We start from the raw sequence: 56366 nt of genomic DNA, 5'->3' as shown, positions 1-56366 counted from the left end.
CCGCCTGGATCCGGGGCCAGCCGCCGGCCAGCCGCAGGGCCGCCCAGGCGCCGGCCTGCGCCGCGCCGGCCGTGTCCGGGGCCGCGTCGGCCGCCAGCCGCCAGGCCGCGGGCCGTTCCGCGCGGGACATCGGCGCCACGATCCAGTCGGCGCCCTCGATGGATGCCCGCGTCCAGGCCGGCGCCCCATGCAACGAGTCCGGCACCGACCCCGCGCCCCAGGCGCCGCCGACCTGGGTCGTCTCGTCCAGGCTGATCGTGACCTTGGTGCGCAGCACGAACATGCGCAAGCGCCGGATCAGCGTCTCCGCCAGATCCCGCGAGACCATCCAGGTGATGCGGTCGTCCCGCGCCCGCCACAGCACGCCGTTGGCCAGCAGGCGGCCCTGGGCCGTGCAGTAGGCGGCCGGCGCGGCCCGTTCGCCGTCCAGGCCGGTCACGGTATGCGTCAATTGTCCGTGCAGGAACGTCAGGGCGTCGGGTCCCTCGATGTTCAGGAGGGCGCATCCGGGCAGAGGCTGGAGCCCGTCGGCGGCAAGATTTTCCATGATGAATTCCAAAATATCCAAATCGGACGAACCGGCGCTCATGATAGCGCGGACGCGCGTCACCCCAGGGTCCGGGCCAGCAGCAGGACGCCGATGGCGATCAGGCCCAGATGGACCCAGCGCAGGAAGGCCGGGCCTTTGATGCGGCGATTCACGGCGCGGCCCAGGAAACTGGCCAGTACGGCGGGCGGCAGCGCCCAGATGTAGTAGTGCGTGACCGAGCTGGTCCAGAGGCCCGTCACGCTGTATCCGATCAGCGTCAGGATGCTGGCCGGCAGGAAGTACCCCTGCAGGGTGGCCCGGAAATGCTGGGGCGACCAGCGGCGCAGGGCGCCGTAGATCACCAGGGGAGGACCGCTCATGCCGTAGGCGCCGCCCAGGATGCCGGCCAGGAAGCCGAAGCCCCAGGCATGGCGGTCGTTCTTCAATTCGATCTGCGTGCGGCGCAGCAGGCAGTACGTGGAAAACAGGATGATGACGGCGGCCAGCAGCGCCGTGACTATGGCTTCGTCCACCGCCGTCAGCAGCCACAGCCCCAGGGGCATGCCGCCCACCGTCGCCAGGAACAGTCTGCCCGCGCTGGCGACATGGATCTGGCGCCAGTCCTGGGCGATGATGAGCGCCGCGATCGTGATGGAAATCAGCACGACCACCGGCGCGGCCTCTTCGATGGGGATGGCGAAGGCCAGCAGGGGGACGGCGATGAGCGCTTCGCCGAAACCGAAAGCTGAGCGGATGAAGGTGGCGACGAAGAGGATCGCCGTGACGGTGAGCAGTTGCGGGTCCATGGGCCTCGATTCCGTCCTGGCCGGCGCTAGTCGCTTGCCAGGATCAGGCCCAGTTCCCGGGCCGCCTGCCGCATGAACGGCGCTTTTTCCATCAGGTCCTGGAGCGATGCCTGCGCGGTCGGCGCGTGGCAGGCCAGCGCTGCGATCATCTTGCCTTCGCGATCCCGGATCGGGACCGCGACGGCCACCATCCCGACGATGAATTCCTCGTCGTCGATCCCCATCTCCTGCGCCTGGATCGGCAGCAGCGCCGACATCAGCGACTCGGGCCGGGTGATGGTCTTGGGCGTCATGCGCGCCAGTTCCAGCCTGCCCAGCAGGGCCCGTTGTTCCGCCGGACGCATGAAGGCCAGGAACAGCTTGCCGCTGGCCGTGCAATGCAGCGGCACGTGGGAACCGATATCCATGTGCAGCTGCAGGCGCAGATGGCCGGGGCTTTCGACCCGGGCCAGGTACTGCACGGTATCGCCGGACAGCGTGTTCATGTTGCATGTTTCGCCCGTGATCTCGACGAGCCGGGCCAGGACCGCGCGGCACGCCCGCAGCAGTTGAGGGGCTCTCAAGATGGACAGGCCCAGTTCGTGGGTCCGTGAGCCGGTGACATATCCCCTTTGGCCGGGCAGGCGGGTCACGTAGGATGCGCGTTCCATTTCATGGAGGGTCCGCATGAGACTGGATTTCGGCACTCCGGTGCGCTGGGCCAGTTGCGTCAGGGTCTGCGGATGGGCCGCGATCGCCAGTTTTTCCAGGATGTGGAGCACGCGCAAAGAACGATCGATGGGTTTTTCCATGCGGGGACCGTGATCAGCCGATGGCAACTGAAACCGAAATGACACATTTCGTGCCACTGGTGGAATTCATAGTATTAACCCCATGGTGACGTACGGGCGGGCCCGGTCACACTGGCCGGAAATAAAAAAGATCACCGCCCAGCATGCACAAGGGAGACGCCGTCGTATGAGCCAGGCTGTAGATTACATCATCGTGGGCGCCGGATCCGCCGGCTGTGTCCTGGCCAACAGGCTGAGCGAGAACGGCAAGCACAGCGTCTGTCTGCTCGAGGCCGGGCCGCCGGACACCAATCTCTGGATCCACATTCCGATCGGTTACGGCCGCACGATGTTCGACAAGGATGTGAACTGGGGCTTCTACACCGATCCCGAGCCCAATATGCTGGGGCGCAGGATCTACTGGCCGCGCGGCAAGACGCTGGGCGGCAGCAGTTCGATCAACGGCCTGATCTACATCCGCGGACAGAAGCAGGACTACGATCATTGGGCCGATCTGGGGAATCCGGGCTGGAGCTGGGACGAGTGCCTGCCGTATTTTCGGAAGCTCGAACACAATGACCTGGGACCGGGACCCACGCGGGGCACCGACGGTCCCTTGTACGCGTCCTCCATCCGCGCCAGGCACGAGCTGGTGGAAGCCTTCATCCGGTCCGCCGAGGCCAACGGCATCCCCCGGACGGACGACTTCAATACCGGCGTCCAGGAAGGCGTCGGCTACTACCAGCTCACCACCCACGGGGGCTGGCGCTGTTCCTCGGCCGTGGCGTATCTGAAGCCCGCGCGCGGCAGATCCAATCTCAGGATTCTCACCCGCGCGCGGGCGACGCGCGTGATTCTGCAGGGCTCATGCGCGTCGGCGGTGGAATACCAGATTGGCGGCCAGTCGCGGACCCTGAAGGCCAACCGGGAAGTCATCCTGTGCGCGGGCGCGCTCCTGTCGCCCCAATTGCTTCAGCTCTCCGGGATCGGCGCGGCGAGCCTGGTGCAGCGTCATGGCATTCCGGTCGTGCGGGACCTGCCCGGCGTCGGCGAGAACCTGCAGGACCACCTGCAATTGCGCCTGATCTATGAGGTCACCAAGCCGATCACCAACAACGACCAGTTGCGCAGTCTTTGGGGCCGGGCCCGGATGGGGCTGCAGTGGCTGCTGTTTCGCAGCGGGCCGCTGGCCATCGGCATCAACCAGGGGGCGCTGTTCTGCCGGGCCCTGCCCGAATCGGACCGCCCCGACGTCCAGTTCCACCTGGGTACGCTGTCGGCCGATCTGGCCGGCGCCAAGGTGCATGATTTTTCCGGCTGCACCTATTCCGTCTGTCAGCTGCGCCCCGAATCGCGCGGCCATGTGCGGATCCAGTCCCCCGATCCCCTCCAGCCCCCGTCGATGCAGCCCAACTATCTGGACGCCGAACTCGACCGGCGCACGGCCATCGCGGCGGTGCGCCTCGCTCGCCGCATCGCCGACACGGAGCCCATGAAAGACCTGATGGCCCGTGAATACAGGCCGGGCCTCGATGCCCGCAGCGATGACGAGATCCTGCATTTCTGCCGCGAGCATGGCGCCACCATCTTCCATCCCACGGGCACGGCAAAAATGGGGCCGCGCACCGATCCCCAGGCGGTCGTCGACCATCACATGCAAGTCCACGGAATCGACCGGCTGCGCGTGGTGGATGGATCCGTCATGCCGACGCTGGTCTCCGGCAACACGAACGTCCCCATCATCATGATGGCCGAACGCGCCGCGGAGTTCATTCTCGCCGACGCCGCCCGGCCGCCCGTTTCATCGGAAGTTCCGCACTGACCGCAAGGAGCCGAGACAACCATGGACAACGATCGAGAACCTTCACCCGGGCTGCGCAGGCTGCTGGCGGCGCTGGAATACCCGTCGCGGCTGATCGGCAAACTGGCGGCCTGGCTGATTCTGCCCCTGACCGGCGCGCTGGTCTACGAAGTGACGTCCCGCTACGTCTTCAACAAGCCCACCATCTGGGCCTATGACATGACGTACATGCTCTCCAGCACGATTTTCATGCTGGGGGCGGCCTACGCCTTGCAGAAGGGCAGCCACGTCCGGGCGGATTTCCTGCTGGCGTTGCTCAAGCCGCGCTGGCAGGCCTTGCTGGATGCGGTGCTGTATGTCGCGCTGTACTTCCCCGCGATGACATTGTTCTTCCTAGTCAGCCTGCGGTTCGCCGGTCAATCCTGGATGCAGCACGAGCTCTATCCCCAAAGCCCGTGGATGCCGCCGATCTATCCGCTCAAGGCCGTGATTCCGATCACGGTCTTTCTGTTGCTGCTGCAAGGCGCGGCCGAGCTGATCAAGGCCTGCTGGGTCATCCGCCACAACACGCCCTTCCGGAACAAGGAGCCCCAATCATGAGCGATCCGGTTCTCGGCCTCGTATCCCTGCTGGTCGCCGTGGTGGGCGTGCTCACCGGCTTTCCGATGGCTTTCGTGTTCATTTTCGTGGCCTTGCTGTTCGGTTTCATGGCCATCGGCCAGCAGGTGTTCAACCTGCTGACCTATCAGTTCTTTTCCCTGATGACCAGCGTCGAACTGGCCGCCATTCCCCTGTTCCTGTTCATGGGCTACGTCCTGGACCAGTCCGGCCTGATGGACCGCATGTTCCGCGCCTTGCAGATCATGCTGGGGAAATACAAGGGCTCGCTCTACATCATCGTCCTGGCGACGGCCACGCTGTTCGCGGCGGCGACCGGCATCGTCGGCGCCTCGGTGACGGTGCTGGGAGTCATGGCCGCTCCCATGCTGATCCGCAGCAATTACGACACCCGCCTGTCGGCGGGCGTGATCGCCGCGGGCGGCACGCTCGGGATCCTGATTCCCCCGAGCGTGATGCTGATCGTCATGGGTCCGCTGGTCGGAATCCCGGTGTCCACGCTGTTCGCCGCCGCCGTGGTGCCGGGCCTGATGCTCTCGGGCGTCTATCTGCTCTACACCGTCATCCGCTGCCAGATCAACCCCAAGCTGGGGCCGCCGATCCCGTATGACGGCCCGCCGCTCACGTTCCTGGACAAGATGCGCGAGCTGCTGGTCGGCGTCATTCCCATCACGGTGGTCATCCTCTCCACCCTGGGGCTCATCGTCGGCGGGGTGACCACCCCGACCGATGCGGCGGCTACAGGCGCATTCGCCTCGCTGGCGCTCACCTTCATCTATCGGCGCCTGAGCTGGAAGGCCTTGGGAATCGCCGTCATCAAGACGATGGAAGTCAGCGCCTTCATCATGTTCCTGATCGGGGCGGCCAACTTCTTCGGGGCGGTCTTCGCCCGCATGGGCAGCGGACAGCTGATCACCGAGATCCTCACGTCCTTGCCGGTCTCGCCGCTGATCATGCTGCTGCTGATGCTGTTCCTGATCTTCCTGCTGGGCGGCCCGCTGGAATGGATACCGATCGTCCTGGTGGTCGTTCCCATCCTGCTGCCGGTGGCCCATAGCCTGGACTTCGACATCCTCTGGTTCAGCATCCTGATCGCCGTCACGCTGCAGACCTCCTGGCTGACGCCGCCGCTGGCGCTGTCCTCGTACTTTCTCAAGGGGGTCGTGCCGCAGTGGAGCATGAAGGACATCTATCTGGGGATGATCCAGTTCGTCGGGCTGCAGGTGCTGGTCGTCCTGCTTCTCATCAAGTTCCCGATCCTGGTCCATTGGTTGCCGCAGGTCACGGGCCTTGCGGATTGACGAACCCATTCTTGCGGAGGGTGAGCCATGGCGTGACCTAGCTTGTCAAATCTGTTTGACTCAAGGAGACCATCATGATTCGTGTTTTTAAAGCCAAACTCGCTGGAATACTATGCATTTCGGCCGGCCTGCTGATGAGCGCGCCCGCCGCCACCCAGGCGGCCGACCAGCAAGTCTACAAATTCTCCATCCAGACGGCCGTCCCCAACGCCAGCTTGTATTTCAAGCTGCTGGAGCAGTTCTCCAAGCAGGTGGATCTGATGTCCGGCGGCCGGCTGAAGATCGAAGTGCTGGCGGCCGGCGCCGTGGTGGGGCCGTTCGAGATCCTGGATGCGGTCAGCAATGACGTGGTCAAGGCGGGCTATGTCTGGCCCAATTATTTCTCCGGCAAGAATTCGGCGTTCGTCCTTTTTTCGAACGCGCCCGCCAGCACGGGCCTGGATCAGGCCAGCATGGTCGCGTGGTACTACAAGGGGGGAGGGGAGCAGCTCTACAAGGAGCTCCTGGAAGACGTCATGCATTACAACGTCAAGGCCTTCCTGATGCAGCCCATGGGGCCCGATCCCCTGGGATGGTTCAAGAAACCGATCAAGGACGTCAATGAATTCAAGAGCTTCAAATATCGCTCCCCGCCGGGCATCCCCGGGGAAACCTATCAGGCCATGGGCATTTCGGCGGTGGGCGTGCCCGGCGGCGACATCGTGCCTTCGGCCCAGAGGGGCGTGATCGACGCCGCGGAATGGATCGGCCCCGCGGACGACCGCAATCTGGGGCTGCAGAAAATATGGAAATACTATTATCTGCAGGGCCTGCATCAGCAGACCGACATCGGGCAGATCTTCATCAACGGGGACTACTGGAAGTCGCTGCCGGACGATCTGAAGGAAATCATCCGGATCGCCGCGAAGGCGAACATCGCCGATACCCTGGATGCGAACATATACGACAATTCCGTCGCGCTGCACGAGTTCATGGACAAGGAAGGCGTCAAGGTCCTGGACACGCCTCCCGACTACTACACCCGCTTCATCGAGGAAGAAAAGAAGGTCACGGCGAAATACGCCGCAGCCAATCCTTTCTTCAAGAAAGTCCTGGATTCACAGACCGGCTTTGCGGAAATGGTCTTTCCGTACCGGTCGCGCATCCTCACCCTGTATGACAGCATGGTCAAGACGGCCAACGAGAAGCGGCAGTGACGCCGGGTGTCAGGCCAGCACGAAGGGCCGGCCTGACACCGGCGTGGTGGCGACCGCCATGTCCTGTTCCGCCATGATGCCGGCTTCCCAGGCCAGCCGTCCGGCCTCGATCGCCAGCTTGAAGGCCTGCGCCATGCGCACCGGATCCAGGGCGCGCGAGACGGCCGAATTCAGCAGCACGGCATCGAAGCCCAGCTCCATGGCCTGGACGGCGTCCATGGGCGAGCCGATGCCGGCATCGACGATCAGGGGAACGTCGGGCAGCCGGTCCCGCAGGGTGCGCAGCGCGGACAGGTGGATCAGCCCCTGGCCGGAGCCGATGGGCGCCGCCCAGGGCATCAGGACAGGGCAGCCGGCGTCCAGCAGGCGCTGGCAGACGATCAGGTCGTCCGTGCAATAGGGAAAGACCTGGAAGCCGTCGCGCGCCAGGGCGTCGGCGGCCGCGACCAGTTCGAAGACGTCCGGCTGCAGCGTGTGTTCGTCCCCGATCACTTCCAGCTTGATCCAGGACGTCTCGAAGATCTCCCGCGCCATCTGGGCAAGCGAGATGGCCTCGGCCGCCGTGTGGCAGCCGGCCGTGTTGGGCAGCAGGTGGCAGCCCAGGTCCCGGAGCATCGAAAAGAAGGGCTGACCGCCGTGGGCTCCGGCCGCGGCCTGGCGCTTGAGGCCGACCGTGACGACCTGGGCGCCGGCGGCGCGCATGGCGTCCAGCATGATCTGAGGGGAAGGGTAGGCGGCCGTGCCCAGGAAGAACCGGCTGTCGAGCGCGGTGTCGGCGATGGTCCAGCTCATGATTCAGCCTCCGACGATGGCCTGGAAGGTGGTGATGTGATCGCCCGCCGCCAGCAGGGTCTGTTCGCGCCGGGCGCGGGCGACGTGGCTGCCGTTCAGTGCGGTGGCGATGGGGGCGGGCGGCGCCGCGCCGTCGGCCTGCGTCAGCAGCGCCAGGGCCTGCTGCAGGGTCGTGCCTTCGGGCACGGAGCGGGGTTCGCCATTGAAGTAGATGGAAAGAGTGTTCATGCCGCGGAGGCTCCTGGAAGGGAAAGGGGGATGCCGGCTTGGCGGATGGCGCGCGCGGTCATGGCCGGCGCGATCATCCAGCCGTGGCGAAACAGCCCGTTGATGCGGGTCAGCCCCGTCGCCTGTTCGATCAGGGGCAGGTTGTCGCGCAGCGCCGGCCGCAGATTGGTGTCGGTCTGCACGAGGCGCGCCTCGGCCAGGCCGGGCAGGACGCTGTGCGCGGCGGCCAGCAGCTCGACCGTGCTGCGCAGCGAGACGGCGGAGCGGTCCTCGCTTTCGATTTCGCTGGCGCCGATGATGAAATGATGGTCGCGGCGCGGCACGATGTAAACGCGGTGGCGCGGATGCAGCAGGCGCACGGGCCGGGTCAGGCGGACTTCCGGCGCGCGCACCAGGAAGATTTCGCCGCGCACTCCGCGCACGTCCGCGCAGCCGGTCGCCGGTCCGCTGGCGGGCCGCTGGCCCAGGCCGCGCGCGTCGAACACGTGGTCGAATGCATGGCGCCGGCGATCGACGGAGAGGAATCCTTCGCCCACTTCGTCGACCGGCCGCCCCCAGTGCCAGTCCACGCCACGGGCGCCTTCGTGCAGGGCCGGCATGAGCTGCAAGGGGTTGATGGCCCCCTCGTGGGGCAGGAACCAGGCCAGCGCGGGGCCGTGGATGTCCGGCTCCAGCCGGCTCAGGGCGTCCGGGGCCAGCGGCTGCGGCCGGTGCCCTTCGGGCGCCTTGTGCTCGATCAGTTCCACCAGCCGTCGCGCGGCGCCCCCGTCGCCCCGGTGGGCCAGCAGCAGGCTGCCGTGGCAGTCGAAGTCGGGGGCGCCGGGCAGCGCCGCCACGATCTCCGCCCACTGGCCGAGCGAATCCAGCCCGTCCTGGAAGACCTGCAGATCGGCGCACTCCAGTTCGGCCGAGGGCGAGAGCATGCCCGCGGCCGTCCATCCCGCGGCCCCCCTGGCCAGCGGTCCGTCGGCCGGGTCGTAGACAGCCACCCGGTGGCCCGCGCGGCTCAGGCGCCAGGCCAGCAGCCGCCCGAGCACGCCGGCGCCCGCGATTCCGATATGCATGATAAACCTAGCCAAAAATATTAAAATCGGTACAATAAGTTCCTGTTATTGAAATATAAAGCGTGACGCCTCATGAGTCCAGTCGAACTTGTCCCCGTGTCGAACAAACTGGATGGCGATACTCCCGCCATCCGCCTGTTCGCGCTCCTGGAAGTGATTGCGGAAAAAGACCGGTATTTCTCGCTCCAGAGCCTGGTCGAAGAGCTGGGCCTGCCCAAGCCCACGCTGCATCGCATGCTGCAGCAGCTCGACAGCGCCGGGATGATCCAGCGCGACGGGGACGGGCGTCACTACAGCACCGCCGCGCGCCTGCGGCGGATCGCGGAAAACCTGCTGCTGAACAACACCGTGCATGGCGCCCGGCGCAATGTGCTGCGCACGCTGGTGGCGGAAGTCGGCGAAAGCTGCAACATCACCAGTTGCGCCGGCAGCGAGGTCCTGTACCTGGATCGGGTGGAAACGCCGGCCCCCCTGCGCTTCTACCTGCATCCGGGCTCGCGGGTGCCGGTGCACTGCTCGGCCAGCGGCAAGCTCTTTCTGGCGCAGATGACGCCTTCCCAGCGCAAGCGCCTGCTGGTGCCGGGGACGCTTGAAAAATACACGGACATGACGATCACGGACCCGCAGGCCCTCGAAGCGGAGCTGCAGCGGGCCGCCGCCGACGGCTATGCCATGGACAACGAGGAATTCCTGCCCGGCCTGACTTGCGTCGCCGTGCGGGTGCCGGTGCCTTCGGGCAAATCCAACCTGGCCGTCGCCATCCAGGCGCCGACCCTGCGGTTCCAGGGCAAGCGCATCAGCGGCAGCCTGCCCGCCCTGCGCCGCGCGGCCGAGGCGCTGGCGGACATCGAATCGGGCAGCTACCCGGAGCGGGGCGCGCAGCCCGATCTGCGTCAAGAGAAAGCGTCGTGAAACGCCTGGTGGACACGGATCGGGACACGAAGCGCATCTCCGTGCGCGCCAGTTTCGGCCTGGACAGCGACCTGGAGGTCATGGCCTTCACCGAGCCCAGCGATTACGTGCCCGACGTGGATCCGAACTACCGTTTCGATCCGGACACCACGCTGGCCATCCTGGCGGGGTTCTCCTGCAACCGCCGGGTGCTGATCCAGGGCATGCATGGCACGGGCAAATCCACCCACATCGAGCAGGTGGCCGCGCGCCTGAACTGGCCCTGCATCCGGATCAATCTGGACGGCCACATCAGCCGCCTGGACCTGGTCGGACGCGACGCCATCGTGCTGCGGGATGGCCAGCAGATCACGGAATTCAGGGAAGGCATCCTGCCCTGGGCCCTGCAGCGGCCCATGGCGCTGGTGCTGGACGAGTACGACGCCGGACGGCCCGAGGTCATGTTCGTCCTGCAGCGCGTTCTGGAACGCGACGGGCATTTCACGCTGCTGGACCAGAACCGGGTCATCGCGCCGCATTCGGGCTTCCGCCTGTTCGCCACCGCCAACAGCGTGGGGCTTGGGGATACCAGCGGCCTGTATTACGGCGTCCAGCGCCTGAACCACGCGCAGCTGGATCGCTGGAATATCGTGGCGGCCCTGAACTACCTGAGCCCCGAGGCCGAAGCCGGGATCGTGGCCGCGCAGGTGCCGGCGCTGAATCATCCCGAAGGGCGCCGCCTGATCGCCGCCATGGTCGAGGTCGCGGCCCTGACGCGCGCCGGGTTCCAGAGCGGCGACCTGTCCACGCTGATGTCGCCGCGAACCCTGATTTCCTGGGCGGAAAACGTGCCGATCTTCCAATCGACCGCCCGGGCCTTCCGCTACGCCTTCCTGAACAAGTGCGACGCCTCGGAGCAGGCCATCGTCGCGGAATACTATCAACGCTGCTTCGACGAGGAACTGGCCGCCGCCCCCGGCGCGCCTTCCCCGCATGGCGGCGCCTGATTCCCGCGACTGGGTCCGTCGCCACGCGCTCGAAGCCCGCGCCGCCGCGACGGTGCGGGCGCTGGCCCGCCAGCCGCAGGTGCACTTCGAGGCGGGCCGGCCCTGGAACGGCGACCAGACCCTGCCGGACGGGGCGCCTCACCTGCAGACGCAGCCGGGCCTGGACGATTCGCCGGCCTATCGGGCGCTGGCCGATGCGCTGGCCCTGCGCCTGCTGCGCTCCGACGCGCAGCTGCACCGGGACCTGAGTCCCGCGCAGGACCCGGTCGCCGCGCTGATCTTCGAATGGCTGGAACAGTGGCGCGTGGAGGCGCTGGCGCCCGAGCGCTGGCCGGGCATGCGCGGCAATCTGCGGCGGCGCTTCGAGCAATGGCTGTTCCTGTTCCAGGGGGCCGGCCTGCTCGAAACCCGCACGGGCCAGCACCTGCTCTGCTTCGCCCTGATGGCCCGGAGCCGCCTGTTCGACGAACCGATCCCGGAACGCCTGGAAGACCTGACCGAATCCGCCCGGTACCGGATGGGACCCATGCTGGCCGGCCCGCTGGTCCGCCTGCGCCAGCTGCGCGCGGACCAGGCCGCCTACGCCCTGGTCGCGGCCGACCTGGCGACGGCGCTGGCGCGTTGGTTCCAGGACCTGATCGGACAAGAGAAGAAAAGGCCTCCCAGGCGGCACCTGGATTTCTCCGTGGCGCTGCTGCCGGCGGACGCGGACGAGACCGACATGGGGGGCTGGACGGGAGGCGATCTGGCCGAGACGTCGTCGGCGGACATGCACTATGCCGTCTGGACCCGGCGTCACGACACCGTCCGGGAAGCCGTCGATCTGGTGCGCCCGGCGCTGCTGCGGGAATATCGCCAGCGCCTGGATCAGGAAATCGCCCGTCTGCCATGGTCCCTGTCCCGTCTGGCGCAGGCCTTGCAGCGGGCCTTGTTCGTGCCTCGTTCCGAGGGCCATCTGTTCGGCCAGGAAGAGGGCCTGATCGATGGCCGCCGGCTGGCGCAGCTGATCAGTTCTCCCGACGAGCACCGCATCTTCTTTCGCGAGCAGGACGTCCCCGTGGCGCAGGCCCGGATGTCCCTGCTCATCGATTGTTCGGGTTCCATGCGGCATCACGGCCCGCAGCTGGCCTTGCTGATGGATGCGCTCGGGCGCGTCTTCGAGCGCGCCGGCGTGCCGTTCGAGCTGCTGGGCTTCACCACCGGCGCCTGGAACGGGGGCAGGCCGGCGCGCGAATGGCAGGCCGGCGGGCGGCGGCCCGCGCATCCGGGCCGCCTGAACGAAGCGCAGCATCTGGTCTTCTGGTCGCGGAACATACCGCGCCAGCAGGGACGGCTGGGTGTGACGGCCGTCATGAAGCCCGACCTGTTTCGCGAAGGCATCGACGGCGAGGCCGTCCAGTGGGCCTGCGAGCGCCTGCTGGCCCAGCCGGACAGCCAGCGCAGGATTCTCTGGGTGGTGTCCGACGGCGGGCCGATGGACAGCGCCAGCATCCTGGCCAATCCGCCCGGATTCCTGGACGCCCATCTGCGCCGGGTGGTGCGCCATTACACGCGCGAGCGCGGCATCGAAATCCTGGCCATCGGCGTGAACCAGGACCTGAGCGGCTACTACCCGCACTCCATCGGCCTGGACCTGGAGAGCGGCGTGAGCATGCAGGCGCTGCTGTCCCTGATCCGGACCCTGGCCGGGCGCGGGCAGGGCCGGCCAGGCGCGTCCCGGCGATCTGGTGCCAGAGAAACGTAGCCACTGGCCCTAGACCAGCCCCGGGCGTTCTCCTACTGTATGGACATCGACGGCGCAGCCCCGTTTGGCGGACTCGCGCGACATAACCAGAGGAGACCCCCCCATGACACAGGATCAATTGCTTGCCACGCTCGAGGCTTTCGGCGAGGCCTGGAACCGTCACGACATCGAAGGCCTGATGGCCTGCATGCACGAAGAATGCGTCTTCGAAGGCGTGGCCGGTTCCCAGGTGTGCGGCACGCGACATGAAGGCCCGGCGGCGGTGCGCAAGGCTTTCGAGTCGGCCTGGCAGACCATTCCGGACGCGGCTTGGCGCAATGCCAGCTGCTGGGTGTCGGGCGACCGCGGCGTCATGGAATCCACGTTCACCGGGACGGCGGCCGACGGCTCCAGGATCGAAGCCAATATGGTGGACCTGCTGACCTTCAAGGACGGCAAGATCCTGGTCAAGAACGCGTTTCGCAAGCAACGCCCCAATCTGCCTGCACAAGCCTGAACCGCTCGCGCTGGGCCTTCATTGTCCGGAGACATCATGGCTACTTTGACTTCAGCTACACCAAGCGGCGTGCAAGAGCGCTCGTCGTCGGCGGCATCGCCGCGCGCATCCAACCCCTACGACCCGCGCTACGATCCGCTGGTTTCGCCTTCGGGCCGCAATCAGCAGTACGCGCCCACGTACTGGGTGGGCACGGCCGGCGATCCGCCGCCCGACGACGGCCCGGTCACCCAGGACATCGATGCGGATGTCGTGATCATCGGCTCGGGTTTCACCGGCCTGGTGACGGCCTTGAACCTGGCCGAGGAACATGGCGTGATCCCCATCATCCTGGAAGCCAACCAGGAATCCTGGGGGTGCACCAGCCGCAATGGCGGCCAGGGGCAGAATGCGTCGGGGCGCCTGTACCGCACCCAGTGGATCGAGCGCTGGGGCCTGGAAACGGCCAAGCGCCTGGATCGCGAAATCCACGAGGGCTTCGAGTACTGGAAGAGCCTGGTGGCGCGGTTTCCCTGCGACGCCCAGCCTGGCGGCCACCTGTATACGGCGCACCGTCCGAAAAAGATGGCCTTCCTGGAAAACCTGTGCCGCGTGATGCACGACCAGTTTGGCTACGACACCCGGATGCTGAGCCGCGAAGAGCTCTGGGAACGCTACGCCATGGACCGCGAGGCGGCCGGCGCGCTGCACGAACCCGACGGGGTCGGCATCCACCCGCTGAAGCTGGCCTTCGGCTATCTGCGGCGCCTGCGTGAACTGGGCGTCAAGATCTACACCGGCAGCCCGGTCCACGGCTGGGAAACCGTCGGCGGCGTCCATCACCTGCGCACGCCGGGCGGCATCGTGCGCGCGCGCCGCGTCGCCGTGGCGACGGGCGGCTACACGCCGCAGGGCCTGCATCCGCTGCTCAGCAACAAGATCATGCCGATCCTGTCGAACTCGATGGTGACGCGCCCGCTGACGCAGCAGGAACGGGACGCGGCCGGCCTGAAAAGCACCACCTTCATCACGGACACCCGCACGCTGCGCTTCTACTACCGTCTGCTGCCGGATGGTTCGATGCAGATCGGCAGCCGCAGCGCGCTCAAGGGCGCCGACGCGGAGAACCCCAAGCACCTGGACCTGCTCAAGCAAGGCCTGGCGCGCAAGTTCCCGGCCCTGAAGGACGTGCCGATCGCGTATTCCTGGTGGGGCTGGGTGGACGTGAGCCACGACATGATGCCGCGCATCACGCAGCCGGATCCCAGCCAGCAGATCTACTATGCCATCGGCTACGGCGGCAACGGGGTGTCCTTTTCCGCGCAGGCGGGCCGGCGCCTGGCCGAGCGCGTCGTCGGCAAGAGCGGTCCTCACTGGGATCTGCCGATCTACAACTCGCCCTTGCAGGGCCACCTCTTCGCGCCCTTCCGGCGGCTGGGGCAGGCGATGTTCTACAAGTACTACTACCTGCGGGATGAAGTGCTCTGATCCGGTCCCGGAAGGCGCGTGAGCGCCGCGACGAAAAAGGACTGCTCCGGCAGTCCTTTTTCATGGGCGGCCCGGCCCGGCCGGCCGCATCTGGCCCCTACGATAGCTGCCCGGTGGCCCTAGGCTCTTCAGCAGGAATTCAATAGACTGAATTGCAAATTTCGATTATTGAAACAATAACAATTAAAAAATGATATTTACAGGAGACAACAGTGTCGGAACGAGTCACACTTGAAAAAACCTTCAAGCCCCACTGGGTCTGGGCCATCGCCTTCGGTTCGGCCATCGGCTGGGGCAGTTTCGTGCTGCCGGTGGAGTGGATGGACATGGCGGGTCCGCTGGGCGTCATCATCGGGCTCTGGATCGGCGCCCTGATCCTCAGCCTCGTCGGCCTGAGCGCCGGCTTCCTGGTGAAGGCGTACCCGATCACCGGGGGCGCGTTCACTTACGCCTACCTTGCGTTCGGCCGCAAGCACGCCTTCCTGTGCGGCTGGTTCCTGATCCTGGGCTATGCCGCCATCGTGGCGCTCAATGCCTCGGCCTTCGCGCTGATGATCAAGTTCCTGGTGCCGGACACCGTCAAGGTAGGCCTGCTCTACAACATGGCCGGCTGGGACGTGTACTTCGTGGAAGTGCTGATCGCCAGCGCGGTCCTGGTGCTGTTTGCCTGGCTGAACGTGCGGGGCGCGGACGCCACGGCGCAGACGCAATTCTATTTCTGCGTCCTGCTGATCGTCGCCGCGACCGGGGTGACGGCCGCCATGTCGGCAGCGCCCTCGACGTCCTTCAGCAATCTGCTGCCGCTCTACAAGCCGGGCATCCCGTCGTGGTCCGCGATCGCCGCCATCGTGGCCATTTCGCCCTGGGCCTATGTCGGGTTCGACACGGTGCCCCAGGCCGCCGAGGAATTCAATTTCTCGCCCGCGAAGGCGACCTTCCTGATCCTGGCCGCGCTGGCCGTGGCGGCCGGCCATTATTCCATCATGATCGTCGCGACGGGTCTGGCGATGCCGTGGATGGACCTGGTGGGCCAGCACTACCTGTGGGGCACGGGACAGGCCGTCCAGAACGTGCTGGGCACCGCGGGGCTGACCGCCCTGGTGGTGGCGCTGTGCATGGGGATCTTCACCGGCCTGATCGGTTTCTACATCTCCTGCAGCCGGCTGATGTTCGCCATGAGCCGCGCCAAGGCGCTGCCCGCCGTGTTCTGCCGTCTCCATGAAAAGCACGGCACGCCGTACGCCAGCATCGTGTTCATCTGCGCCATCTGCCTGCTGGCGCCCTGGTTCGGCCGTTCGGTGCTGCTGTGGGTCGTGGACATGTCGGCCGTGGGGATTTCGATCGCCTTCATCTATTACTGCGCCGTCGCCTACAAGCTGTTCAAGTGGACGAAAGCGCAGCGGGCGCCGGCTTTCTGCAAGGAAGTCGCTCCCTTCAAGAAGCTGATCGCCCTGGGTGGAGCGCTCTGCAGCGCCGGCCTGCTGTGCCTGCTGCTGGTGCCGGGTTCGCCCGCCTTCCTGGAAACGCCCGCCTGGATCGCGCTGGGATGCTGGGTGCTTCTCGGTCTGGGGTTCTACCTGATGCTGGCGCGGGAATTCTGCAACACCCCGAAGGCCGAGATGGACCGGCTGATCCTCGGCGAGAGCGCCGTCTGAGGGGCTGAGAAAAGTAACATCCGCTTCAGGCTTCTCCTCGTCGTTCCAGTTAAACTGGCGTCCATGAAGAAGCTACTGCGACTGACCATCTGGCTGCTGATCGTGTGCCTGGCGCTGCTTGGCGCCGGCATCGGCGGCGCGGCCTGGTGGGGCTGGAAGCGGCCGGTTCCCATGCAGACGCCGGTCGTGGATTACATCATCGACATGGGCAGCACGCCGCGCCAGATCGCCCAGGCCATGGAAGCGGCCGGCATCCAGATCAACCCTCATGCCTTCGTCTGGCTGGCGCGGCTCAGCGGCCGCGACAAACTGCTCAAGGCCGGCGCCTACGAGGCCCGCGCCGGGGATACGCCCTGGATGCTGCTGGAGCGCATGGCCAACGGCGACATGACCCAGGCGCGGCTGACCTTCCCCGAAGGCTGGACCTTCGCCCAGATGCGCGCCGCCCTGGACGCCGACCCGCAGGTGCGCCACGACGCGCTGGGCCTGGACGACGCGGCCATCGCCCGCAAGCTCGGGCTGGACGACACGTCCCTGGAAGGCCTGTTCTACCCGGATACCTATGTGTTCACTCCCGGCTCTTCCGACCTGGACATCCTGCGCCGCGCCGCCCAGGCGGGCCGCCAGACGCTGGATCGCCTGTGGGCCGAGCGCGACCGGGACCTGCCGCTGGAAACGCCGTACCAGGCGCTGATCCTGGCGTCCATCGTGGAAAAGGAAACCGGCCACGGCGGCGACCGGGCCCGCATCGCCGGCGTCTTCATCAACCGCCTGCGCATCGGCATGCCGCTGCAGACCGATCCCAGCGTGATCTACGGTATGGGCGACCGCTACCAGGGCCGCCTGCGCAAGAAAGACCTGGAACAGGACACGCCCTGGAACACCTACACCCGGGCGGGCCTGCCGCCCACCCCGATCGCCAACCCCGGCAAGGCGGCCCTGATGGCCGCCACGCACCCGGAACGGCACGACTACCTGTATTTCGTCTCCCGGGGGGACGGCACCAGCGAATTTTCCAAGAACCTGTCGTCGCACAATCAGGCGGTCGGCAAATACATTCTGAAGCGGAACTGATCTCATGGCGCGGCGCGGCTGCTTCATCACCCTGGAAGGCCTGGACGGGGCCGGCAAAAGCACGCATGCGGGCTGGATGGCCGACTGGCTGCGCGGCGCGGGCGTCGACCTGCTGGAGACCCGCGAACCCGGCGGCACGCCGCTGGGCGAACAGTTGCGGGAACTGGTGCTGCATCAGGCCATGGACCTGCGCACCGAGACTCTGCTGATGTTCGCCGCCCGCAACGAGCATTGGCGCACGCGCATCCTGCCGGCGCTGGAACGCGGCCAGTGGGTGCTGTGCGACCGCTACACGGACGCCTCCTTCGCCTACCAGGGCGGCGGCCGCGAACTCGGGGCGCCGGCCATCCGCGTGCTGGAAGACTGGGTGCAGCAGGGGCAGGGGCCGGATTGCACGTTCCTGTTCGATGTGCCGCTGGAAACGGCGCGCGCGCGCCTGCTGCAGGGCAGGGCGGCGGCCGACCGATTCGAACAGGAAGGCGCGGCGTTCTTCGAGCGCACCCGCCGGGCCTATCATGCCAGGGCCGAAGCAGAACCGGCGCGGTTTCGCCTCATCGACGCCCGCCGCAGCATCCCGGACATCCGGGCCCGCCTGGAGGCGGATTTGCAAGGCCTGCTGCAGGCGCATGGCGCCGCCGCCGCGCGAGGCGGCGCATGACGGCCTTCGAGTTCCTGCCCTGGCAGCAGGCGCTGGCCGGCGAGTGGCTGGCGTCCCGCGACCGTTTCGCGCACGCATGGCTGATTCACGGCCTGCCGGGTATCGGCCAGCAGGCCTTCGCGGCGGCCGGCGCGGCCAGCCTCTTGTGCGAATCCCCGCAATCCGGCCTGGCTTGCGGGCAATGCCAGGCCTGCCGCTGGGTTCAGGCCGGCAACCATCCGGACCTGCGCCGCATCCGCCCCGACGCCGTGGCCGCCCTGGAAGGCGCCGCCGCCGAGGACGGCGACGAATCGGGCGGCAAGAAACAGCCGTCGCGGGACATCCGCATCGAACAGATCCGCAGCCTGCTGCCCTGGTTCAACACCGCCACGCACCGGGGCGGCTGGAGAGTGGCGCTGCTGTATCCCGCCGAGTCGCTGAACACCATCGCCGCCAATGCCTTGCTGAAAATCCTGGAAGAGCCGCCGGCGCATACGGTTTTCCTGCTGGTGGCGCATGCGCCCGACCGGCTGCTGCCCACGCTGGTGTCCCGCTGCCGGCGTCTGCCCCTGCCGGTTCCCGACGCGCAGCAGGCTCTGGCCTGGCTGCAGCGGCACCAGGTGGATCACGCCGCCACGCGCCTGGCGGCGGCGGGCGGCGCGCCTTTGCCGGCCCTGGAACAGGCCCAGGCGCAGCAGCCGGCCACGCCGGCCTGGCTCAGCCTGTTCCTGGATCTGGCGGGCGGCGCGGGAACGTCCGCCCCCCTGGCCGACGCCCTGGCGGCGCTGGAGCCCGCCGTCTGGCTGGACGGCTTCCAGCGTCTCTGGCTGGATCTGAGCCTGGCCACGCACGAGCTGCCCGCGCGGTATTATCCTGAACAGGACGCGGGCATCCGGCGGATCGCGCGCGCTCTGGATGCCGGGGCGCTGGCCCGGACCGGCCAGTGGCTGCAGGAACAGCGCCGCCTGGCCCAGCATCCCCTGAATCCCAAACTGCTGGGCGACCATGCCGCCCAACGCCTGCTGCAGGCCGTGCGACCCGTGGCGGGCCGTCCATCCTGAAGCCGCTGACCTTCCATGTACATCGATTCCCACTGCCACCTGAATTTCCCCGATCTGACCGCCCAGCTGCCCGACGTGCTGGCCCGCATGCAATCGAACCGGGTCGACCATGCGCTGGTGGTCAGCGTCAATCTGCGCGACTGGCCGGGCCTGATGGCTTTGGTGGAGGCTCATCCCCATCTGCACGCCTCGGTCGGCGTGCACCCGGACAACGATGCCGAAGACGCGGATTGCGCGGAACCCACGCTGAACGACCTGCTCAGCAGGGCCGCTCATCCCAAGGTCGTGGCCATCGGCGAAACCGGCCTGGACTACTACCGGCTCTCCGAGCCCCTGGACTGGCAGCGGGACCGCTTTCGCACCCACATCCGGGCCGCCCGGCAGACGGGGCTGCCGCTGATCATCCACACCCGTTCGGCGGCGGACGACACCATCCGGCTGATGCGCGAGGAACAGGCCGATCGCGGCGTGATGCATTGCTTCACGGAATCATGGGACGTCGCCCGGGCCGCCATGGACCTGGGTTTCTACATTTCCTTTTCGGGCATCGTGACCTTCAAGAACGCGGCGTCCCTGCAGGACGTGGCGCGGAAAGTGCCGCTGGACCGCATGTTGATCGAAACCGATTCCCCCTACCTGGCGCCCGTGCCGTATCGCGGCAAGCTGAACGACCCTTCCAAGGTCATCCACGTGGCGGAAAAGATCGCCGAACTGCGCGGCTTGCCCGCCTCGGCGATCGAGCAGGCCACGGCGGACAACTATTTCACGCTGTTCAATAAAATCAAACGGTAGGTCCGGCAGGGCCGCGTCCGGGGCGCCGCTTCGGGCAATGCAGGCCTTTGCCCGACGAGCCGATATTCCGACGGAGGTTTCCGCCATGCGGTCCGATTGCAAGATTGCGCTTTCCGGGGTTCCCGGCGCCTTCGGGCGGATCATCCCGCCTTCCAGCGGGCGGGCAACAGGGCCCTGGCTGGCGGCGTTCCTGCTGGCCGGCCTGTTGTGGGCCTTCGCCGCCCAGGCTCAACGCGCGCCGACGGCGGACTGGTGGTCCGCCATCCGCCGCGACGACGTGTCGGCGGTCCAGGACATGCTGCTGCGCGGCGTGGACCCCAATGCGATGAATTCCCTGGGCAATCCGGCGCTGACCCAGGCCGCCCGCGACCAGTCCTGGCGGGTCTTCGACGTGCTGCGGATCGCGCCGGGCGTGAAGGTCGATCTGCCCAATGCCCATGACGAGACCGCCCTGATGTACCTGTGCATCCTGGGGCAGAACGAGCGGGCCGCGGGGCTGATCCAGGCCGGCGCCCAGGTCAACCGCCTGGGCTGGACGCCGCTGCACTACGCGGCATCCAAGGGCCAGGTCGAGACGGCCCGGCTCCTGATCGACTGGGGCGCCATCGTCAATGCGCCGGGGCCGGACGGCACCACGCCCCTGATGATGGCCGCCTTGTCGGGCAAGCCGGCCATCGTGAAGCTGCTGCTGTCGCAGGGCGCGGATCCGACCATGTTCAATACGGCGCGCGAAACGGCGGCGGACTGGGCGCTCAAGCGCAACCACAAGGCGCTGGCCGAGCAGTTGACGGCGGTCGCCGAACAGGTGGCGCAGCGCCGCGAGCAGGGCCGGGCCGCCGGCCCCAGGGGCGCCCAGGCTTCGCCGGTCGCGCCCGACGCCCCGAATCGGGATGCTCCCGCGCAGAGCGCCGCGCCGACGGCGCAAGCGCCCGCCAAACCTGGCCAGCCGGAAGGCGAAGACGACAAGTCCTCTTTTTCGCGCTATTTCGACCTGGGGCGTTTCGAGGACGCTCCGGCCGGACGCTAGCGTCCCGTCCGACGGACCGCCGCGCCGGTCCGACGCAACGCTAGTTCAGGAACACCCGCGCGTGGCGAGGCCGGGCGATGAACCGCCGGTGGCCCTGCGCGCGGATCCGGTCGAATTCCTGGCTGGGCATGACGACCTCGATGATCTCCTGCGTGTCTTCGCGCCGCAGCTCCAGCTGGGCCAGCGGCCCGAAGGCATGGGCCCGCTGCAGGTCGACCAGCAGTCCTTTCGGCGCGGGCGATTGGCCGGCGGGCTGCCAGGGTTCGATCTGGATGTCGTGCGGCCGCACGTAGGCGGTGCCGGGCGCGTCGGCGGCGCCGTCCAGCCCCGGCATGTCCAGCGCCGCGCCGCCGGTGTGCAGCCGGCCGTCGCGCACGCGGCCCTGGAACAGATTCACGTGGCCCAGGAAGCCGTAGACGAAGGCGGTTTCCGGCTGGTCGTAGACGGTCTGCGGGGCGCCCGCCTGTTCGACCCGGCCCTTGTTCATGATGACGACCTCGTCGGCGACTTCCAGGGCTTCTTCCTGGTCGTGCGTGACGAACAGGCTGGTCATGTGCAGTTCGTCGTGCAGCCGGCGCAGCCAGCGCCGCAATTCCTTGCGGACCTTGGCGTCCAGCGCGCCGAAAGGCTCGTCGAGCAGCAGCACGCGCGGCTCGACCGCCAGGGCGCGGGCCAGAGCGATGCGCTGGCGCTGTCCGCCGGACAGGGCGGCCGGCCGGCGGTCGGCCAGCCAGGCCAGTTGCACCAGTTCCAGCAGCCCCATGACCTTGTCGCGGATCCGGCGCTCGCTCGGGCGCTCCCGGCGCGGCTTGACCCGCAGGCCGAAGGCCACGTTCTCGAACACCGTCATGTGCTTGAACAAGGCATAGTGCTGGAAGACGAAGCCGACCTGGCGCTGGCGCACGTGTGTGCGGGATGCGTCCTGGCCTTCCAGCAGCACCTGGCCGCGGTCGGGATGCTCGAGCCCGGCGATGATGCGCAGCAGCGTGGTCTTGCCGCAGCCCGATGGCCCCAGCAGGGCGGTCAGCCGCCCGTCCGGAAAGGCCAGGGAGACATCGTCCAGCGCCGTGAACGCGCCGAACTGCTTGTGGATGTGACGGACTTCGATGCTCATGAGGAATGCTCCGATGCGGCGCGGGCGGTCTGGGCGCGCAGCCGCCATTGGGCCAGGGACTGCAGGGCCAGCGTCAGCAGGGCCAGCAGCGCCAGCAGGGACGCCACGGAAAAGGCGGCGGCGAAGTTGTATTCGTTGTACAGAATCTCGACATGCAGCGGCAGGGTGTTGGTGAGGCCCCGGATGTGGCCCGAGACGACGGACACGGCGCCGAATTCGCCCATGGCGCGGGCATTGCACAGGATCACGCCGTAGAAGAGCCCCCAGCGGATATTGGGCAGCGTGACGTGCCAGAACGTCTGCCAGCCCGATGCGCTCAGGACGATGGCGGCCTCTTCCTCGTCGCTGCCCTGGGTCTGCATCAGAGGGATCAGTTCCCGGGCCACGAAGGGCACGGTGACGAAGACGGTGGCCAGCACGATGCCCGGCACGGCGAACAGGATCCGGATGTCGTGCGCCTGGAGCCAGGGGCCGAACCAGCCCTGGGCGCCGAACAGCAGCACGTAGATCAGCCCGGCGATGACGGGAGACACCGAGAAGGGCAGGTCGATCAGGGTGATGAGCAGTTGTTTGCCGCGGAATTCGAAGCGGGTGACGGCCCAGGCTGCGCAGACCCCGAATACCAGATTCAGGGGGACGGCGATGCCGGCCGCCGTCAGCGTCAGTCGGATGGCCGCCAGGGCGTCCGGATCGGTCACGGCGGCCGCGCAAGCCGCCCAGCCTTTGGCCAGGGCTTCATGAAAGACGGCCAGCAGCGGAATGAACAGGAACAGGGTCAGGAAGACGCAGGCGACGATCAGCAGAAGGCTGCGCGCGAGCCTGCCTTCGGCGGCCGGCCGCGCATCCGCGTCGAAATCCAGGGGGGTGATGGCGAGGGTGGTCATAGGAGTCCTGTCAGTGTCCGGTGGAGCGCCGCCGCACCCAGGCCTGCAGCAGATTGATGGCCAGCAGCAGGGTGAAGGAAATGCCCAGCATCACCACGGCGATCGCGGTGGCGCCCGCGTAGTCGTACTGTTCCAGCTTGGTGATGATCAGCAATGGGGCGATTTCGGACACCATGGGCATGTTGCCGGCGATGAAGATGACCGAGCCGTATTCGCCCGCCGCCCGGGCGAAGGCCAGGGCGAAGCCGGTCAGCAGGGCCGGCAGGATGGTCGGGAACACCACGCGCGCGAAGACCTGCCAGCGCGAGGCGCCCAGGCTGCTGGCTGCCTCCTCGTATTCGGCGGCCATGTCTTCCAGAACTGGCTGAACGGTGCGCACGACAAAGGGCAGGCCGATGAAGATCAGCGCGACCACGACGCCCAGCGGCTTGAAGGCCACCTGGATGCCCAGCGGCGCCAGCAGTTTGCCCAGCCAGCCGTTGGGCGCGTACAGCGCGGTCAGCGCGATGCCGGCCACGGCCGTCGGCAGGGCGAACGGCAGGTCCACCAGCGCGTCGATCAGGCGCTTGCCGGGAAAGCGGTAGCGCACCAGCACCCAGGCGACGATGCCGCCGAAGATCACGTTGATCGCCGCCGCCGCCAGGGCGCCGCCGAAGCTGAGCCGGTACGAGGCCAGGACCCGGGGCGCGGTGACGGCCTGCCAGAAGGCCGGAGCCCCCAGCGTCGAGGCGCTGAGCAGGATGGCCGACAGCGGCAACAGCACGATCAGGCCCAGGTAGCTCAGGGTCAGGCCCAGCGTCAGATTGCGGCCGGGCAGGACCGGCCGGGCGCCGGGGGCGCGCGCTGCGAACGTGCCCGGCATGGCGTCAGCGCGCATCGGGCTGGTAGATCTGGTCGAACACGCCGCCGTCCGCGAAGTGCGTCTTCTGAGCCTGGGCCCAGTTCGGCGCCACATCCGTCAGGGTGAACAGCGATACCTGGGGGAACTGCTTCGCGTGGCGGTCGGCGACCGCCTTCAGCGTGGGCCGGTAATAGTTCCTGGCCGCGATTTCCTGGCCGGCCTCGGAATACAGGTAGTCCAGGTAGGCGCGGGCGACCTCGCGCGTGCCGCGGGCGTCGACGACCTTGTCCACGACCGCCACGGGCGGCTCGGCCAGGATGCTGACCGAGGGCACCACGATGTCCACCTTGTCTGGACCCAGTTCCTGGATGGCGAGGAAGGCCTCGTTTTCCCAGGCCAGCAGCACGTCGCCGATGCCGCGCTCGACGAAGGTGGTGGTCGCGCCCCGGGCGCCCGAATCCAGCACCGGCACCTGCCTGTACAGCTTGCCCACGAATTCGCGCGCGGCGGCCTCGCTGCCGCCCGGTTGGCGCAGGGCGTAGCCCCAGGCCGCCAGGTAGTTCCAGCGCGCGCCGCCGGAGGTCTTGGGGTTGGGCGTGATGACCTGCACGCCCGGCCTGATCAGGTCGTTCCAGTCGTGGATGCCCTTGGGGTTGCCCTTGCGCACCAGGAAGACGATGGTGGACGTGTAGGGCGCGCTGTTCAGGGGGCTTTGCCGCTGCCAGTCGGGGCGGATGGCGCCGCGCGCGGCGATGGCGTCGATGTCCGGCGCCAGGGCCAGGGTCACCACGTCGGCCTGCAGGCCGTCGATCACCGAGCGCGCCTGCTTGCCCGACCCGCCATGAGACTGGCGGATCGTCACATGGTCGCCCGTCTTGTCCTGCCAGTAGCGGGCGAAGGCCTGGTTGTAGGCCTGGTACAGCTCCCGCGTGGGGTCGTAGGAGACATTCAGCAGGGTGACGTCCGCGGCCTGGGCCGCGCCGGACAGGCCGGCGGCCAGCGCCAGGGAAAGCAGGAATCGGAATCGCATCGAAGAGGTCTCGTCTGGTCATGAATCGGGATACCAGAGTAAAGACTTCGCCTTCGGGAGGGAACGAACCGTTTCCTCGAACGATATGAACGCCGCACATAATGCGGCCTCGCTATATGCGTATGCGGCGTCGGCCGGCCTCAGGATTTCGGCGGCAGGTATTGCGGACGCAGGATCCCCTGCAGCCGGGGGTAGGGGATCAGAAGTTCCGGCTGCCCCCAGGCGTAGGGCGCGATTTCGTAGGGCTGGTATTTGACGACGACGCCCTGGTCCGTCAGCCCGACGTTGTCGCTGGAGACGAAGGGCCACATGCGGGAGAAATTGGCCGTGCTCTGGACCTCGTCGCGATGTTCCTGCAGCCAGCTGTCGTGGGCTTCCCTCAGAGCCTTGTCGAAGGCCGGGCGCGCGCCGGGCGCCAACAGGTTGTCGATGGTCAGCGCCTTTTCGGTCTGGTTGTCCCAGTTCAGGAATTGCGACCCGGACATGCCGTGCGCCATGCCCGTGCGGTATTGGCCGACGTCCAGTTCGACGACGGTCAGGCGGTTGTTGCGATAGCGGGTGCGGGCCGTCAGGTCCGTTTCGTCACGCGGCCCGGCGGTCTTCCAGAAGTAATCCTGGTAGCTGCGGATCGTGTCGTAGGGCGCGGGGTTCCGGGTGTCGAGCCAGGTCATGGTGGCCAGGGCGTGGTCCACCAGGTCCGTCAGGCGCGGGTGCCCCGGAAAGGCCAGCGAATCCACGACCAGCTTCGGGCATTCCCCCGAGCAGCCCGGGCGCTGTCCGGTCGACTTCACGGGCTGGGCGAACAGGCCTTCCTGTTGCGTCTGCTGGTCCAGTTCCGCGGGGATCAGCGACAGGTTGTCCTTGGGGCCGCTGGCGCAGGCAGCCAGCGCCAGCGTGCCGGCCAGGATCGTCCAGCGGGATCGGATGAGCAAATAAGACTTCGTCGGCATGGTGTCATCCATCGGCAAGTGTCGGAATCGGCGCGCTGCGGGAGCCGCCTGAATTCGGTGATAATGTGGCCTGCCTTGGCGCAAGGCCGTATGCACAGAATCTACCATACGCACCAGAACAAGGGGCCGGGATGTTCGCTTTCATGTATGACCTGCAGGATTGGTCGCTTTTCCTCGTCTGCATCTGCATCGTCGGCCTGACGGCCTTCGCGGCCGCCTTGTTCATGGCGGCGGTTCGCCTCGCCTGGCCCAATCGCCAGAAGACCAGCATGGTCAACACCATGCTGTCGGGCATTCTGCTGCCCACCGGCCTGGTGATCGCCTTCGTCGCGTCCGACGTCTGGCAGCAGGAAACCAGGGGCCGCACGGCGGTCGAACAGGAAGCCATCGCGGTGGCCGACGTCCTGCGGACCGCCCAGCATCTGCCGGCCGAACTCCGGGATCAGGTCGTCGGTCTGACGAACGATTACATCCGCGACGTGGTCGAGTCGGAATGGCCGCTGATGGCGCGCGGGGGCTCCAGCGCCAAGGCCGAGAGCCTGCTGGATGCGCTGGAACAGACGTCCGTCCAGGTCGACGTGCAGGCCCGGGAGGCCGGCGCGGACCGGGTCGGCATGGCGCAGGCCGCCAAGGATCTGCGCCGTTACGCCCAGCAGGTGGAATCCGCCCGCAACCAGCGGCTGCTGGTCGCCACCAGCCGGGTCATGCCGACCAAGTGGGCGGCCGTGATGGTGCTGCTGTTCGTGGCGGCCTGCGTCATCTACGAACTGCATGCCACGCAGCGCCGGCCGCTGGTCCTGTCCATGGCTTTGTTTTCCTTGGGATTCGGCGCGACCTTGTACCTGATCGCGTCCTACGACCGTCCATTCACCGGGGCCACCATCATCGAACCGGAGTCCATGACACTGATGCAGATGCGGGGATGAGCCCGGACACAGGGCAGTCCCTGCGGACTGCGCTGTGCCTGACGAATCCGAACCGCTTGCAAGCGGCGAGGCATCAAGCAGCCTGGTGCTGCGCCTGCACGGCCGTGACGGCGATCACCTGGTAGATGTCGTCGGCCGAGCAGCCGCGCGACAGATCGTTGGCCGGGTGGTTCAGGCCCTGCAGCAAAGGCCCCAGGGCGGTGACGTGGCCCAGGCGCTCGCTGAGCTTATAGCCGATGTTGCCCGCGGCCAGATTGGGGAAGATCAGCACGTTCGCCTGGCCGGCGACGGCCGAGCCGGGCCACTTGCGGGCGGCGATGTCGGGCACGATGGCCGTGTCGAGCTGCATTTCTCCTTCGACCGCCAGTTCGGGGGCGCGTTCGCGCACGAGTTCGGTCGCCCGCCGCACCTTGTCGACTTCGGCGTGCTGGGCGCTGCCGCGGGTGGAAAACGACAGCATGGCCACGCGCGGTTCGATGCCCAGCAGGGCGCGGGCGCTGCCAGCGGAGGCCAGCGCGATTTCGGCCAGTTCCTCGGATGTGGGTTCGATGACCAGGCCGCAATCGGAAAAGATCATGGCCCGAGCCCCGGTGGGGAATGGCTCGTCGCGCATCATGATGAAGAAGCTGGAGACCGTCTGCACGCCGGGGCGCTTGCCCAGCACCTGCATGGCGGTGCGCACCACGTCCGCCGTGGTGTGCACCGCGCCGGCGACGGAACCGTCGGCATGGCCCGCCCGCACCATCAGGTCGGCGAAGACCAGCGGCTGGCCTGCGGCTTCCTGCGCCTGTTCCCGCGTCATGCCGCGATGGCGGCGCAAATCGTACAGCGTGTCGGCGAAGGAATCCAGCCATCCGCAAGCCTGCGGCTCGATGCATTGCACCTTGCCGCCCGCCTGGGCCGGATCGGCCCCCAGCAGCAGGACCTGCGCGATGCCGTCGTCGGCCGCCCGGCGGGCGGCCTCCAGCACCCGGGGGTCGTCTCCTTCACACAGCACGATCCGCATGGGCCGGAGGCGCGCGGCATCCAGCAGGGCATTGAGCGTTTGCATGAGTCGGCTCCCGGGGCTGCGATCAGGTGTAGTCCCGATACTTTTCCAGCAGGCGGACCGGCTTGGACAAGGCGTCGCGGCGGAACGGATCGCCCAGTTCGCGGGTGCACATGATCTCCAGGACCGTGGTCTTGCCGTCGTTCATCTGCGCGTCGATAGCCTTCTTCAGGGCCGGGCCGACATCTTCCAGACGGTCCACGACGACACCCTCGGCGCCCATGGCGCGGGCGATTTCCGCGAAGCTGGGGTTGTCCAGCTCGCCGGCCACGAAACGGCGGTTGTAGAAGTCCACCTGGTTCTTCTTTTCCGCGCCCCACTGGCGATTGTGGAAGACCACCGCCGTCACGGGGATGTTGTGGCGCACGCAGGTCAGGATCTCCGACATGCTCATGCCCCAGGCGCCGTCGCCCGCGTAGGAAATCGCCGGGCGGTGCGGCGCGGCGACCTTGGCGCCGATGATCGTCGGGAAGGCGTAGCCGCAGTTGCCCCAGCTCATGGCGGCAAAGAAGCTGCGCGGCTTTTCAAAGCGCAGGTAGCTGTTGGCGACCGAATTGATGTTGCCGATGTCGGTGGACACCATGACGTCTTCCGGCATGGCTTTTTCCAGCTCGCGCAGCACCTGACGCGGATGCAGGTAGGTGCCGCCGGAGAACGGCGTCTCGCCCTTGGCCTCTTCGATCATGTCCAGGCTGTAGGGGTCCTTTTCGTTGGCCCAGGAATCCAGTTCCTTTTCCCAGGCATCCTTTTCAGACTGGATGCGGGCGGCCCGTTCGGCCTTGGTGGCATCGCAGGCCAGCGTCATCGCGTTCAGGCGCCGGGTCAGGTCTTCGGCGGCGGCCTTGGCGTCGCCGCAGATGCCGACGGTGATCTTCTTGACCAGGCCCAGCATCTTGCTGTCCGCGTCGATCTGGATGATCTTGGCTTCCTTGGGCCAGTAGTCCATGCCATGCTGGGGCAGGGTGCCGAAGGGCCCGAGCCGCGTGCCCAGCGCCAGCACCACGTCGGCGTCCTGGATCAGCTTCATGGCCGCTTTCGAGCCCTGGTAGCCCAGGGGGCCGCACCACAGCGGGTGGCTGGCGGGGAAGGAGTCGTTGTGCAGGTAGCTGTTGACCACCGGCGCGCCCAGGCGTTCGGCCAGGGCCTTGCATTCCTCGACGCCGTCGGCCATGACCACGCCGCCGCCGGAAATGATCACGGGGAAGCGGGCTTCGGACAGCAGCTTGGCCGCTTCGGACAGCGAGCGCTCGCCGCCGGGGCCGCGATCCAGTTCCTGGGGCTTGGGGATCTCGGCCTTGATCTGGCCGTAGAAGTAGTCGCGCGGGATGTTCAGCTGCGTGGGGCCCATTTCGGACTTGGCGCGGTCGAAGCAGCGCGCCGTGTATTCGGCCATGCGGGCCGGATGGGTCACGTGGCCCTGGTATTTGGTGAACTCCTGGAACATCGGCAGCTGCTTGGCTTCCTGGAAGCCGCCCAGGCCGATGCCGGTGGTGCCGGCTTCCGGCGTCACGATGACGACGGGCGTATGGGCCCAGTAGGCCGCGGCGATCGAGGTCACGCAGTTGCTGATGCCCGGGCCGTTCTGGCCGATCACCACCCCGTGGCGGCCGCTGACGCGGGCGTAGCCGTCGGCCATGTGGCCGGCGCCTTGTTCGTGGACCACCGGAATCAGCTTGATGCCGGCGGGGGCGAAGATGTCCATGGCATCCATGAAGGCGGAGCCCATGATGCCGAAAATCTCGGTGACGCCATTGGCCACCATGGTTTCGACGAAAGCTTCGGACGGGGTCATGGCCTGCAGGCCTTGAACGGCTTGGCGCGTATCGGTCGTCATTGTGTTGTCTCCTGGTATGCGATTGCGAGGAATGGCGATGAAGCGGTTTATTTCAAAAATCGAGATGAATGGTCTCGTTATCGAGTAATTCAAATTCTACTGATGGATTTTTAAAAGTCAACCTAAATTTCTGAAATCGGAACGTGAAGTTTCATGTATGAGCAGCGAAAGGATGGGGCCGCGCCGTCTGGCGCAATGGAAATTCCTCTTCTGGTCCTAGACCCTGGAGTTCCCTCTCTCCTACCGTATGTCTGTCGGGCAGGGGAACGCCTGCGGCGCGACCCCGATGCGCATGGACAGGAGACCGGACATGACTCAGCAAGACTTGCAAAGCATCATCGAAGCCTTCGGCGAGGCATGGAATCGCCACGACATCGAGGCCCTGATGTCGTTCATGCATGAGGAATGCGTTTTCGAGGGCGTGGCGGGCCCTCTGGCCTGCGGCGCGCGCCATGAAGGCACGGCCGCCGTGCGCAGGGCCTTCGAAGCCGCCTGGCAGATCATCCCCGACGCGGCCTGGCGCAACGCCCGCTGCTGGGTCAGCGGCGACAACGGAGTCATGGAGTCGACCTTCACGGGCACCACCACCGATGGCTCGCGCATCGAGGCCGATATGGTGGACCTGCTGGTCTTCAAGGACGGCAAGATCGTCCGCAAGAACGCCTTTCGCAAGCAGCGCCCCCATCTGCCGGCGCAAGCCTGAATTCCAGGCGGGCAACCGCCGTGGCGGATGCCGCGCCGCCGCATGCGGCGGCTTCGGCGGCTTTTATTTCATCGTTCTCAGGACGTCGGACAGGGCGCGGATGCCCTGGGGGATGGCGTCCTTGTCGATGCAGGAAAAGCCCAGCCGGATGTGGCTGCGGTCGCTGGAATGGACGTGGTGATGGAAGACGTGGCCGGGTTCGATGACGATGCCCGCCTGCAGCGCCGCGCGGGCCAGGCGTTCCGTGTCGATGTCGTCGGGACCCTGCACCCACCAGGACGATCCCCCGTGGATGGGCTTGCCGTGGAACTGCGGCAGGAATTCGCCCACGGCCGCTTGCAGCGCCTGGGCGCGCTCGGCGTAGACCAGCGACAGGCGCCGCAGCACAGCGTGGTAATGCCCCAGGGAGATGAACAGGGCGAAGGCCCGCTGCAGGTACGCGGGCGGGTGGCGCAGCATCAGCCGGCGCAGGGCGCGCAATTCCACCACCAGTTCGCGGGGCGCCACGATGTAGCCCAGGCTCAGGCCGGGCGCGAAGCTCTTGGAGAGGCTGCCGATGTACAGCACCCGGCCGTGCTTGTCGAGGCTCTTGAGCGCCGGGGAATGATGGCCGTCGTAGCTGTTCTCGGTCTCGTAGTCGTCCTCGATCAGGATGCTGTCGGTGCGCCGGGCCAGTTCCAGCAGCGCGACGCGGCGTTCCATGGACAGCGTCGCGTTGGTGGGGCATTGATGGCTGGGCGTGACGAACAGGTAGTCGCAATGCTGCAGCAGGGGCGACAGGCACAGGCCTTCGTCATCGACGGGCAGGGGCACCAGGCGTTCCGTGCGCTGGGCGAAGATGTTGCGCGCATCGGGGTAGCCGGGGTCTTCGATGCCGACCACGGTGTGGGCGTGGATCAGCAGATTGGCCACCAGATACAGCGCGTGCTGGGCGCCCACGGTGACGACGATCTCGTCGGCCTCGGCCCAGATCCCCCGGCGCGGCAGCACCTGGTTGCGGATCGCGTCCACCAGGGTCTGGTCGTCGTTGGTGATCAGGTCCGGCGCCCAGACGCGGATGTCCAGCACGGAGAGCGCCCGCATGCAGCACTCGCGCCATTCCGCCGTGGGAAACTGCTTGGCGTCGAATTGCGCGTAAATGAACGGGTAGCGCGCGCTTTGCCAATTGGCCGGCTTGATGATGTTGCGCTGGCGGGATGGGTGAAAGACCAGGCGCCGGTCCCAGTCCGTCTGGTTCTGGGCGGGGGGCGCGGCGGGCGGCGGCGGCTGGCTGGTCGGCAGGTCCTGGGCGATGAAGTGGCCGCTGCGTTCGCGGGATTCCAGGTAGCCCTCGACCACCAGCTGCTGGTAGGCGAACACGACGGTGTTGCGCGCCACGCCCAGGGCGCGGCCCAGTTCCCGGCTGGAGGGCACCGGAGCGCCGGGCGGCAGGTGCCCGCCGAGGATGGCGGACACCAGCATCTGGCGGATCCGGCCCTGCAGGCTGAGGTTGTAGTCGTTGACGCGCTCGAACAGCGCTGACCATTGAACCGAACTGGCGGGGCCGATCTCTGACATGCGTGCGAACCTTTCCTTTAGACTTTCCCTTTCCAGGGAATCATAGCGCGCTCCAGATAGCGCAGCAGCAGGTCGAAGAGCAGGGCGAAAAAGCCGATGACGATGATGCCCATGATGACCGTGTCGCTGGCCAGATACTGGGCGGCGTTGAGCACCATGAAGCCCAGGCCGCGCGCGGAGGCCACCATTTCGGCCGCCACCAGGGTCGTCCAGCCCACGCCGATGCCGATGCGCATGCCCGTGAAGATCTCGGGCATGGCCGCCTTCAGGATGACGTGGTAGATGATCTGCCGGCTGCTGCCGCCCATGGCGTAGGCTGCGTGGATCTGTTCGATCGACACGGACTTGACGCCGGCGCGCGCGGCGATCGCCATCGGCGCGAAGATCGCCAGGAAGATCAGGAAGATCTTGGGGAATTCGCCGATGCCGAACCAGATGATGACCAGCGGCAGATAGGCCAGCGGCGGCAGGGGGCGGTAGAACTCGATGATCGGGTCGAAGAGCCCGCGCATCACCCGGTTCACGCCCATCAGGATCCCGATGGGAACCGCAGTGATCAGCGCCAGGAAGAAGGCGCCCATGACGCGGCCCAGGCTGGCCATCGTGTGCTGGGCCAGCGTGGAGTTGGCCACGCCGATGGTCGCGGCCTCGATGAACTTGTCGTAGACGGCGATGGGCGAGGGCAGGAAGATCGGCTTGATCCAGCCCATGCCGGTGACCAGGAACCAGAGCGCGATCAGGAAGAGCGCCGTCATGGTGCTGATGTGGCCGCTGTAGCCGGCGCCGGGCGCGCCGTAGACCTTGCCGGGTTGCGCCGAACGCCGCTTTTTCGTGTTGGATGAGAGCATGATGGGGCTCCGTGGGATGGACTTCCGGGTGGCTTCAGACATGTTGGAACTCTGCCGGCTCACCCGCCTCGCGTTCGTCGCCGTAAATGATGTCCAGCACGGTTTCGCGCATCTTGATGAAATCGGGGCTGGACTTGATGGCCCGCGCGTTCCGGGTTTCCAGGAAGCGCTTGTTGAAATCCAGGTCGTAGGTGTTGGTGATCCGCCCCGGGCGCGGGGACATGACGACCAGCTTGGAACCCAGGAACAGGGCTTCTTCCACGCTGTGCGTGATGAAGAAGAACATCTTGTGCGTGTGGTCCCAGACGTCCAGCAGCAGTTCCTGGATGGTTTCGCGGGAGAGCGCGTCCAGGGCCGCCATGGGTTCGTCCATCAGCAGCATGGCGGGGTTGCAGGTCAACGCCCGGGCGATGCCCACGCGCTGCTGCATGCCGCCCGACAGCTGATAGATCATGTGCTTGTGGAAATCCGCCAGCCCAACCAGTTCCAGGTTGCGGGCCGCGACTTCATGGCGCTTGGCCTTGGGCACGCCCTGCAGCTTGAGCCCGAATTCCGTGTTGTCGATGACGTTGAGCCATGGCAGGAGCGCGTGCTTCTGGAAGACCACGCCGCGATCCGAGCCGGGGCCCAGCACCGGCTGGCCGCCCAGCAGGATCTCGCCCTCGGTGGGCGTCAGGAAACCCGCCAGCACGCTCAGCAGGGTGGTCTTGCCGCAGCCGGACGCGCCCAGGGCGACGACGAAGTCGCCGGGAGCGATTTCCAGGTTGACGTTCTTCAAGGCAGTGACGGCGCCGCCGAACCGCTGGGACGGGTAGGTGACGCTGGCATTGCGGATACTGAGGTTGCCCATCGGCGCTGTCATGATGATGTCTCCTTGTACTGCCCGGAGGACTCCGCCGGGCATGGCGGGCCTTCCGGATGGGGGCGGCTGCCCGCCCCCATGGGGGGTCGGGCCGCCTCTGCGGGCGGCCCGCCGCTTACTGGCCGGCCTTGGCGGCGGCCTCGGCGTAGCTGGCGTTCACGAACGGCGCGTAGTCGCCCAGCGGAGCGTTGATCTGGCGCTGCGCCTTCAGGAACGCGGCGCTGGCGGTCAGGGCCTTCACGGCGCCCGAGTCCTTGCCGCCGCCCAGCCACGTGGACGAGGCCTGTTCCTTGGCGTCCGGGAACAGCAGGAGGTTCAGAGCGCTGGCGATGTCGGCGGGAGCGCCGCCGATCATCTTGACGATGCCCTTGATTTCAGGCGAGTCCGCCGTCAGAGAACCTTTGCGGCCGTCGAAACCCTGGTAGGCCTTGGCCAGGACCTGCGTGAAGGCGGCCATGAACTTCGGGTTCTTGGCGGCCCAATCCTTGTCGGCCACCAGCCCGTCGAAGGTGGGCACGCTCTGCTTGCCGATTTCCTCGGAATCGGTGATCTTGTGGCCGGTCTTCTCGATTTCGGTCAGTGCGGGCGGCCAGACATAGGCCGCGTCGATGTCGCCGCGCTGCCAGGCGGCCACGATCTGCGGCGGCTGCATGTTCAGGATCTGCACGTCGCCCGCCTTGATCCGCCAGATGTCGTTCATCGCCACCAGCAGGTGGAAGTGGGACGTCGAGACGAAGGGCACGCCGACCTTCTTGCCCACCAGGTCCTTGGGTTTTTCGATGCCGGAACCGTTGCGGGCGATCAGCGCTTCGGATTTGCCGATGTTGTCCAGGATCCAGAAGAGCTCCATGTTGACGCCGCGCGTGACGGCGGCCGTGATGCCGGTCGAACCCAGGACGCCGATGGGCACGTCGCGGGACGCGAAGGCGCTGGAAATGTCGCCGGCCGAACTGAACTGGCGCCAGTCGACCTCGTAACCGGCTTCCTTCAGGGCTTTGTCGAAACTACCGTCGGCGATGGCGCTGACGAAGGGCCCGACGATCTGTTGATAGCCGACGACCACTTTGGTGGCTGCCAGCGCGCTGCCGCTCAGACCCAGCGCACCCGCCAGGATACCGAGCGCCGCCAGTTTGCGGATGGGGCGAAACAATGGGTTCACAGTAGTCTCCTTGATTTTGATGGGCAGGGCGCCGGGCAGGTGGCCCGATCCGGCATGCCATGCGTTCATTCATGGTGCCCATAGTTGCCCGGGGAGACTAGGTCCAGATGCAGTGAAGCTTTAGGACCAGCGCACGGCCCGCCAAGCGGCGGAACGGCTTGAGAACCGCATGTCCATTGCTTGAGCCGTCAAACGATCGCGATGGGCCAGATGCGCTTAAGGGTAAATGCTGATGCCGCGCCTGGCAATCTGGCCTGGAGCCAGACGGCGCATCACGGCTTCCGGTACAGCCGGGTGCCGACGAGGCTTTGCGCGACCGGCATGATCTCGATGATGTTGATATTGACCCGCGCAGGCTGGCTGGCGGCCCAGAGGACCGCCTCGGCGACGTCCTCGGGCTGCAGGGCTTCGACATTTTCATACACGGCCGCGGCGCGGGTCTGGTCCCCGTGCAGGCGCACCTGGGAAAATTCCGTGCCCCCGACCAGTCCGGGTTCGATGTTCGTGACCCGCACCCGGGTGCCGTACAGGTCGGCCCTCAGGCCCAGGCTGAACTGCTTGACGAACGCCTTGGTGGCGCCATAGACGTTACCGCCCGGATAGGCGTAGTTGCCGGCGACGGAACCGATGTTCACGACGTGGCCGCGGTCGCGGGCCACCATGCCGGGCAGGAAGCGATGGACCATGCGGCTCAGGCCCATGACGTTGGTCTGGATCATGGATTCCCAGTCCTGCACGTCGGCCTGATGAGCCGGGTTGACCCCCAGCGCGAGCCCGGCGTTGTTGACCAGCAGGTCCAGTCCGGCCGGGAATTCCTGTTCCACCTGCGCAGCCGCGCGCTCGATGCTGGCGGGCGAGGTGACGTCCAGTTCCAGAGGGTGGAAGCCCGTTCCCAGTTCCCGCTGGATCTCCCGCAGGCGGTCCTGCCGGCGGGCCGCCCCGATGACCGTCCAGCCGTCCCGGCACAGGGCCGTGGCGATGGCCCGTCCGAATCCGGCGGAAGCGCCGGTCACCAGAGCCAGACGATGAGAGGATGCGGACATGGGGTCTCCCTGCGTGAGAATGAATTGATCGCGCCCGGACCGGGCGGCTCGGGCTGAAAGCCAGAAGAGACGATACCATCAACGCCGCGAGAAAAGGGCGCCGGTCGCGGCGCCCCCGGGTTGCGGGTCCTCAGGGCTGGACCGACGGCGCTCCGGCCGGGAACGTCCGGGACTTGTGCGTGACCGGCAGGCCGCGGCCCTTGATCAGGATGTTCCAGTAGAACCAGGGCAGGAAGGAGCGCTTCAGCCACCAATAGAAGCGTCGGGGCACGCGGGGATCCAGGGGCAGGCTGGGGGCGATGGTGCCGCCGTAGGTGAATTCGGCCAGCAGGACCTTGCCTCGCGACGTGGTCAGGGGGCAGGCGGCGTAGCCGTCGTAGGATTCCACGTTGCCGGCGCCGCGCAGCGCGCCGAGCAGATTGCTGACCAGCACCGGCGCCTGGCTCTTGATGGCGGCCGCCGTCTTGCTGTTGGGGGTCGAGGTGCAGTCCCCCAGGCCGAAGACGTTCGGGTAGCGGGGGTGGCGCAGGGTGTGCTTGTCGACTTCCAGCCAGCCGCTGGCGTCGGCCAAGGGGCTTTGGCGGATGAAGTCGGGGGCGCCCTGCGGCGGTACCACGTGCAGGATGTCGTAGGCCACTTCCTCGCGCACGGCCTGGCCATCCACCACCGATTCGAAGACGGCGATGCGGTCTTCGCCGCGCACCTGCACCAGCGTCTGGCTGTAATGCGGCTCTGCGCCGTAGGATGCCATGACCTTGTCCAGGGCCTGGGCGTAGAAGGGGATGCCGAACACCGAGGCGCCGCCCGAGCGGAATTGCAGGCTGGCCGGCTTGACCCCCTGGCGGCGGAAGTGGTCGGCGGCCAGATACAGCGCCTTTTGCGGAGCGCCGGGGCATTTCACCGCGCCGGCGGGCTGCGTGAAGATGGCCGTGCCGCCCTGGAACTGGCGCACCAGTTCCCAGGTGTAGGGGGCCAGATCGTAGCGGTAATTGCTGGTGACGCCGTTCTTGCCCAGAGATTCCGCCAGTCCGTCGATGGCGTCCCAGTTGATCTGGATGCCCGCGGCCACCACCAGATAGTCGTAGGCGACGCGGCCGCCGTCGTCCAGTTCGACCAGACGCTCGTCGGGCAGCAGGCGGGCCACGCGCTGGGCGATGTGGCGCACGCCGTCGGGCAGGCAGTCGTGCAGATTGCGGCGCGTGTCCTCGGCCCGATAGGCGCCGCCGCCCACCAGGGTCCAGGCCGGTTGGTAATCGTGATGGCTGGAGGGTTCGATGACGGCGATGTCCAGGTCGGACTGATTGCGGCGCAGCCGGGCGGCGACGGCGGCTCCGCCGGTGCCGGCGCCGATGATCACGACGGTGTGTTGACGGATGGACGACGGAGTGTTGCTCATGAAGGCCTCGAGTGGGTCGGTGGCGCCGCCGGGCGGCCCGGCAGGCAATGACGCCATTCTAGGCAGGGGAGGCGGCCGAACGGAACGACGGATGGGCTATGTCGATATGACCGGTTTCGACAAAAACCCGTCTGGAAACAAGGAAATCCGGGCCGAGTGCTTCGGATGGCCGCCGCCGCGGCGAGGGCGGGGCGGGACGGGCGCCAAGTATGGGATACTGGCACGTTCCAGAAGCATCCGTGTTCCAGAAGCCCCCCTGTCACTCATGAAACCGCTGAATCCCACCGATACGGTCGAAACCCTGTCCGTCTTCATTCAAGGCAAGGTTCAGGGCGTCGGGTTCCGAGCCGCCGCCGTGCGTCAGGCGCACAGCCTGAAACTGGGCGGCTGGGTCCGCAATCTGCCGGATGGCCGCGTCGAGGCGCTGCTGCAAGGGCCCCACGGGGCCGTCGATCAGATGCTGTCCTGGCTGCTGCAGGGGCCGCCCGCCGCCCGCGTGACGGCGGTGCAGCATGAAGAAGTCCGCACCGAACGCCGCTATGACCGCTTCGAGCAGACCTAGAGGGCGGGCGAGCGGAACCAAAGCCGGTCTGCCGCGTCCAAGCAGACGCCATTCATTACACGGAAGCATGCGCATGAAATCATTTGCACTGGCCGGGCTGCTGGCCGCCGGCTCGCTGGGCCTGAGCCTGAACGCCATGGCGGCGGGCGAAGCCATCACGGTCTATCAGGATCCCAATTGCGGCTGCTGTCATGGCTGGGCCGAGCACATGCGCGCCGAAGGCTTCGAGGTGCGCGAGGTCCCATCGGCCGACATGGCGGCGGTCAAGTCCCGCCTGGGCGTGCCCATGAACCTGGCGTCCTGCCATACGGCCCGGATCGATTCCAGCGGCCAGATCGTGGAAGGCCATGTCCCGGCCTCCGTCGTGCGCAAGCTGCTGGCCGACGCCTCCGTGTCCGGGGTCGCGGCCCCCGGCATGCCCCTGAACGCGCCGGGCATGGGGGCCCTGGATGGCAACCTGGTCACGGTCGACTTCCAGGGGAAAGCCTTTTCCAAGGACTGATGCCGGCGTTCCGCCTTCGGGCGCCGGGATCAGGCCGGTGGAATATTAACGGCTTGGCGCTGCGGGCGGCGTGCCTGCCGGCGCGGCTTGCCCGGGCGTCTTGACGGGCCGCGCCTCGGGTTTTTCGATCACCAGTTCCACCCGGCGGTTGCGGGCGCGGCCGTCCGGATCCTGATTGCTGGCGAGCGGCCGGGTGTCGGCGTAGCCGACCGCCTTCAGGTGCGCCTTGCCGATGCCGTTGGCCTGGAAATAGCGCACCACGCTGCCCGCGCGGGCGCTGGACAGTTCCCAGTTGGACGGATAGCGGCCGTTGTTGCGCACGGGCACGGAGTCCGTGTGCCCTTCGACCATGATGTCGTAGCCGCCCTTGGCCAGGACCGTCGCCATGCGCCTGAGCACGGCCAATCCGTGCGTGCTCAGGTCGGCCTGGCCCGTGCCGAAGAGGATTTCGCTGTTGATCCGCAGGCTGACGGAGCGCTTGTTGACGATGACCTCGACTTCGCTGCCCAGCTCGTCCAGGGGCAGGGCGGCCGCCAGCGACTGGCCTTCCGATTGCGCATTGGCGGCCTTGTTGGCGGGGGGCGGGGGTTCCTGCGCCGGGGCCGCCGGTGCGGGCGGCGCGGCGGGAGCGGCTTCCTGCGCCGCAGGCGCGGCTGCCGGGGCGGGAGCAGGGGGCGCCGGTTCAGGCGACGCCGGGGCCGAAGCTGCCGTCGCAGCCGCTGCTTCCGGCGCTGCCGGAGAGGGCGGCGCCGCGCCGGCGTTCCCTTGTGGCGCCGCGGCAGGGGCTGCCGGCGCGGGCTTCGCTTCGTCAGGGGCCTTCCTGGGGGCCAGGTCCGCCGGAGTCGGATAGGCGGAAGCCAGGGCCGCCATCGTGTCGGACGGATAGGCGGATTGTTCGAAGTCGCCGGCAGGCGCCGCAGGGTATGGAGATGCGAGGTCCGGAGCCGGAATGTCGTCCGAGGCCGGCGCGGCGGCGGGAACCGCAGGCGGAGCGCCCGCGCCGGACGCCGCCTGCGCGACAAGCGGCGGATGAGGCTGGAGCTTTGCGGCGGCCTCCTGGCCGCGTCGCATCATGCCGCCCGAAAACGCCAACATGACGATCATGGCGACCAGCAGCAGGGTCATCATGTCCAGATAGGTCAGGAACCAGCCTTCTTCCTGCTGGGCCGGCGCCCGGGTTTCCAGCCCCCAGCGCGACGGCGCGTCCGGGTCCGCCTTCAGGCGGCGCTGGGCCTGGCGGGCCCGCTGGAGTTCCGCTTCGAGCTCGTGCATGTGCTGCACGAATTCGCGCGCGGGCTGCAATTCGAGCGGACCGGATCTCATGAGGCGGCCTGTTCCGCGCGAGGCGCGGCCTCGCTGTCCTTGATCTCGTCACGCACGTCGGCCACGAAGGCCTTGAGCGTCTCGCGCATCAGGGCGGGACTGCGTTTCTGGCTCATCATGGAAATGCCCTGCATGATGGTGTTCATCAGCACCAGCCGCTGTTCCGTGCGGCGCTCGAGCTTGACGGCGATGGGCTTGAACAACAGATTGGCCAGCAGCACCCCGTAGAACGTGGTCATCAGGGCCAGCGCCATCTGCCGCCCGATGGCCGTGATGTCGCCGTCGCCCAGCAGGAACAGCAGATTGACCAGGCCCACCAGCGTGCCGACCATGCCGAAGGCCGGAGCGAAGCCCGCCATGACGCGGAAAAGCTGCGCTTCGGCGTGTTCCTTGGCTTTCATACGGGCGATGCGCCACTGCAGCAGATCCATGATGTCCGGCTCGGGGACATTGTCGATGACCAGCTGGACGCCGCTGCGCAGGAAGGGGTTGGAGACCTTTTCCAGCGCCTGTTCGACGGCCCGGATGTCGCTCTGCATCCAGATCTTGGAAACCCGGACCAGATCTTCGAGGTCGCGTTCGACGTGCAGCTGTTCGTGATGCACGACGCTGCGGATCAGGCCGAAGATGCGCATGACCTCGCGCAGCGGATAGGCGATGAAGGTTGCCGCCGCCGTGCCCAGCAGCACGATGCCCAGTCCCGGCAAGTCGATGAACAGTTGCGGGTCTTCGGCGGAAAACACCAGCACGACGGCCAGCAGCAGAATGCTGGCGACGATGCCGATCAGGGTCGAGGGATTCATGCGCATGGCGATGGACGGTGTTCGCGGAAAGACGGGGAGACTTAGCATCTTACCTTGATCCGTTCGGCGGTCGCGGTCGATCAAGGGGGGATTCCGGGAGCTGTTCCCGGGCTGGGAAATGGCTGGAGTTTCGCTGCTTCGATCCGGCCTTTAATTCGCATAATGTGTATTATGTAAAATAATGGAAAGAGACGCCGGGCGGCATCTCTGATTCACCCCCCAGGCCCGGCATCCGGCGCGGCGGGTTGCTTGCCTTGCGGTTCAATGGCCGTCGCTGATGATAACTTTCAACGCATTTTCCTCCGCTGCGTTGCCGAAGACTTCGTAGGCTTTCATGATTTGCGCGAAACTGAAGCGATGCGTGATCAGGTTTTCGGGCACCAGTTTCTTGGCCATGACGGTCCTGAGCAGCATCGGCGTGGTGTTCGTATTGACCAGGCCCGTGGTCAATGTGATGTTTTTGATCCAGAGATTCTGAAGTTCCAGGTCGACGCTTTTTCCATGGACCCCGATGTTTGCAATATGCCCGCCGGGCTTGACGATGCGCTGGCAGATACCGAAAGTCTGCGGAATGCCGACTGCTTCGATGGCCACGTCGACACCGTCCTTGGTGTGGGCCAGGATCTGCTCGATGGCGTTGTCGTCGGCCGCGTTCACGAGGTCCGTCGCCCCGAGTTTTCGGGCATGCTCCAAACGGGACGGATCCGTATCCACCATGATGATCTTGCCGGGGGAATAGAACCGGGCCGTCAGGAGCGTGGCCATGCCGATGGGCCCCGCTCCGACGATGGCAACCACATCCCCCGGCTTCACGGCGCCATAGAGAACGCCTATTTCAAATCCGGTGGGAAAGATGTCGCTGAGCATGACCAGCGCATCCTCGTCCACATCGTCCGGAACATGGTGCAGGCTGTTGTCCGCATGCGGGATTCGCACGTATTCCGCCTGAGTTCCATCGATCAGATGTCCCAGTATCCAGCCACCGTCCTCGCAGTGGGCGTACATCTGTTTTTTACAGTATTCGCACTTTCCGCACGAGGTGATGCACGAAATCAGCACGTGGTCGTTTTTCTTGAAATCGCGGACGGCGCCGCCGACTTCCTCGACGATTCCGACGCCTTCGTGGCCCAGGATTCTGCCGGCGGTGACGGCTGGCACATCGCCCTTGAGAATGTGCAGGTCCGTCCCGCAGATCGTGGTCCTCGTGACCTTGACGATCACATCGGTCGGCTGCATCAGGCCGGGAACCGGAACCTTTTTCCAGGAGATCTTGCCGGGACCTTGATAGACAAGCGCTTTCATGGTGGATCGACGAGTCATGCGACACCTCATTCTGTAGTGGGAACAGGCTTTCATGCCATCCAGTTCAAAGCGTATGCCGATCTCCAGCGGCCATATTGACGATGGTCAAGCAAATACAAGACACTTGGCGAGCCCGTCGCCGTCCGCCCTTCCCCGCCTCCCCCGCTATGCGCGCGCCATGTATCTGGACTTCAGCGAGACTTTCCGGATCAGGGGTTTGCTGCCTTCCAGTATCAGCAGCAGCCCGGCGCCCAGACTGGCGGCCAGCAGCATGTCTTCCCCGGACACCAGGCCGAAGCCCAATAGTCCCTGCGCCGCAGGCAGGTACAGGATCAGCGCGGTGACGCCCGCCAACGCCATGGCGACATAAGCCAACGCGGTGTTCTTGCGGGTGAAGGCGTCGCCCAGCGATGCCGAGAATGTGCGGTTGACCAGGATCAGCGCCACGATCTGGGCGATCAGCGCAAAAAAGATCAAGGCGCGCACTTCGGCTTCCGGCATTTCGGACCATGTCTTGGCAAAGAAGACAGCAGCCAGCATGGCAAAGGCGATGCCGCCTTGCAGGAGGCTCCAGGCAACCATCGGGATCGAGAACATGCGGGCGGCCGGGTCGCGCGGCGGGCGTTTCATGACGTCGGCTTCCGCGCGCTCCGCCTCGAATACGAGCGAACAGACCGGGTCGATCACCATTTCAAGCAAAGCGATATGAATCGGCCCCAGAAGGATGGGAAAGCCGAAAGACAGCGGTAAAAGCGCCAGACCGGCGATCGGCACATGGACGGCGAAAATGAACGCGATGGATTTGCGCATATTGTCGTAGATCCGCCGGCCCAAGCGGACGGACTTGACGATGGATCCGAAATCGTCGTCCAGCAGGACCATGGCAGATGCTTCGCGCGCGACGTCGGTCCCGCGCCCGCCCATGGCGACACCGATATGCGCCGCCTTGAGCGACGGCGCGTCATTGACGCCATCGCCGGTCATAGCGACAACTTCGCCCTGGGCCTTGAACGCCTGAACAATGCGCAATTTCTGTTCCGGCATGATTCGCGCGAAGACTGTGACGGTTTTCATGCTTTGCGCAAGCTGGTCGTCGTCCAGCTTTTCGAGATCGGCGCCGGTCAATACCTCGCCGTCGGGGATGCCCGCCTGCATGGCGATGGATCGCGCCGTTGCCGCATGGTCGCCCGTGATCATCACGACGCGAATGCCGGCTTGCCGGCATTCGGCGATGGCGCCAGGCACGGTGGCACGCAGGGGATCGCTCAGTCCGACCAGGCCAAGCAGCGTATACGCATAGCCGCTCTGGGATTCGGCCCAATCGAGATCAGGAGCCGTGGCCGTCGCGACCGCCAGCACACGGATGCCGCGCGTGGCCATTTCCTCGACCGCAGCCATCAGTCGCGTTCTTGCTTCGGGTGACAGGCGGCACAAGCCCGCAATCGCCTCGGGCGCGCCTTTGGCGCAGATCTTCAAGGTTCCGCGACGGTCCCAGACGTTGGACATCGCCAGGAGATCGGGGCGCAGCCCATAGGTGTGGATCGGCCTGCCCTGGATCGCGCCCATCCCCGTGCTGGCGCCATATGCGCTGTGCAATGCGATTTCCATCGGATCGCTGGGCTCGACGGCGCTGGCCAGAGCCGCTGTTTCGAGCAACTCGCGGCATGCGTCCGAGACGGGCGCCATGCCGTCCAGGGCTGGCTTCTCGCCCGACGGCAGCCAGACTTCCGCAAGCACCATGCGATTTTCGGTCAGGGTGCCGGTCTTGTCTGTGCACAGCACCGTTGCCGATCCCAGCGTTTCGATGGCCGCCGCGCGCCGAGTCAGCACGCCAACCTTGCCTATCCGCCAGGCGCCTATCGCCATGAATACCGTCAGCACCACCGGGAACTCTTCAGGCAGCATCGACATGCCGATGGCGATCCCCGCCAGCATCGCCTCTAGCCAGGCGCCGCGCAGCAATCCATAAAGAAGCACGACCATCAGCGCGACCAGCATTCCTCCGATCGCGCACCAGGTAACGACCCGGGTCGTTTCGCGTCGCAGGCGAGGCGCTTCGGTATCGAGATTGACGAGCGACTCGCCAATCTTCCCGATCTCGGTACGCGCGCCGGTCGCCAGGACGCGAGCGATCCCGCTGCCGCGCACGACCAGCGAACCGGAATAGACATAGGGCAGATCTTCGCCGCCGGGACGCGGTCTGTCAGGGTGTTCGTCGTGGCCGGCAGCCGCGCAAGCCACTGTCTTGCCCACCGGCAGGGACTCTCCCGTCAGCAGCGATTCATCAGCCTGCAGATCGGTCGCTTCGACCAGCACTGCGTCGGCGGCGACTCGGTCGCCCTGCTCCAGGACGAGCAGATCGTCCCGCACAACCTCGCGTCCGGCGATACGGACGCGTTCGCCATCGCGCACGACGAGCGCGCGCGGCGAGGACAGGTTGCGCAACGATTCGAGTACACGCTCGGTCCGGATTTCCTGGACTGCGGTAATAGCAATCGAGAGGCTTGCAAATACAAGCAGGACAACGGCTTCGGTATGGTCGCCAAGCAGCAGATAGGCGATACCGCCGGCCAGCAGCAGCGCGAGCATGGGTTCTCGCAAGACTTCGATGACGACCCGGAAGGCCGAACGCCTGCCTGCCTGAGGCAATTCATTGAAGCCTTCGAGGCGCAGCCGATGATTCGCCGTGTCGGCGGTCAGGCCGCGATGCTGATTGTCGTTCGCCATTATCCGCCTCGTCCGCCAGAAGGTCGTGCCGCTGCCAGATTGTCGCCGATCCTTACGGATGAGCGGCCTTTACCCGCACATGCCCAGATAACCGCAATTCGTGCAGAACCGGCAGCCATCTTTCCGGATAAGGCTGCGCAGATGGCATTCCGGGCATTCCGCGCCGTGTGCGACCGCGTCCTCCGCAAGCGCCGGCGTCTTGCGACCGGCATCCGCAGGTTCGGCCTGCACCACCCCCATTGTTTCGATGGGTTCGCCGTTTTCATCCAGAATGCCCAGCATCGAATAACGGTGGATGAGCAGGCGGGCGATATAGGCTTCGGTGGATGGGAAGGCGCGTGATTTGTCGCTGCCCGGTTCGCGGGCCAGGAAATCGCCCTGCGGCTCGGCATAGGTCATGAGCTTGCGCAGCTTCATGGCGATCCAGGCGGGATCGACGATGCGCATGTCCAGGCTGAGCAGCTTGAACAGGCCTTCAAAGGCGCGCGGGAACTTGCCGGCGCCCCAGACCGAATATGGCCGCGTCATGCCATTGGGCAGATGCAGTTCCTTCACCATCAGCACGAAATCGTCGCCCGTCACCGGGTTGAACAGATCGCAGATCCAGCCCATGGTGCCATCGGTGCCGGTTTTGGGTTCGCGCGGCGCAATGAGCGCCTGCGTCATGGCCGAAGGTTCGTCCTCGGTTTCGGCGATGCCCAGGCTTTGATGGCGAAAGGCCACCAGCCGCGCCAGGGCCGCCACGGCGGACGGCAGCCGCAGTGGCTCGCCGGTCTCCGGATCCGTGATCCGGACCTCCGCGCCGTTGTTGGTGCGAGCCAGCACCTGGAGCTTGCGGGAAAGCCACGGGAAATCACTGGTGTACATATCCAGGCTGAGCATCTTTGCGACCGCCGCCAGGCCGCGTGGCGGGCGGGCACCATTGACCCAGATCTCGAAAGGACGATTCTGCAGGTCGGAAACGAAGACGACAAAGCTGCCTTCCTGGGTTTCGATGGTGTCCGATGTCCAGCAGGACGCCCCGCGCGGCAGTTGCGGACGATTGGGCCAGCGCAGGCTGTTGAGCACGGGCTCGATGGCGCGTTTGAGCACCAGGCGCCGGTCGGCCTCGGACAGCGAGATCGCCGCCGGCTGCGCCGGTTCCTTCGCCGGTTCCGGCGCCGGCGTGACCGACAGCACCGCGCCGCGTTTGCCACTGGGCCGGTAGGTGGTGATGCCTTTCAAACCGAGCTTCCAAGCCTGCATGTACAGGTCCTTGAAGTCCTCGTAGGGATAGTCGGCGGCCACATTGACGGTCTTGGAGATCGCCGCATCGACGTAGTCCTTGACTGCGGCCACCATCAGGGCATGGTCGCGGGCGGAGATTTCCAGCGCGGTGCGGAAATAGGCTGGAAGCGGTCCCTGCGCGTCGCCGCCCATCAGCCGGAAGAGCCGGTAGGCATGGTCCTCGACCAGGTAATCCTGACGGGTGCCGTCCTCCATGCGTTTGGTGCGGGTATAGGTCCAGGAAAACGGCGGCTCGATGCCGTTCGAGGCATTGTCGGCAAACGCCAGGGAAATGGTGCCTGTCGGCGCGATCGAGGTCAGGTGGCTGTTGCGGATGCCGTGCTGCGCGATGGATTCGCGGATGTCCTGCGGCAGACGCCGGGCAAATCCGCTGTCCAGATAGCCCTGTGCGTCGAACCCGGGGAACGCGCCTTTTTCTTTGGCCAGGGCGACCGAGGCGCGATAGGCCGCGTGGGCGACTTCACGCGCGAAGCGGCCGGCCATGGCCCGCGCCGCGTCGCTATCGTAGGCCAGCCCCAGCATGATGAGCGCGTCGCCAAGGCCTGTGATCCCCAGCCCCACGCGACGCTTTTTCGCGGCTTCGGCAGCCTGTTCGGGCAATGGCCAGACGGTGGCATCCAGGGTGTTGTCCAGCATGCGGATGGCGACCCCGGCCACTTCGGCAAGACTCTCCCAGTCGACCGTGGCTTCGGCCTGCGTGCCAAACGGGTTGCGCACGAAGCGCGTCAGGTCGATCGACCCCAGGCAGCAGCAACCGTAGCCTGGCAGAGGTTGCTCGCCGCACGGGTTTGTAGCTTCCAGGGTTTCCAGGTAGTGAAGATTGTTTTCGCGATTGATCTGGTCGTGGAACAGCACCCCGGGTTCGGCGAAATCGAAGGTGGATTGCATGATCTGGTCCCACAGCGCACGGGCACGAATGTCCCGGTAGACCCAAAAGCCGTCCTCGCGCTGGCGCGCCCCCCGGGCCTTGAGCTCGTCGGCGGGCTCGGCGCGATGGGTCAGGCTGAAGACGGCATCATCTTCGACCGCCTGCATGAATTCATCCGTCACGCTGACGGAGACGTTGAAATTGGTGAGTTCGCCAGCCGTCTGTTTGGCGCTGACGAAGGCTTCGATATCGGGGTGCGTCACATCCAGCACCGCCATCTGCGCGCCACGCCGCGCGCCGGCCGATTCCACGGTTTCGCAGGACCGGTCGAATACGCGCATATAGGACACCGGCCCCGAGGCCTTGGATGCCGTGCCCCGGACCTTGGCGCCCGCCGGCCGGATATGGCTGAAGTTATACCCTACCCCGCCCCCGCGGCGCATGGTTTCCGCAGCCTTTTGCAAGGCGTCGTAGATTCCGGGCAGCCCATCGATGGGGTCCGATATCGAATCGCCCACGGGCTGGACGAAGCAATTGATGAGCGTGGCGGAAAGTTCCGTGCCGGCCGCCGAGTTGATGCGCCCGGCGGGGATGAAGCCGCGTTGCTGGGCATCCAGGAACAGGGCCTCGAAGCGCGCCCTTTTGCGCGGCGATTCCACGGCGGCCAGGGCGCGTGCCACGCGCCGCTGGATTTCGCCGATCGTGGTCTCGCCGCCCTTGGCGTATTTTTCCTGCAGCACTTCGGTGGAAATGGCCTGGGGCTCGAGCCCTGTGATGGTGTCTATCCGCTTCATTCGTGTTCCCGTGGCGAGGGTCAAGATTCAAGGATAATTACACCATATATTGTGCCATTAATGGCAATTAGCACCACAAATTGTGGTTGATCAAGATCAAGTCCGTACCAGATCTTCTACGGATCGCGTGCGGCCGTCAGGCCGGCTCCGGGCGCGGATTCAGGCCTTCCCCTTGCCGTGGCCGATCACCCAGCGGATGCAATCCAGCGCCTGCTCCACCGATTTCGGCAGGCGTTCGTTCCTGCGCCAGTACAGCGACACCGAGCCGGTCCCTTGCAGCGCGAGCGGCAGGATGCGCAGCATGTTCATGCCCGACAGGATCAGCGCGGACCGATGGGACGCCACGCCGATGACTTCGCTGTTGTTGAGCAAGGTGACGTTGGCGATGACGGAATTGGACTCGATGTAGTTGGCGGGCATCCGATAGCCGGCCACGGCCAGCGCGTCTTCCACCGCCTTGCGGATCGGCGAGCCCTTGGGCCAGACGATCCACTGATAGCGCAGGACGTCGGCCCAGTCCAGCCGGGGTTGGCTCAGCAGCGGATGCCGGCATTGCACCACCAGATCGACAGGCTCGGTGTACAGGACTTCGGTATTGAAGGACGGAAGGTCTTCGGGCACGTCGACCGTCCGGCCCAGCACGATGTCCAGGTCCCCCTGGGCGAGCTGTCCCAGCAGCAGATCCATGGATCCTTCCACCAGGTCGATCCGCAGGCCCGGCATGCGGGCCGTCATTTCCAGCACCGACAGGGGCCCGGCTTCCGTGGCGGCCACGCCGGACGCGCCCAGCGCCACGTGCCCTGCTCCGCCTTCGCTGAGGATCTTCATGTCGGCCGCGGCGCGATCCAGCTGCGCCTCGATCCGCCTGGCGTGATCGATCAGGGCCTGGCCGTGCGGCGTGGGCGTCAGGCCGCGGGCGTGCCGGTCGAACAGCGTCAGACCGATGTCGGCTTCCAGGTCCTTGAGCCATTTGGACAAGGCGGGCTGCGTGGTGTGCAGGGCCGAGGCCGAATGGCTCAGGTTGCGCGTCCGCGCCAGGCTGAGCAGAAAGCGCAGATGGCGCAGGCGGACGCGGTCGGTCCAGTCAGATCCCATGGCCCGCCCTGCCCGCGCGCGTTCCCGGATGGAGCGCCTGTGAGCGCATCAGCCCTGCTTCCCCGGGTCCTTCACCGCCTTGAACGTATCGAATTCGACGTTCTGCAGTTTGCCGTCGACGCGCTCCAGCTTGCGGATGTATTCATCCTGGATGATGTCGCGGGTATCGGGATCGATTTCCACCGGACCGCGCGGGCTTTCCCATTTCATGCCCTTGACCGCCGCCATGAAGGCATCGCCGCCGGCGTCTCCCTTCGTCTTTTCCAGAGCCTTGTAGATCAGCTGCATGCCGTCGTAGCCGCCGATGGACATGAAATTCGGGGCGTCGCCCGGGAAGCTCTTGGCGTAGGCGGCCACGAAAGCCTTGTTTTGCGGCGAATCGTGGGCGGCCGAATAATGGAAGGCCGTGATCATGCCCAGGGCGGCGTCGCCCAGCGCCGGCAAGGAGTTTTCATCCGTCATGTCGCCCGGCCCCATGGCTTTGATGCCCAGCTTGTCCAGCCCCAGTTCCCGGAAGTTCTTCACCAGCGAGACCATGGAGCTGCCCGGCGGCACGAAGAAGAACAGCGCAGCCGGCTTGGTGTCTTTCACGCGCTGCAGGAAGGGCGAGTAATCCGCCGTGCTGACCGGCGTGCGGACTTCGCCCATGATCTTGCCGCCCAGCCCCGTGAACGTCTTCTTGAACTGTTCCTGGGCATCGTGGCCGGGGCCGTAATCCGCCACCAGGATGTAGGCCGAGTGAATGCCGTTCTTGTAGGCCCACTGGGCCATGGCCCAGGAGCTTTGCGGCAGCGTCATCGACACGCGGGCGATGTAGGGCGACTTTTCGGTGATGGACGAGGTGGCCGCGTTCATGACGATCATCGGCACCTTGGCCTCGGTGGCCAGCGGCGCGACGGAAAAGGCATTCGGCGTCAGATCGAATCCGGCCAGGATGTCGACCTTGTCCTTGATCAACAGCTCCTGCGCCTGGCGCTTGGCCACCGCCGGCGCGATGCCGGTGTCGTCCTTGACGATCAGTTTGATCTTGCGGCCCGCCACCGTGTCGCCGTGTTCCGCCATGTACAGATGGATGCCGTTCTGGATCTGCCGGCCGTAGTCCGCGAACGGACCCGACACCGACAGGACCAGGCCCACCGTGAGGTCTTTCGCCTGGGCCGCGCCGACGCTCAGCGCCGCGCTCATGGATAGCGCGACGGCTCCCAGCTTCATGCCGAATTTCATGGTCTCTCTCCTGTTTTCTGGTTTTAACGTTGAGGTAAAGCGATGGTCCGAATGAACGCCGCCAGGCGATCCGTCGCGGTCAGGGGAAGCACGTTGGCGACGTACTGATCGGGGCGCACGACGATCAGCGCGCCGCGCCGGTCGATTCCGCGCAGATCGAAGATATCAGTGTCCGGCAGCGCCGCGTAGATATTTTCATAATCCGCCAGGCGATAGGGGCCCATGCGGGGCGTGAAAGCGGCCGGAACCCGACCGATGTCGATCTGCGCGTGGTTCTGCTGATAGATGACCTTGATGTCGAACCGGGCGTTTTCGTCCGCCCCCGCCGGCGTGAACCGCTGGATCGGCGATTCGGGCGATTCCGCCAGCCAGCGTCCCAGCGCGGCCGTCGGCGAATCCTCGCCCGGGGGCGCGCCATCGGCGAAGACGTACAGGCGCCAGCGCCCATCGGCCTTGGCTTCGTGGCCCAGATGGCGGCGATTGGCGTCCGCGACCCGCATCACCTCGGCCGACCAGAAGCGCTTGCCGATGGGGAATCCCGTGGCCAGGGCCTGGTCTTGCGCCGTCGCGGTGATCATGGAGGGCTCGTACCGGGTCATGAAACCCTGCGCGAACTCGTTGATCCGCAGATAGGCTTCCTCGAACTCGGCCTGGCTGGCGAAATCCTCCGGAGCCTTGGCCATCTGGGCGGCCCAGTGCTTGTCCTGATCGATCAGGTCCTGCCCGATCTTCTGCCGTTCGGCCGAATAGGTCGCCAGCAGCGCCTCCGGGCTTCTGCCCTCCAGGACGTGGCCCAGCTTCCAGCCCAGGTTGAAGCCGTCCTGCATGGAGGCATTGGTCCCCTGCCCGGCCTTGGCGCTGTGGGTGTGGGCCGCGTCGCCGGCGATGAATACCCGGGGAGTCCGGCGTCCGGCCTGGTCCTGCGGCACGTCGTCGAAACGCTCGCACAGCCTGTGTCCAACTTCGTAGACGCTATACCAAGCCACGTGGCGGACGTCCAGGCGGTAGGGATGAAAGATCCGCTGCGCCCGGGCGATGGTCTGCTCGACGGGGGTGCGGCGAATCGCGCCCTGGTCGCCGGCCAGCACGTCCCCCAGATCGACATACAGGCGGAACAGGAACCCGCCCTCGCGCGGGATGAGCAGAATATTGCCGTGGGATTCGGACTGGATGGCGCATTTCACGCGGACGTCCGGGAAATCCGTGTCCGCGAGAATGTCCATCACGCCCCAGGCGTGATTGGCGGATTCCCCCTGCAGCCGCCATCCCAGCGCCTTGCGCACGCCGCTGTGGGCGCCATCCGAGCCGATCACGTATTTGGCGCGGATCGTGCGCTCCTGCCCTGCTTTCGGGCCCGCGCTGTATGTCAGCTTGACCTCCACCGGATGATCGCCCGACGGCGCGATGGTCAATCCCTGGAACTCCAGGCCGTAATCCGGCTTCATCCGGGTGGGCGCATGCGCCATGAACTCGGCGAAATAATCCAGCACGCGGGCGTGATTGACCGTCAGGTGCGGATATTCGCTGACCTTGTTGGGGTCCTCGTCCAGGCGGGAGACGCGGTGGATGTTTTCCGGAGACGCCGGGTCGGGCTTCCAGAAGGCCGTTTCCGTCACATGGCAGGCTTCCGCCATCAGCGATTCGGCGAAGCCGAAGGCATCGAAGGTTTCCAGGCTGCGCTTCTGCATGCCGTCGGCCAGCCCGACTTCCAGGCGGGAAGCCCTGCGGTCGACGATGCGCGTGGTGACGCCGGAGAACTGCGACAACTGGGCGGCGGCGATCATGCCCGCCGGCCCCGCTCCGACGATCAGCACGTCGACCTCGTCGGGCGGATCGTCCGGCCGATCGATGCCGGTCCCCGCCGGGTCCTGTATCCGCGGATCGCGGGACACGTATTCGTGGTGATGGTATTTCATGCAGTCTCCTGGATCGTTATCGGGCAGCGGCGCGGATGATGCGGAAGGGACCGAGGCCCCGGCATGCCGTCGGCGTGCGTTCTTGGACTGCTGAATAGTGTATGGACAAAAAGGCGGAAAAATATACTTTTAGAGATGAAATATTCTTATTATTGATATCTAAAACAATATACCTTTCGTAGGGACGCATGCGCCTGTGCGCGCCATGCGCCCTCCTGATCCGCGCGGCGGGCGGCGCCGATCAGGCCTGTTGCCGTTCGTGGAAACCGACCCAGCGCTGGACCGAGGACCGGCCCCACTGCTCGTGGACATAATCCACCAGGCGCCGGGGCACGGAATCGCCGCCCGACACCAGCCGGTTCAGCATGAAGGCAAGCTCGAAATCGGCGATGCACCAGGCGCCGAACAGATGCTTGCCGGTCGGCGGCACCAGCCGTCCGGCGACCGACAGGAGCTTTTCCGCCGCCTGCGACGCGGCGGGCGTCAGGGGCGGCAGCGGCTGGGACGGCCGGCTGAACAGGATATCGGACGAGCGCTCCTGGCGCAGCGCGGCCAGATCCGTGCGCACCCAGGCCTGGATCTGGCGGGCGCGGGCGCGCTGGCGCGCATCGCGCGGATACAGCGCGGGGCCCTGGAAGGCCTCGTCCACGTATTCGATGATGGCCGATGATTCCGCCAGGGCGAAGTCTCCCTGGACCAGGGCGGGCACCTTGCCGGTCAGGGAAAGCTCGACGTAGCCGGGCGCCCGTTGATCGCCCCGGCCCAGGTCGACCGGCGTCATCTCGAAGGGCGCGCCCTTTTCCGCCAGCGCGACGAATACCGACATGGCATAAGGACTGATGAAGTTGGAATCGGTATACAGCATCAACGAATCGGACATGAGGCGGGCTCCTGGTCAATGTGGTCGGAAGGTCTGTCGAAAAAGGATCAGCGGTTCCGGTCGGTCAAGAATACCCGATCCCAGAACGATGTCGTCACCCCGTACCAGCCGTGGGCGCCGGGCCGGTGGTGCAGCGCATGGTCGCGCTTGCGCGCGTGCATCCAGGACCCTGGAGCGGCTTTCCAGTGGTGCGTGGCGTGATGAACCAGAACGTAGAGCAGATAACCCGCGCCGACCCCCAGGGTGGCCGACAGGCCGATCCAGCGCCCCAGGATCGCGGACAGGGGCCAGAGGACCAGCAGGCCCAGCATGGACAGGCTGACCAGCGTGGAGGTGCCGATCAGGGCGAAGGGGCGCTGGTGATGTTCCTCGTGCCAGCGCTTGAAGGGCTGCAGGCCATGCAGCACGAAGCGATGCAGGCCGTACTCGATCAGGCTCCAGGACAGGAAGCCCAGGGCCGCCGCCAGCAGCAGGGCCCAGACGGGGCCCGCGCCCTGCCACAGCAGCACCCCTGCTCCGATGATGATGGCCGCCGGATACAGGACGAAATCCGCAAAGTACAAGACAGGAGACTGTTCCAGCTTGAAAGGTGTCATGGCGAATCCGTATTCGGTTTGCTTTCACCAGTATAGACACTACCTTGGGGAAATCCCTAGTCCTTGATACGCTCGCGAGGACATGGCTCGCGGGGCCGGCGAGCGCCGGCCGGGCGGTCATAAGGACATTACCGGCATGCGCTATCGCTTTGTCGTATCATCCTCAGGTTCACCCCGTCTTTTTCAAGCTTCCATTCATCATGCCCTCAGGTACCCGAATCGTTGAATTCGATCGCCCGGATATGGTCAAGGGGACTCTCAGCCCGGCGGAAGCCTGGGCTCGGGTCAACCCGCCCGTCTCCGCCGAAGAACGTGAATTCCAGAAAGCCCGCATCCGCACCCTGCTGGCGCAGCGCGACGCCGTGCTGGTGGCGCACTATTACGTGGATGCCGACATCCAGGATCTGGCCGAGGAAACCGGCGGCTGCGTGTCGGATTCGCTGGAAATGGCCCGTTTCGGGCGCGATCACGCGGCGCGGACCCTGGTCGTGTCGGGCGTGCGCTTCATGGGCGAGACCGCGAAGATCCTCAGCCCCGAAAAACGCATTCTGATGCCCGATCTGGACGCGACCTGTTCGCTGGACCTGGGCTGCGATCCGGCGGCCTTCGCCCAGTTCCGGGCGCGGCATCCCGACCGCACCGTCGTCGTGTATGCGAACACCAGCGCGGCGGTCAAGGCTCAGGCGGACTGGATGGTGACGTCCTCGATCGGCCTGGACATCGTCGCCGACCTGCACCGCCAGGGAAAGAAGATCCTCTGGGCGCCGGACCGCCATCTGGGGTCGTACATCCAGCGCCAGACCGGCGCCGACATGGTCCTGTGGCAGGGCTCGTGCACCGTGCACGACGAATTCAAGGGCATCGAGCTCGATCTCATGCGCAAGGAACATCCCGGCGCCCTGGTCCTGGCGCACCCCGAATCCCCGGCTTCCGTGGTGGCCCAGGCCGACATCGTCGGCTCCACGTCGCGCCTGCTGGCGGCCGCCACCGAATTCCCGGCCACGACCTTCATCGTCGCCACCGACCAGGGGCTGCTGCACAAGATGCGGCTGGCCGCGCCCGGCAAGACCTTCATCGCCGCCCCCACCGCGGGCGAATCGGCCACCTGCAAAAGCTGCGCCCACTGCCCCTGGATGGCCATGAATTCCCTGAAGGGGATCGCCGACGCCCTGGAATTCGGCGGCAACGAAGTCCATCTGGATCCCGACCTGGGCCGCCGGGCCAAGGTCGGCATCGACCGGATGCTCGATTTCGCGGCCGCGCGCCGCCGCCAGGTGCACCCCGGCGCCGATCTGGCCCGGGAACAGACGCTGTTCGCCAAGGTCGGCCCCGCATGAGCAGCCATCCGCCTTCCACCCTGCGCAATCCTCACGCGCCGTTCTCCCCTGCCCTGCAGACCGCCTTCGACGCCCATATCGATCAGGCCCTGGCTGAAGACATCGGCACGGGCGACGTCACGGGCCTGCTGATTCCCGATCAACAGGTCGAGGCCGCCCGCGTCGTCGTGCGGGAATCCGCCGTGCTGTGCGGCGCCCCCTGGTTCGAGGCCGTGATGCATCGGGTCGACGACCGGATCCTGGTGGACTGGGCGTATGCGGAAGGCGACTGGATGGAACCGGATTCCGTCGTCTGCCGGCTGCACGGCCCCGCCCGCGCGCTGCTGACGGCGGAGCGCACGGCGCTGAACTTCCTGCAGCTGTTCTCGGGAGTGGCCACCGCCACCCGCCGCTACGCGGACCTGGCCAGCGGAACCCGGGCGGCCATCCTGGACACCCGCAAGACCTTGCCGGGCCTGCGCCTGGGGCAGAAATACGCGGTCCGGGTCGGCGGCGGCAAGAACCAGCGGCTGGCGCTCTACGATGGCGTGCTGATCAAGGAAAACCACATCGCCGCCGCCGGGGGCATCGGGCCCGCGCTGAAGGCGGCCCAGGCCCTGCCCTACGACGTCCCCGTGCAGATCGAGGTCGAGAACCTGGATGAACTGCGCCAGGCGCTGGACGCCGGAGCGGTGTCCATCCTGCTGGACAATTTCTCGCTGGACGATCTGCGCGCCGCGGTCGAGCTGACCCGGGGGCGCGCGGTGCTGGAAGCCTCCGGCGGCATCACGCACGACACCGTGCGGGCTATCGCCCAGACCGGAGTGGACCGCATTTCCATCGGCAGCCTGACCAAGGACATCAAGGCCGTGGACTATTCGATGCGGATCCTGTAGCGCGGATGCGCTTTGCGCCCGCCCGAGCGCCAAAGCCTGCCCATGACGGCGGGCCTTGGCGTTTTCAGCGGAACCCCGTTTCCGGCGTCATGACGGTGGGCAGCGCGCGCGGCAGCGTCCAGGGGAAGTCCTGGCAGTAGTGCAGGCCCCGGCTTTCCTTGCGCGACAGGGCGGCGGCCACGACCAGGGCCGCGACCTGGATCAGGTTGCGGCATTCCAGCAGGTCGCTGGTGACGCGATATTCCTGGTAATAGGCCTCGATTTCCTGCTCCAGCAGGCTGATGCGCTGGCGGGCGCGGTCCAGGCGCTTTTGCGTGCGCACGATGCCGACGTAGTTGGACATGAGGCGCCGGACCTCGTCCCAGGCGTGCGTGACCAGCACGGCTTCCGCGCCGTCGCGGGCCCGGCTGTCGTCCCAGTCGGGAACGGGTTCCGCCGTCGGGGCCGGCGCGGGCTGATCGTCGATGTCGTGGGCGGCGTTGCGGCCGATCACCAGGCATTCCAGCAGCGAATTGCTGGCCAGGCGATTGGCGCCATGCAGACCGGTATAGGCGGTTTCGCCGACCGCGTACAGGCCGGGGATGTCGGTGCGGCCGTTCAGGTCGATCACCACCCCGCCGCAGGTGAAGTGCATGGCCGGCACGACCGGGATCGGTTCGCGGGTCATGTCGATGCCGAATTCCAGGCAGCGGGCGTGGATCGTCGGGAAGTGCTCGCGGATGAATTCGGGCGGCCGGTGGCTGATGTCCAGTTCGACGTGGGTCAGGCCGCGTTTCTTGATCTCGAAATCGATGGCGCGCGCGACGACGTCGCGCGGAGCCAGTTCCAGGCGTTCGTCGTGCCACCGCATGAAGCGTTCGCCCGCCTGGGCGCCCGCGGCGGCCGGCAGGCGCAGGACGCCGCCCTCGCCGCGCACCGCTTCGGAAATCAGGAAGGATTTGGCCTGGGGATGGTACATGCAGGTCGGATGGAACTGCATGAATTCCATGTTGGCCACGCGGCAGCCCGCGCGCCAGGCCATGGCGATGCCGTCGCCCGTGGACGTGTCGGGATTGCTGGTGTGCAGGTAGACCTTGCCGGCGCCCCCCGTGGCCAGCACCACCTGCCCGGCCAGGATCGTGCGC

At 66.4% G+C, this 56366-nt stretch carries 51 protein-coding genes (2 of these 51 running past the window's edge); 21 read left to right on the top strand and 30 right to left on the bottom strand.

From position 1 onward, the window contains the following. The 3 genes in view from Q0263_RS12265 to Q0263_RS12255 are tightly spaced (at most 59 nt apart) and all read right to left on the bottom strand, a layout consistent with a single transcriptional unit that may run on beyond the window. On the bottom strand, positions 1–547 hold the 5' portion of the coding sequence (locus Q0263_RS12265) for a folate-binding protein (protein WP_298016380.1). The gene continues 374 nt to the left of window position 1, outside the view; 547 of the gene's 921 nt are visible here — the first part of the coding sequence; it begins with the start codon at positions 545–547; its stop codon lies beyond the left edge, outside the window. Positions 548–606: 59 nt separating this feature from the next. Beyond that, positions 607–1335, bottom strand: coding sequence for a sulfite exporter TauE/SafE family protein (locus Q0263_RS12260; RefSeq protein WP_298016377.1), 729 nt, complete (start codon positions 1333–1335; stop codon positions 607–609). 26 nt (positions 1336–1361) lie between these two features. Then, positions 1362–2126, bottom strand: coding sequence for an IclR family transcriptional regulator (locus Q0263_RS12255; RefSeq protein ID WP_298016374.1), 765 nt, complete (start codon positions 2124–2126; stop codon positions 1362–1364). A gap of 166 nt (positions 2127–2292) precedes the next feature. On the opposite strand from Q0263_RS12255, the gene Q0263_RS12250 reads away from it, so the two are divergent. The 4 genes from Q0263_RS12250 to Q0263_RS12235 all read left to right on the top strand — a co-directional run bounded on the left by Q0263_RS12250 (position 2293) and on the right by Q0263_RS12235 (position 7021). Then, positions 2293–3927, top strand: a complete 1635-nt coding sequence (locus tag Q0263_RS12250) for a choline dehydrogenase (RefSeq protein WP_298016371.1) — start codon at positions 2293–2295, stop codon at positions 3925–3927. Positions 3928–3948: 21 nt separating this feature from the next. Next, positions 3949–4506, top strand: a complete 558-nt coding sequence (locus tag Q0263_RS12245; RefSeq protein ID WP_298016369.1) for a TRAP transporter small permease subunit — start codon at positions 3949–3951, stop codon at positions 4504–4506. Then, positions 4503–5825 (top strand): TRAP transporter large permease subunit, encoded by a 1323-nt coding sequence (locus Q0263_RS12240; RefSeq protein WP_298016366.1) that lies wholly within the window; start codon positions 4503–4505, stop codon positions 5823–5825. Before Q0263_RS12245 ends, Q0263_RS12240 begins: the two co-directional genes overlap by 4 nt. Positions 5826–5899: 74 nt before the next feature. Further along, complete coding sequence (locus Q0263_RS12235; RefSeq protein ID WP_298016362.1) at positions 5900–7021, top strand: TRAP transporter substrate-binding protein; 1122 nt, start codon at positions 5900–5902, stop codon at positions 7019–7021. Positions 7022–7030: 9 nt separating this feature from the next. Here Q0263_RS12235 and Q0263_RS12230 read toward each other — a convergent pair whose 3' ends face one another. Genes Q0263_RS12230 through Q0263_RS12220 form a run of 3 tightly spaced genes read right to left on the bottom strand, consistent with a single transcriptional unit; the run spans position 7031 to position 9105 of the window. Beyond that, positions 7031–7813 (bottom strand): thiazole synthase, encoded by a 783-nt coding sequence (locus Q0263_RS12230; RefSeq protein WP_298016359.1) that lies wholly within the window; start codon positions 7811–7813, stop codon positions 7031–7033. Between the two features lie 3 nt (positions 7814–7816). Beyond that, positions 7817–8041 (bottom strand): sulfur carrier protein ThiS, encoded by a 225-nt coding sequence (gene thiS / locus Q0263_RS12225; protein ID WP_298016356.1) that lies wholly within the window; start codon positions 8039–8041, stop codon positions 7817–7819. After that, positions 8038–9105, bottom strand: a complete 1068-nt coding sequence (locus Q0263_RS12220; RefSeq protein WP_298016353.1) for an FAD-dependent oxidoreductase — start codon at positions 9103–9105, stop codon at positions 8038–8040. The genes thiS and Q0263_RS12220 overlap by 4 nt, the downstream gene beginning before the upstream one ends. A gap of 72 nt (positions 9106–9177) precedes the next feature. On the opposite strand from Q0263_RS12220, the gene Q0263_RS12215 reads away from it, so the two are divergent. The 11 genes from Q0263_RS12215 (at position 9178) to Q0263_RS12165 (ending at position 20956) form a co-directional block, all read left to right on the top strand. Further along, a complete protein-coding gene (locus Q0263_RS12215) occupies positions 9178–10017 on the top strand; it encodes an IclR family transcriptional regulator (protein WP_298016350.1) in 840 nt (279 codons plus the stop codon). A gap of 5 nt (positions 10018–10022) precedes the next feature. Then, positions 10023–11003 (top strand): AAA family ATPase, encoded by a 981-nt coding sequence (locus tag Q0263_RS12210; protein WP_298019057.1) that lies wholly within the window; start codon positions 10023–10025, stop codon positions 11001–11003. Beyond that, positions 10990–12747 (top strand): cobalt chelatase, encoded by a 1758-nt coding sequence (locus Q0263_RS12205; protein ID WP_298016347.1) that lies wholly within the window; start codon positions 10990–10992, stop codon positions 12745–12747. Before Q0263_RS12210 ends, Q0263_RS12205 begins: the two co-directional genes overlap by 14 nt. A 103-nt stretch (positions 12748–12850) precedes the next feature. After that, positions 12851–13243 (top strand): nuclear transport factor 2 family protein, encoded by a 393-nt coding sequence (locus Q0263_RS12200; RefSeq protein ID WP_298016345.1) that lies wholly within the window; start codon positions 12851–12853, stop codon positions 13241–13243. Between the two features lie 36 nt (positions 13244–13279). After that, positions 13280–14710 carry an FAD-dependent oxidoreductase gene (locus tag Q0263_RS12195; protein WP_298016343.1) on the top strand — a complete coding sequence of 477 codons (1431 nt, stop codon included), beginning with the start codon at positions 13280–13282 and terminating at the stop codon, positions 14708–14710. 212 nt (positions 14711–14922) lie between these two features. Continuing rightward, positions 14923–16365, top strand: a complete 1443-nt coding sequence (locus Q0263_RS12190; protein ID WP_298016341.1) for an APC family permease — start codon at positions 14923–14925, stop codon at positions 16363–16365. A 63-nt stretch (positions 16366–16428) separates the two neighbouring features. Beyond that, positions 16429–17439 carry an endolytic transglycosylase MltG gene (gene mltG, locus Q0263_RS12185; RefSeq protein ID WP_298016339.1) on the top strand — a complete coding sequence of 337 codons (1011 nt, stop codon included), beginning with the start codon at positions 16429–16431 and terminating at the stop codon, positions 17437–17439. A 4-nt stretch (positions 17440–17443) separates the two neighbouring features. After that, complete coding sequence (tmk, locus tag Q0263_RS12180) at positions 17444–18097, top strand: dTMP kinase (protein ID WP_298016337.1); 654 nt, start codon at positions 17444–17446, stop codon at positions 18095–18097. Then, on the top strand, positions 18094–19137 hold the full coding sequence (gene holB, locus Q0263_RS12175; protein ID WP_298016335.1) for a DNA polymerase III subunit delta': 1044 nt from the start codon (positions 18094–18096) through the stop codon (positions 19135–19137). The genes tmk and holB overlap by 4 nt, the downstream gene beginning before the upstream one ends. 15 nt (positions 19138–19152) lie before the next feature. Then, positions 19153–19929 (top strand): TatD family hydrolase, encoded by a 777-nt coding sequence (locus Q0263_RS12170; protein WP_298016333.1) that lies wholly within the window; start codon positions 19153–19155, stop codon positions 19927–19929. Positions 19930–20014: 85 nt separating this feature from the next. Beyond that, complete coding sequence (locus tag Q0263_RS12165; RefSeq protein ID WP_298016331.1) at positions 20015–20956, top strand: ankyrin repeat domain-containing protein; 942 nt, start codon at positions 20015–20017, stop codon at positions 20954–20956. A gap of 40 nt (positions 20957–20996) precedes the next feature. On the opposite strand, the gene Q0263_RS12160 is transcribed toward Q0263_RS12165, so the two are convergent. The 5 genes from Q0263_RS12160 to Q0263_RS12140 form a co-directional block, all read right to left on the bottom strand. Further along, on the bottom strand, positions 20997–22070 hold the full coding sequence (locus tag Q0263_RS12160) for a sulfate ABC transporter ATP-binding protein (RefSeq protein WP_298016329.1): 1074 nt from the start codon (positions 22068–22070) through the stop codon (positions 20997–20999). After that, positions 22067–22954, bottom strand: coding sequence for a sulfate ABC transporter permease subunit CysW (cysW, locus tag Q0263_RS12155; protein ID WP_298016327.1), 888 nt, complete (start codon positions 22952–22954; stop codon positions 22067–22069). Before cysW ends, Q0263_RS12160 begins: the two co-directional genes overlap by 4 nt. Positions 22955–22964: 10 nt before the next feature. Then, positions 22965–23831, bottom strand: coding sequence for a sulfate ABC transporter permease subunit CysT (gene cysT, locus Q0263_RS12150; RefSeq protein ID WP_298016325.1), 867 nt, complete (start codon positions 23829–23831; stop codon positions 22965–22967). Continuing rightward, on the bottom strand, positions 23821–24825 hold the full coding sequence (locus tag Q0263_RS12145; RefSeq protein ID WP_298016323.1) for a sulfate ABC transporter substrate-binding protein: 1005 nt from the start codon (positions 24823–24825) through the stop codon (positions 23821–23823). Before Q0263_RS12145 ends, cysT begins: the two co-directional genes overlap by 11 nt. 140 nt (positions 24826–24965) lie before the next feature. Then, on the bottom strand, positions 24966–25775 hold the full coding sequence (locus Q0263_RS12140) for an RsiV family protein (protein WP_298016321.1): 810 nt from the start codon (positions 25773–25775) through the stop codon (positions 24966–24968). A 131-nt stretch (positions 25776–25906) separates the two neighbouring features. Between Q0263_RS12140 and Q0263_RS12135 the strand changes: the two genes are divergently transcribed. Beyond that, the gene (locus Q0263_RS12135; RefSeq protein ID WP_298016319.1) at positions 25907–26701 is read left to right on the top strand and encodes a DUF4239 domain-containing protein; all 795 of its coding nucleotides are present in this window, start codon (positions 25907–25909) and stop codon (positions 26699–26701) included. 73 nt (positions 26702–26774) lie between these two features. Here the strand turns inward: Q0263_RS12135 and pta are convergent, their stop codons facing one another. Together pta and xsc are read right to left on the bottom strand one after the other, a co-directional pair. Continuing rightward, positions 26775–27752, bottom strand: a complete 978-nt coding sequence (pta, locus tag Q0263_RS12130; RefSeq protein WP_298016317.1) for a phosphate acetyltransferase — start codon at positions 27750–27752, stop codon at positions 26775–26777. A gap of 22 nt (positions 27753–27774) precedes the next feature. Then, the gene (gene xsc, locus Q0263_RS12125) at positions 27775–29583 is read right to left on the bottom strand and encodes a sulfoacetaldehyde acetyltransferase (protein ID WP_298016315.1); all 1809 of its coding nucleotides are present in this window, start codon (positions 29581–29583) and stop codon (positions 27775–27777) included. A 310-nt stretch (positions 29584–29893) separates the two neighbouring features. Here xsc and Q0263_RS12120 point away from each other — a divergent pair, with 310 nt between their 5' ends. Continuing rightward, positions 29894–30286, top strand: coding sequence for a nuclear transport factor 2 family protein (locus tag Q0263_RS12120; protein ID WP_298016313.1), 393 nt, complete (start codon positions 29894–29896; stop codon positions 30284–30286). 63 nt (positions 30287–30349) lie between these two features. On the opposite strand, the gene Q0263_RS12115 is transcribed toward Q0263_RS12120, so the two are convergent. From Q0263_RS12115 to Q0263_RS12090, 6 genes are all read right to left on the bottom strand, one after another. Continuing rightward, a complete protein-coding gene (locus tag Q0263_RS12115; protein ID WP_298016311.1) occupies positions 30350–31843 on the bottom strand; it encodes a PLP-dependent aminotransferase family protein in 1494 nt (497 codons plus the stop codon). 17 nt (positions 31844–31860) lie between these two features. Continuing rightward, complete coding sequence (locus tag Q0263_RS12110) at positions 31861–32691, bottom strand: ABC transporter permease subunit (protein WP_298016309.1); 831 nt, start codon at positions 32689–32691, stop codon at positions 31861–31863. A 34-nt stretch (positions 32692–32725) separates the two neighbouring features. Next, positions 32726–33541, bottom strand: a complete 816-nt coding sequence (locus tag Q0263_RS12105; protein WP_298019054.1) for a taurine ABC transporter ATP-binding protein — start codon at positions 33539–33541, stop codon at positions 32726–32728. A gap of 127 nt (positions 33542–33668) precedes the next feature. After that, positions 33669–34712 (bottom strand): taurine ABC transporter substrate-binding protein, encoded by a 1044-nt coding sequence (tauA, locus tag Q0263_RS12100; protein ID WP_298016307.1) that lies wholly within the window; start codon positions 34710–34712, stop codon positions 33669–33671. 272 nt (positions 34713–34984) lie between these two features. After that, positions 34985–35755 (bottom strand): SDR family NAD(P)-dependent oxidoreductase, encoded by a 771-nt coding sequence (locus Q0263_RS12095; protein ID WP_298016305.1) that lies wholly within the window; start codon positions 35753–35755, stop codon positions 34985–34987. Between the two features lie 130 nt (positions 35756–35885). Next, positions 35886–37151 (bottom strand): FAD/NAD(P)-binding oxidoreductase, encoded by a 1266-nt coding sequence (locus tag Q0263_RS12090; RefSeq protein ID WP_298016303.1) that lies wholly within the window; start codon positions 37149–37151, stop codon positions 35886–35888. Positions 37152–37416: 265 nt separating this feature from the next. Here Q0263_RS12090 and Q0263_RS12085 point away from each other — a divergent pair, with 265 nt between their 5' ends. Next, positions 37417–37713, top strand: a complete 297-nt coding sequence (locus Q0263_RS12085; RefSeq protein WP_298016301.1) for an acylphosphatase — start codon at positions 37417–37419, stop codon at positions 37711–37713. 73 nt (positions 37714–37786) lie between these two features. Next, entirely contained in the window at positions 37787–38215 is a 429-nt protein-coding gene (locus Q0263_RS12080; protein ID WP_298016299.1) for a DUF411 domain-containing protein, read from the top strand. Between the two features lie 45 nt (positions 38216–38260). Here Q0263_RS12080 and Q0263_RS12075 read toward each other — a convergent pair whose 3' ends face one another. The 10 genes from Q0263_RS12075 to Q0263_RS12030 form a co-directional block, all read right to left on the bottom strand. Continuing rightward, positions 38261–39538, bottom strand: a complete 1278-nt coding sequence (locus tag Q0263_RS12075; RefSeq protein ID WP_298016297.1) for an OmpA family protein — start codon at positions 39536–39538, stop codon at positions 38261–38263. Further along, a complete protein-coding gene (locus Q0263_RS12070) occupies positions 39535–40341 on the bottom strand; it encodes a MotA/TolQ/ExbB proton channel family protein (RefSeq protein ID WP_298016295.1) in 807 nt (268 codons plus the stop codon). The genes Q0263_RS12075 and Q0263_RS12070 overlap by 4 nt, the downstream gene beginning before the upstream one ends. A gap of 261 nt (positions 40342–40602) precedes the next feature. After that, positions 40603–41643, bottom strand: a complete 1041-nt coding sequence (locus Q0263_RS12065; RefSeq protein ID WP_298016293.1) for a zinc-dependent alcohol dehydrogenase family protein — start codon at positions 41641–41643, stop codon at positions 40603–40605. 165 nt (positions 41644–41808) lie between these two features. Next, the gene (locus tag Q0263_RS12060; protein ID WP_298016292.1) at positions 41809–44370 is read right to left on the bottom strand and encodes a cation-translocating P-type ATPase; all 2562 of its coding nucleotides are present in this window, start codon (positions 44368–44370) and stop codon (positions 41809–41811) included. Positions 44371–44439: 69 nt separating this feature from the next. Next, complete coding sequence (locus Q0263_RS12055; RefSeq protein ID WP_298016291.1) at positions 44440–47319, bottom strand: adenosylcobalamin-dependent ribonucleoside-diphosphate reductase; 2880 nt, start codon at positions 47317–47319, stop codon at positions 44440–44442. Positions 47320–47478: 159 nt separating this feature from the next. Then, positions 47479–48414, bottom strand: coding sequence for a LysR substrate-binding domain-containing protein (locus Q0263_RS12050; protein ID WP_298016290.1), 936 nt, complete (start codon positions 48412–48414; stop codon positions 47479–47481). A gap of 48 nt (positions 48415–48462) precedes the next feature. Further along, entirely contained in the window at positions 48463–49638 is a 1176-nt protein-coding gene (locus Q0263_RS12045) for an ABC transporter substrate-binding protein (RefSeq protein WP_298016288.1), read from the bottom strand. Between the two features lie 23 nt (positions 49639–49661). Continuing rightward, entirely contained in the window at positions 49662–51554 is a 1893-nt protein-coding gene (locus tag Q0263_RS12040; RefSeq protein ID WP_298016286.1) for an FAD-dependent monooxygenase, read from the bottom strand. Between the two features lie 241 nt (positions 51555–51795). Continuing rightward, on the bottom strand, positions 51796–52434 hold the full coding sequence (gene yfcF, locus Q0263_RS12035) for a glutathione transferase (RefSeq protein ID WP_298016284.1): 639 nt from the start codon (positions 52432–52434) through the stop codon (positions 51796–51798). Between the two features lie 47 nt (positions 52435–52481). Beyond that, entirely contained in the window at positions 52482–53030 is a 549-nt protein-coding gene (locus Q0263_RS12030) for a sterol desaturase family protein (protein WP_298016282.1), read from the bottom strand. 200 nt (positions 53031–53230) lie between these two features. Here Q0263_RS12030 and nadA point away from each other — a divergent pair, with 200 nt between their 5' ends. Beyond that, entirely contained in the window at positions 53231–54367 is a 1137-nt protein-coding gene (nadA, locus tag Q0263_RS12025) for a quinolinate synthase NadA (RefSeq protein WP_298016280.1), read from the top strand. Continuing rightward, positions 54364–55242, top strand: a complete 879-nt coding sequence (gene nadC, locus Q0263_RS12020; protein ID WP_298016278.1) for a carboxylating nicotinate-nucleotide diphosphorylase — start codon at positions 54364–54366, stop codon at positions 55240–55242. Before nadA ends, nadC begins: the two co-directional genes overlap by 4 nt. Before the next feature lie 64 nt (positions 55243–55306). Here nadC and nadB read toward each other — a convergent pair whose 3' ends face one another. Further along, positions 55307–56366, bottom strand: partial view of an L-aspartate oxidase gene (gene nadB, locus Q0263_RS12015; RefSeq protein WP_298016276.1) — the 3' portion only. 575 nt of this gene lie beyond the right edge of the window; 1060 of the gene's 1635 nt are visible here — the last part of the coding sequence; the start codon falls outside the window, past its right edge; it ends in the stop codon at positions 55307–55309.

The organism is uncultured Castellaniella sp., from assembly GCF_937988725.1.
Classification (GTDB): domain Bacteria; phylum Pseudomonadota; class Gammaproteobacteria; order Burkholderiales; family Burkholderiaceae_B; genus Castellaniella.
The sequence above is the reverse complement of the archived record's forward strand: the minus strand, read 5'-3'. Positions and strand labels throughout refer to the sequence as shown.

What these genes read in the sequence shown, in the direction of transcription:
- Q0263_RS12260 (WP_298016377.1), bottom strand. Translation starts at nt 1,335, where the DNA reads ATGGACCCGCAACTGCTCACCGTCACGGCGATCCTCTTCGTCGCCACC.
- Q0263_RS12255 (WP_298016374.1), bottom strand. Translation starts at nt 2,126, where the DNA reads ATGGAAAAACCCATCGATCGTTCTTTGCGCGTGCTCCACATCCTGGAA.
- Q0263_RS12250 (WP_298016371.1), top strand. Translation starts at nt 2,293, where the DNA reads ATGAGCCAGGCTGTAGATTACATCATCGTGGGCGCCGGATCCGCCGGC.
- Q0263_RS12245 (WP_298016369.1), top strand. Translation starts at nt 3,949, where the DNA reads ATGGACAACGATCGAGAACCTTCACCCGGGCTGCGCAGGCTGCTGGCG.
- Q0263_RS12240 (WP_298016366.1), top strand. Translation starts at nt 4,503, where the DNA reads ATGAGCGATCCGGTTCTCGGCCTCGTATCCCTGCTGGTCGCCGTGGTG.
- Q0263_RS12235 (WP_298016362.1), top strand. Translation starts at nt 5,900, where the DNA reads ATGATTCGTGTTTTTAAAGCCAAACTCGCTGGAATACTATGCATTTCG.
- Q0263_RS12230 (WP_298016359.1), bottom strand. Translation starts at nt 7,813, where the DNA reads ATGAGCTGGACCATCGCCGACACCGCGCTCGACAGCCGGTTCTTCCTG.
- thiS (WP_298016356.1), bottom strand. Translation starts at nt 8,041, where the DNA reads ATGAACACTCTTTCCATCTACTTCAATGGCGAACCCCGCTCCGTGCCC.
- Q0263_RS12220 (WP_298016353.1), bottom strand. Translation starts at nt 9,105, where the DNA reads ATGCATATCGGAATCGCGGGCGCCGGCGTGCTCGGGCGGCTGCTGGCC.
- Q0263_RS12215 (WP_298016350.1), top strand. Translation starts at nt 9,178, where the DNA reads ATGAGTCCAGTCGAACTTGTCCCCGTGTCGAACAAACTGGATGGCGAT.
- Q0263_RS12205 (WP_298016347.1), top strand. Translation starts at nt 10,990, where the DNA reads ATGGCGGCGCCTGATTCCCGCGACTGGGTCCGTCGCCACGCGCTCGAA.
- Q0263_RS12200 (WP_298016345.1), top strand. Translation starts at nt 12,851, where the DNA reads ATGACACAGGATCAATTGCTTGCCACGCTCGAGGCTTTCGGCGAGGCC.
- Q0263_RS12195 (WP_298016343.1), top strand. Translation starts at nt 13,280, where the DNA reads ATGGCTACTTTGACTTCAGCTACACCAAGCGGCGTGCAAGAGCGCTCG.
- mltG (WP_298016339.1), top strand. Translation starts at nt 16,429, where the DNA reads ATGAAGAAGCTACTGCGACTGACCATCTGGCTGCTGATCGTGTGCCTG.
- tmk (WP_298016337.1), top strand. Translation starts at nt 17,444, where the DNA reads ATGGCGCGGCGCGGCTGCTTCATCACCCTGGAAGGCCTGGACGGGGCC.
- holB (WP_298016335.1), top strand. Translation starts at nt 18,094, where the DNA reads ATGACGGCCTTCGAGTTCCTGCCCTGGCAGCAGGCGCTGGCCGGCGAG.
- Q0263_RS12170 (WP_298016333.1), top strand. Translation starts at nt 19,153, where the DNA reads ATGTACATCGATTCCCACTGCCACCTGAATTTCCCCGATCTGACCGCC.
- Q0263_RS12165 (WP_298016331.1), top strand. Translation starts at nt 20,015, where the DNA reads ATGCGGTCCGATTGCAAGATTGCGCTTTCCGGGGTTCCCGGCGCCTTC.
- Q0263_RS12160 (WP_298016329.1), bottom strand. Translation starts at nt 22,070, where the DNA reads ATGAGCATCGAAGTCCGTCACATCCACAAGCAGTTCGGCGCGTTCACG.
- cysW (WP_298016327.1), bottom strand. Translation starts at nt 22,954, where the DNA reads ATGACCACCCTCGCCATCACCCCCCTGGATTTCGACGCGGATGCGCGG.
- cysT (WP_298016325.1), bottom strand. Translation starts at nt 23,831, where the DNA reads ATGCGCGCTGACGCCATGCCGGGCACGTTCGCAGCGCGCGCCCCCGGC.
- Q0263_RS12145 (WP_298016323.1), bottom strand. Translation starts at nt 24,825, where the DNA reads ATGCGATTCCGATTCCTGCTTTCCCTGGCGCTGGCCGCCGGCCTGTCC.
- Q0263_RS12140 (WP_298016321.1), bottom strand. Translation starts at nt 25,775, where the DNA reads ATGCCGACGAAGTCTTATTTGCTCATCCGATCCCGCTGGACGATCCTG.
- Q0263_RS12135 (WP_298016319.1), top strand. Translation starts at nt 25,907, where the DNA reads ATGTTCGCTTTCATGTATGACCTGCAGGATTGGTCGCTTTTCCTCGTC.
- pta (WP_298016317.1), bottom strand. Translation starts at nt 27,752, where the DNA reads ATGCAAACGCTCAATGCCCTGCTGGATGCCGCGCGCCTCCGGCCCATG.
- xsc (WP_298016315.1), bottom strand. Translation starts at nt 29,583, where the DNA reads ATGACGACCGATACGCGCCAAGCCGTTCAAGGCCTGCAGGCCATGACC.
- Q0263_RS12120 (WP_298016313.1), top strand. Translation starts at nt 29,894, where the DNA reads ATGACTCAGCAAGACTTGCAAAGCATCATCGAAGCCTTCGGCGAGGCA.
- Q0263_RS12115 (WP_298016311.1), bottom strand. Translation starts at nt 31,843, where the DNA reads ATGTCAGAGATCGGCCCCGCCAGTTCGGTTCAATGGTCAGCGCTGTTC.
- Q0263_RS12110 (WP_298016309.1), bottom strand. Translation starts at nt 32,691, where the DNA reads ATGCTCTCATCCAACACGAAAAAGCGGCGTTCGGCGCAACCCGGCAAG.
- Q0263_RS12105 (WP_298019054.1), bottom strand. Translation starts at nt 33,541, where the DNA reads ATGGGCAACCTCAGTATCCGCAATGCCAGCGTCACCTACCCGTCCCAG.
- Q0263_RS12095 (WP_298016305.1), bottom strand. Translation starts at nt 35,755, where the DNA reads ATGTCCGCATCCTCTCATCGTCTGGCTCTGGTGACCGGCGCTTCCGCC.
- Q0263_RS12090 (WP_298016303.1), bottom strand. Translation starts at nt 37,151, where the DNA reads ATGAGCAACACTCCGTCGTCCATCCGTCAACACACCGTCGTGATCATC.
- Q0263_RS12085 (WP_298016301.1), top strand. Translation starts at nt 37,417, where the DNA reads ATGAAACCGCTGAATCCCACCGATACGGTCGAAACCCTGTCCGTCTTC.
- Q0263_RS12080 (WP_298016299.1), top strand. Translation starts at nt 37,787, where the DNA reads ATGAAATCATTTGCACTGGCCGGGCTGCTGGCCGCCGGCTCGCTGGGC.
- Q0263_RS12075 (WP_298016297.1), bottom strand. Translation starts at nt 39,538, where the DNA reads ATGAGATCCGGTCCGCTCGAATTGCAGCCCGCGCGCGAATTCGTGCAG.
- Q0263_RS12070 (WP_298016295.1), bottom strand. Translation starts at nt 40,341, where the DNA reads ATGAATCCCTCGACCCTGATCGGCATCGTCGCCAGCATTCTGCTGCTG.
- Q0263_RS12065 (WP_298016293.1), bottom strand. Translation starts at nt 41,643, where the DNA reads ATGAAAGCGCTTGTCTATCAAGGTCCCGGCAAGATCTCCTGGAAAAAG.
- Q0263_RS12060 (WP_298016292.1), bottom strand. Translation starts at nt 44,370, where the DNA reads ATGGCGAACGACAATCAGCATCGCGGCCTGACCGCCGACACGGCGAAT.
- Q0263_RS12055 (WP_298016291.1), bottom strand. Translation starts at nt 47,319, where the DNA reads ATGAAGCGGATAGACACCATCACAGGGCTCGAGCCCCAGGCCATTTCC.
- Q0263_RS12050 (WP_298016290.1), bottom strand. Translation starts at nt 48,414, where the DNA reads ATGGGATCTGACTGGACCGACCGCGTCCGCCTGCGCCATCTGCGCTTT.
- Q0263_RS12045 (WP_298016288.1), bottom strand. Translation starts at nt 49,638, where the DNA reads ATGAAATTCGGCATGAAGCTGGGAGCCGTCGCGCTATCCATGAGCGCG.
- Q0263_RS12040 (WP_298016286.1), bottom strand. Translation starts at nt 51,554, where the DNA reads ATGAAATACCATCACCACGAATACGTGTCCCGCGATCCGCGGATACAG.
- yfcF (WP_298016284.1), bottom strand. Translation starts at nt 52,434, where the DNA reads ATGTCCGATTCGTTGATGCTGTATACCGATTCCAACTTCATCAGTCCT.
- Q0263_RS12030 (WP_298016282.1), bottom strand. Translation starts at nt 53,030, where the DNA reads ATGACACCTTTCAAGCTGGAACAGTCTCCTGTCTTGTACTTTGCGGAT.
- nadA (WP_298016280.1), top strand. Translation starts at nt 53,231, where the DNA reads ATGCCCTCAGGTACCCGAATCGTTGAATTCGATCGCCCGGATATGGTC.
- nadC (WP_298016278.1), top strand. Translation starts at nt 54,364, where the DNA reads ATGAGCAGCCATCCGCCTTCCACCCTGCGCAATCCTCACGCGCCGTTC.